This window comes from Rhizobium freirei PRF 81 (genome assembly GCF_000359745.1).
Classification (GTDB): Bacteria; Pseudomonadota; Alphaproteobacteria; order Rhizobiales; family Rhizobiaceae; genus Rhizobium; species Rhizobium freirei.
This window is the reverse complement of sequence record NZ_AQHN01000070.1, coordinates 1-56778: the sequence shown is the minus strand read 5'-3', so window position 1 is coordinate 56778 and position 56778 is coordinate 1. Positions and strand designations below refer to the sequence as shown.

Below are 56778 nucleotides of genomic sequence, written 5' to 3'. Positions count from 1 at the left end.
GCAGCAATACGATGGCGAACGGCCAGCCGGCTCCAAGCCTCTATTGCGCCGTCATCGTCAAGCGCGTCGATGAGAAGACCCGCTCGAAGACCGGCATCAACGAACTGCTGCGCGACTGATCTTGATTTTTTTGGAAGCGCGGTTGCCATATCGCGCTTCCCTTATGCTTGCCGGGTGAGCATGCCTGTGCGATTGCTGGAATCGCAGCAAAGAATTTCGACTCAGCGCCGATCCTTTGCCATCGCTTTGCCATTTCCCGCCGGATAAGTTGCCTCCGATGACCGTTACCGATCCCGTCACTAATCTGCAGACCCTCATTCGCTGTGCTTCCGTCACGCCTGCCGAAGGCGGTGCGCTGACCGCGCTTGCCGACATGCTGGCGCCGCTCGGCTTCAAGGTCGAGCGCATGACGGCGACCGAGCCCGGAACACCCGATATTGAAAACCTCTATGCGCGGCTCGGCACGGATGGGCCGCATCTGATGTTTGCCGGGCATACGGATGTCGTGCCGGTCGGCGACGCCGCCTCCTGGAGCCATCCGCCCTTTGCCGCCGACATCGCAGGCGGCGAGCTTTTCGGCCGAGGCGCTGTCGATATGAAGGGCGGTATCGCCTGCTTCGTGGCCGCCATAGCCCGTCATATCGAAAAGCACGGAAAGCCCGCCGGCTCGATCTCCTTCCTGATCACCGGCGACGAAGAAGGCCCGGCGATCAACGGCACCGTCAAGCTGCTGCAATGGGCAGCCGAGCGCGGCGAGACATGGGATGCATCGCTGGTCGGCGAACCGACCAATCCCGATCGCCTGGGCGACATGATCAAGATCGGCCGCCGTGGCTCGATCTCCGGTTTCATCACCGTCCACGGCGTTCAGGGTCACGCCGCCTATCCGCATCTCGCCGACAACCCGGTGCGCAGCATCATCAAGCTGACGGAGGCGTTGCTCGATCCGCCCTTCGACGTCGGCACCGACAATTTCCAGCCGTCGAACCTCGAAGTGACGAGCATCGACGTCGGCAATGCCGCCACCAACGTCATCGCCGCCAAAGCGACCGCCGCCTTCAACATCCGTTTCAACGACACCTGGACGGTCGACGCGCTAAAGGCCGAAATCCTCGCCCGGCTGGATGCGGCCGCAGCCGACCAGACGCTGCGTCCGGGCCGGGAGCCGACCAAATACGACATCACCTGGTCGGAGCGACCAAGCCATGTCTTCCTGACGCGCAACAATGCGCTGATCGCCTCGCTCTCTTCCGCCGTCGAGAACGTTACCGGTCAAAGGCCGGCGCTTTCGACGACAGGCGGCACCTCCGACGCCCGCTACATCAAGGACTATTGCCCGGTCGTCGAATTCGGGCTCGTCGGCCAGACCATGCATATGGTCGATGAACGTGTCGCAGTCTCGGATCTCGAAACGCTGACCGAGATCTACCGGACCTTCATCCAGCGCTGGTTCGAGAATGCCGACCTTTAGGGAAGTCCAATATTATCTGTCCGGCCTCTGGCTGCTGATCCGCATGGATGCGCGCGGCTTTCAGTATCTGGACATATCGGACCGCGGCATGCTGCGCTCCTTCTGGGCCATCCTCTGGAGCCTGCCGCCAATCGGCATTTCCTGGCTCTGGTGGCGGCAGGCCTATCTGATCGCGATGCCGCCCGAAACGGCGACAGGCCTTGCCTTCTTCCTGCGACTGGCGCTGGTCGAGGTTGCGAATTGGGTGATCCCGCTCGTTCTCGCAGGCCTGCTGCTGCTCATCTTCCGGTTCGGCGACAAGTTCGCGCCAATCGTCGTCACGGTGAACTGGCTCTGGGTGCCGACGTCCTATCTGAACGCACTGCTCATTGCGCTGATCGCCTTCGTCCCCGGCTCCAGTGGGCTAGTGGCGCTACTATGGCTGGTATTGATGATGGCGGTCATCTTCTCGCTGGCGCGCATCCTCAGGATGATCTGCGGTGCCCACCCGCTCTTCATCGGTGCGCTGACGCTGGTGCTGATGATTCCCAGCATGCTGCTGACGGACTTCCTGCAGCGCTTCCTCGGCGTCTATCCGCCGGGTTGAGGCCGGCGCCTATCGCACCACCACCTCGCCGTCTTCTTTTGTGAACGGACCGATATCCGGATTCGGCAAGATATCGAGTACGAGCTCAGACGGACGGCAGAGGCGCACGCCTTTCTCGGTCACCACGATCGGACGATTGATCAGGATCGGGTGTGCGATCATCCGGTCGAGCAACTGATCGTCGATGAGATCAGGATTGCAGAGGCCGAGTTCGTCATAGGGCGTTCCCTTTTGCCGAAGCAGATCGCGAACCGGAAGGCCCATGGCGGCGATGAGTTTCACCAGCTCTTCCCGGCCGGGCGGCGTCTTCAGATATTCGATGACGACGGGCTCTTCCCCTGACTGCCGGATCATCGCCAGCGTGTTGCGCGACGTGCCGCAGGCAGGATTATGATAGATCGTCACCGTCATCAGCACTCTCCCCTTCGCCGACAAGCAAGCCGGCGTTATCGCGATAATCCACCTGCATGAAATAGAGCCCGTCCGGCGGGGCGACGGGGCCACAGGCCTTGCGGTCCCGAGCATCGAGCGCCGCCCGCACATCGTCGGGCGTCCATTTGCCCTCGCCCGCAAGCTTCAGCGTACCGGCGAAGGAACGGATCTGATTGTGCAGGAAGCTTTGCGCCGTCGCACGAATCTCGATCAACTCGCCGCTGCGGGTCACATCCAGCCGATCAAGCGTGCGCACCGGGCTGTTTGCCTGGCAATGCGCCGAGCGGAAGGTGGTGAAATCATGCAGGCCGACAAGGGTCTGCGCTGCGGCATGCATGACCTCGTGATCCATGTCCTTCGGCACCCACCATGCGCGTCCGGCTTCGAGCGCGAGCGGCGCACGGCGGGCGATGATGCGATAGAGATAGTGGCGGCGAATGGCCGAAAAGCGCGCGTCGAAGCTTGCATCGACCTCCTCGATATCGAGAATGGCAACCCGGTCTCCGGCCATCCTCAGATGGGCGTTGAGCGCATTGCGCAGCGTGTAGGTCTTCCATTCCTTGGAAAGATCGGCATGCATCACCTGACCCATGGCATGCACGCCGGAATCGGTGCGTCCCGCGCCACGGATCGAAACCGCCTCGCCCGTCAACGACAGGATGGCGCCCTCGATCGCCCCCTGTACCGAAGGGCCGTTCTCCTGGCGCTGCCAGCCGACATAGGGAATGCCGTCATATTCGACGGTCATTTTGTAGCGCGGCATCAGGCTTGCTCCGAGGCAAGCAGGATGCCCGGCGCGATCGGCGTGCCTCGCAGAAAGTCGGCCGCCGCCAGCGGCTTGCCGCCGGCTTTCTGCAACTTCGTCGGCCGGATGGCGCCGGAAGCGCAGGCGATGACGAGATCGTCCGTCAGGACCTTGCCCGGCGCTCCGTTGCCCTCGGCCAACTCCGAGCCGAGCACCTTGATACGCTCCGGCCGACCTGCGATCTCAGCCTCGAACCATGCGCCGGGAAAAGGCGACAAGCCGCGAATGTGATTATGGACATCGGCCGCCGGCTCGCCGAAATTGACGCGCGTTTCCGCCTTGTCGATCTTCGCAGCGTAGAGAACGCCTTCGGATGGCTGAGCAGTCAGCGGCAGTTCGTCAAGCTCCAGCTTGTTCATCGCCTCGGCCATGGCCTTCGCACCCACGAGCATCAGCCTGTCATGCAGCTCGCCTGATGTCATGGTGTCGCCGATCTCGACCTCGCGCGTCAGAGCGACCGGGCCTGTATCGAGCCCCTTGTCCATCTTCATCACCATCATGCCGGTCTTGGCGTCGCCCGCCATGATCGCCCGCTGGATGGGAGCTGCGCCGCGCCAGCGTGGCAGCAGCGAGGCGTGACCATTGTAGCAGCCAAGACGCGTGCCGGTGAGGATGGCTTCCGGCAGCAGCAGGCCGTATGCCACAACAACGGCGACGTCGGCCTCCAGATCGCGAAAGCGCTGGCGCTCGTCGGGGTCCTTGAAATTGACGGGCGTAAAAACCGGCAGGCCCAGCAATTCGGCCGCCTGATGCACCGGCGACTTCTGCAGGTCGAGCCCGCGCCGGCCGCCCGGCCGCGGCGGCTGCGTGTAAACGGCGCGGACCTTATGCCCGGCATCGATCAGGGACCGCAACGTCGGTACGGAGAATTCGGGCGTTCCCATAAAGATGATGTTGAGCGACATGCGATCCATCCGGCTAAGGTATCAAGTTTCGAGCGATCTCGTCCCGACGGCATTCGCGCAGTCCGGGTCAAACGCTAGCCGCCTTCAAACGGGTTTATGAGCTTGAGATCAAGCCCCTCGAAGTCTTTTGTGTTGCGCGTCGCCAGTGTCGCACCGTTCGCAAGGCAGATGGCGGCGATCATGGCGTCTTTCGTTTCCATCCTTCGCCCGACCTTGTGACGATGAGCGGAGATTATTCCATATTGATGGGCTGCGTTGTTCGAAAACCCCAGAACGCGGCCGGAAAATTCCGCCTCTATCGCCTCAAGCTCCATAAGCAACGCCGTCTTACGCTTGCCATCGGCGAGGAGTTCCAGCCCGAAACGGACCTCACCGACAGTGATAGCGGTCAAGAAGACAGCCTCGGCGGCGAAGCCATCAAGCCAGGACAGTATGCGTTCGCTATACGATCGCCCTTGCAGCTCCGATACAACATTGGTGTCGAGAACGATCATGCGGCACCGCTCGCCACAGAACTATTCGAAATGGGGCGGATCGCGATCCGGCGCATTTCGAAAAGCGTTGATTGCCTCGATTTCCTCTTCGCTGAGCTTCTCCGCGCCGAGAACGGCTCTCAATCGCTGACCCGCCGACTTGCTTCCATCCTGCTGGCGTCCGAGCGATTGACGCAGCAGAGCGATCGCCTCATCCGAGAGGCTGCGGCCATGCATATTGGCATTTGCCTGCAACTGCTTCTTCAAGCTGTCGTCAATACCGCGCAGCAAAAGATCACCCATCCGCGCCTCCTATTTTGATATCAATGATATCATAGGCGTTTCAAGCCGAACTTTCAATGACGAGGGATTAGAGAGCCTTGGCCCTGGCGGCCTTGGTGAACTTCTTGATCACCATCTCGCGCTTCAGGCGGGAGATATAGTCGATGAACAGTACGCCGTTCAGGTGGTCGATCTCATGCTGCACACAGGTCGCCAGCAGACCGTCGGCCTCGATGATCTGCTCCTTGCCGTCGCGGTCGAGATGCTTGACGGTGACGCGTGCCGGGCGTTCGACTTCGGCATAGTAATCCGGAATGGAAAGGCAGCCTTCCTCGTAGACCGAACGTTCGTCGGACGAGGCGACGATCTCCGGGTTGATGAAGACCAGCGGCTTCTTCTCTTCGCCTTCCCGCGCGACATCGATGACCAGCAAACGGCGGGCGACACCGACCTGGATCGCCGCAAGGCCAATGCCTGGCGCGTCGTACATGGTTTCCAGCATGTCGTCGGCGAGACGCTGAATTTCGGCATCGATGCGCTCGATGGGCTTGGAGGCCTGGCGGAGCAGCGGATCGGGTAAAATGATGAGTGGCTTGATCGTCATGATGTTTCCCATAACGCATCTTGTTGTGCTATGGAATCGCCAAGATGGCGATGAGAACGTGTTTTTTCCACGACTTCAATCTGCATCCAGGCAAATGGACGCGAAATTTTGTTCACGGTTTGATCTGGATATTTGCAACAATTTTGCTATGGTGCCAATGAAAACTTCATAAGCGCGCCAGGTTTCATGTCCTTCATCATCTTCGGCCAAGCCATTTCCACGGTCCAGGTTCTGACCGGTCTTGTCGTCGTGCTTGCGATTGCAGTGATCGTCCTTTTCGTCCGCAGCAGGGCACGCGCGGAAGACGATGAACTCGATGCAGAGCATACGATGGCGGCGCTGCTGCGGTCGCAGGCGGAGATGCAGGGCCGGCTTGCCACCATGGCCGAAGTCTTCGGTTCCAGACAGGCCGAACTCAACCAGGCCATCGGCCAGCGTCTGGACGGCATGTCGCAACGCGTGACGGCGACGATCGGCGAGCAGACGCGCTCGACGCACGAGAACCTGCGCCGCCTGCAGGAGAGGCTCGCGGTCATCGATGCAGCGCAGACCAATATCCAGACGCTGGCGAAGGATGTGGTCGGCCTGCAGGCTATCCTTTCCAACAAGCAGACGCGCGGCGCGTTCGGTCAGGCGCGCATGGAGACCATCATCGCCGATGGGCTGCCGATGGGCGCCTATGCGTTCCAACCGACGCTATCGAACGGCTCCCGGCCGGACTGCACCGTTCGCATGCCGAACGGCTCGCCGCCGCTGGTGATCGACGCCAAGTTTCCGCTGGAAGCCTGGAACGCCATCCGCAGCGCCGCCAGCCCCGAACATGGCAAGATCGCCGCGCAGCAGTTCCGCCGGGATCTGGAGCTGCATATCCGCGACATCTCAGAGAAATATCTCATTCCGAGCGAGACGCAGGACACGGCCTTTCTCTTCGTGCCCTCCGAATCGATCTTCGCGGAGATCCACGAGAATTTCGAGGCGATCGTGCAGAAGGCCCAGCGCGCCCGCATCGTCATCGTCTCGCCGTCGCTGCTGATGCTGTCGATCCAGGTCATTCAGGCTGTCCTGAAGGATCAGCGCATGCGCGAGCAGGCCCATGTCATCCAGAGCGAGGTGGCGCATCTGATGGACGATCTCTCGCGCCTGGACGAGCGGGTGCGCAAGCTGCAGGGTCATTTCGCCATGGCGCAGAAGGATGTCGACATGATCGTCACCTCGGCTGACAAGCTGGCAAGGCGCGGCGAGCGGATAGAGGCGCTGGAATTCGAGGCCGCGAAAGAACCGGCAAAGACGCGGCCGGAAGAAAGGCCCAAGCCGGCCGACAACCGCACGAGCCAACTCAAGCTCAGGGTAGTTGACGAAGACTGACCGCTTCGGGCAGTGTCGCGCTCAATCGATGTGTGGTCCCAAAAGACATAACAGGCCTTCGGGCAGGATCATGCAAGAGCAACACCCAGGGCAGGATATCGCATGATCACTATTTTCGGCTCCATCAACATGGACCTCATCGCCACCACGGACCGTTTGCCGAAGCCGGGCGAAACCGTCGCCGGCAACGGCTTTGCCACCGCCGCCGGCGGCAAGGGCGCCAATCAGGCGCTCGCCGCACGCCGTGCCGGCGCAATCGTGCGCATGAATGGTGCCGTCGGCAATGACGGCTTTGCCGAACCTGCACTCGCGCTGCTTGGCGCTGCCGGCACCGACCTTTCCACCGTCAAGCATGTCTCCGAACCGACCGGCACGGCCCTGATCCTGGTCGGCGGCGACGGAGAAAACATGATCGCCGTCGTTCCGGGTGCCAACGGCACGAATACCGCCGAGCACGCAGCGGCGGCCGTCGCCGCGCTGAACCCCGGCGATACGCTGATGCTTCAGCTCGAAATTCCGGTTGCCGCCGTCGAGGCGGCTTTGAGTGCCGCCAAGGCCAAGGGCGTGCGGACCGTGCTCAATCTCGCGCCTCTGATCCCGGACGCTGCGCGCCTTGGGAGGCTCGCCGATATCGTCATCGCCAACGAGACGGAGTTCGAAAGGTTGGCCGGCCAGGACAACATGTCGGCATCCGAACGTGAAGCGGCTCTCGTGCGCCTTCATGGCGAAACCGGCCAGACGCTGATCGTCACGCTTGGCGGCGATGGCGTGATCGCGATCCGCGACAGCGAGGTTTCGCGCGCAAAGGGCCTCGTCATTGAGCCGGTCGATACGGTGGGCGCCGGCGATACCTTCTGCGGCTATTTCGCAGCCAGCCTCGACCAGGGCCTGGATTTTGAGGCCAGCTTGCGTCGCGCTGCTGTCGCCGGCTCGCTCGCCTGCCTCAGGCCTGGCGCTCAGCCATCCATTCCGGTTGCAAGCGAAGTCGCCGCGAACCTTTAAGTATAAAATTCAAGAACACGGCGAAGCGCAATTAATTAAATTTTTGCGCTTCCATATCATTCTCCTCTGGCCTGGCGCGTATACCTTTCCGGCCGCGGCGGCAATTCTCATGGCGGCTCCATGACAGGGCCATCCTGCGCCGACTTTGCATCCGGATAATGTGTATCCGATGCATCGCTTTTTTGAGGAAATGATGTTCATCTTTCGTATGAAGTCGCTTGCGGCCAAGCTGATCTTGGTCACCGGGCTGGCGATTGCGCTCGTCCTGCTGGTCTCCAACTTTTTGCTGATTTCGCAGACGCGCGACCGCGTCGAGACACTGACGATGGATCAGGCCAATACCGAGGCCAAATCCATTTCCAACGAAATCGCAGCCAATATCGGCGAAATGGCCAGCGCCGCCCGCTCCATGGCCGCCGTCATCGGCCGCGGCCACGAGGGTCACACCTTCGACCGCAAGGGTATCATCAACATCCTCAAGGCCAATGTCGAGCAGAACGCCTTCGCTTTCGGCAGCTGGTTCTGCGAGCAGCTCGGCGCCATCGACGGCAAGACGACCGAACTCGCCAACAACAAGGATCAGGGCGTCAACGAGAAAGGCGCCTTTGCGCCTTACTGGTCGAAGACCAAGGATGGCGGCATCCAGTTCTCCACTTTCGACAACGATTATACGGCCGCCTGGTGGAAGTTTGCGGCCGAGAGCGGCAAGGGCGCGATCACCCCGCCCTATCTCGCCCAGGGCACCGACGTTCCGACGACCATGAGCTCCATCGCCTATCCGGTCATGTCCGGCGGCAAGATGATCGGTGTCGCAGGCGTCGATATCTCGCTTTCCTCGCTCTCCACGAAGCTGCAGAAGCTCCATCCGTTCGGGTCCGGCCGCGTCATGCTGGTTTCCCAGGACAACAAGTGGCTGGTCGCACCGACCGCCGAGCTGATGATGAAAGACTATAATGGTTCGGGCGCCGACGTCGTCAAGGCTGCACTGACCTCGCCTTCCGCAAGCATCCTCAAGAACCTTTCCGAAAACGGCGGCGAAGATTTCGATCGCGTCGTCTATCCATTCGCGGTTCCCGGCCTGAACGCCACCTGGGTCGTTCTCATCGACGTGCCCCACAGCGCGATCGTAGCACCAGTGCGTGACCAGACCTATACGATGATCGTCTCCGGCATCCTCGTTCTTGCCGCCGTCATGCTCGCCCTCTACGCGGCCGTGCGCGGCTTCGTGCAGAAGCCGCTGGCCGGCCTCGTTGCCAGCGTCAATGGTCTCGGCGCCGGTAACTACGCCAAGCCGATCGACGGGCAGGCACGGGCCGATGAAGTGGGCTCCGTCGCCAAGGCACTGGAAGGTTTCCGCTTTGCGCTTGCCGATACCAAGCGCCTGGAAGGTGAGGCCAACGATCAGCGTCAGGCGGCCGAAGGCGAGCGTCGCCGCTCGGAAACGGAGCGTAATGAGAGCGTCGCTCTGCAGCGCCACATCGTTAGCATTCTCGGCCATAATCTGGCGGAGCTGTCGAAGGGCAATCTCAGCCAGCGCATCACCGACGACTTCCCCGGCGAATATGCCCAGCTGAAGCAGGATTTCAACGCCGCTCTTGCCAGCATCGAAGAGACCGTCCACACCGTCAATGTGAGCGTCGGCAACATCGGCAGCGGCACCGGCGAAATCAGCAACAGCGCCTCCGACCTTGCCCGCCGCACCGAGCAGCAGGCGGCAAGCCTCGAAGAAACGGCTGCAGCCCTCAACGAGCTCACCGCGCAGGTCAATTCCAGCGCCGAAAACGCCCGCACGGCCGCAAGCAGCGTCAATGCCGCCTCCCAGGATGCCGAGCATTCCGGCGAGATCGTGCAGAAGGCGATTGCCTCCATGCACGGCATCGAGCAATCGTCTCTGGAAGTCTCGCGCATCATCGGCGTGATCGACGAAATCGCCTTCCAGACCAATCTGCTCGCCCTCAACGCCGGCGTCGAAGCCGCCCGTGCAGGCGAAGCGGGCAAGGGTTTTGCCGTCGTCGCCCAGGAAGTTCGCGAACTGGCTCAGCGCTCGGCCAATGCCGCCAAGGAGATCAAGACGCTGATCAACACGTCGGCGGGTCAAGTCAAGGAAGGCGTCGATCTGGTCGGCCGCACCGGCAATGCCCTGCACAAGATCGCCCAGCAGGTCATGGAGATCAACGGCCTAATCCGCCAGATTTCCGCCTCCGCAAGCGAGCAGGCGATCGGGCTGAAGGAAATCAATTCGGCCATGAACCAGATGGATCAGGTGACGCAGCAGAACGCCGCGATGGTCGAAGAGACTACGGCCTCGAGCGTGACCCTTGCCGAAGAAGCGCAGACCCTGAGAGGCCTGGTCGCTCGCTTCCGCACCTCGCACAGCGCGCAGGATAATGCCAGCGCCCTCAGAGCCGCTGCCCAGCAAATGCGGGCACCTGTACCCTCCCGCAGAGCGGCAGCGCCTGCAGCGGCCCCGATGCGCAAGGCTCCGCCGCAGACGCAGGGCGCCAACGCTCTGGCCCAGGGCGACTGGGAAGAATTCTGAGCAGGCCCAATTTAAGCAGTGAAAGAGCCGCCGGAGCGATCCGGCGGCTCTTCTTGTTTTGCCTCGGCGATCAGATGCGAGCGAAGCGTTCCGTGAGCAACGCGAAAAAGCCGTCGGCATCGACATCGCGCATAACCTTGGCATTGCGCTTGCGGTCGGTAACGTGCCACCAGTCGACCACGGTCATGCCGACTGTCAGCTCGGAGGTCACTTCGATCTCGACATTGCAATCCCGGCCCTTGAAGAGCTCAGGCTTGAGGAGATAGGCGATAACCGTGGGATCGTGCAGCGGGCCGCCGTCCGAACCGTACTTCTCGATATCGAAGCGCTCGAAGAACTCCAGCATTTCGACCATGGCCTTGGCCGGCGGCGTGCCGACGGCCGCCATGCGGGCGACGCGATCCTTGCGGGTCAGCAGCTTGTGGGTGACATCGAGCGGCATCATGACGATCGGCACGCCCGAGCGGAACACGATATCGGCCGCTTCCGGGTCGACATAGATGTTGAATTCCGCGGCCGGCGTGATGTTGCCGCCCTCGAAGAAGCCGCCGCCCATCATGACGAGTTCGCGCACGCGCCCGACGATATCAGGCGCCTTCTGGAAGGCCATTGCGATATTGGTCATCGGACCAAGCGTGCAGAGCGTGACGGCGCCTTCCGGCTCCTTGCGCAGCGTGTCGATGATGAAATCGACCGCATGACCGGGTTGCAGCTCCATGGTCGGTTCGGACAGTTGCGGACCATCGAGGCCGGTCTTGCCGTGGACATGCTCGGCGGTCACCAGCTTGCGCTTGAGCGGCGCGTCGGCGCCGGCAAAAACCTTCACGTCGCGGCGATTGCAGAGTTCGCAGACGATACGGGCATTGCGGCTCGTCAGCCGCAACGGCACGTTACCTGCGACGGTCGTAATACCGAGCACGTCGATTTCCTCGCGGCTTCCGAAGGCGAGAAAGATTGCGGCGGCATCGTCCTGACCAGGGTCCGTATCGATGATGATTTTTCTGGGTTCGGTCATGTCTGTAACTTTCCTCCGGTGCAGATTGAGAGGCTTTGTCGCGAGTCCTGTCCGGCTTTGTCAAGCGCTCGGCCACAATGCCGCCAAACGATTCTTCGCCGCGCGATTCGATCTCGCAAATGCGAAGGCGCCATGCCTTGCGCTCAACGGCGCGTACTCCCATATTAACAGCAACCGGGTGCTGAAAGTCAGGTCCGGAACGGTCGCTTGTTACCCAAGGACTTGAGACGATGAGCCGGACGACTCCCTTTGCCAGCCCGCTGCTTCTGGGCTTCGATACCATGGAAAAGACGCTGGAGCGTATTTCCAAGGCCAGTGACGGTTATCCGCCCTACAATATCGAGCGGATGCGTGCGGACCGCCTTTCCGGCGAGCCGGAGCGCCTGCGCATTACGCTGGCTGTGGCCGGTTTTTCCGAAGACGAACTCGATGTCACGACGGAAGAGAACCAGCTCCTGATCCGCGGGCGCCAGATCGAACAAGGCGAGCGCGATTATCTTTATCGGGGTATCGCCGCCCGGCAGTTTCAGCGCGTCTTCGTCCTTGCCGACGGCATGCAGGTGCTTGGCGCCGTCCTGAAGAACGGCCTGCTTTCGGTCGATCTCATTCGGCCTGAGCCCGATCGTATAGTAAAGAAAATTAACATTTCGGTCTCACAGTAGGACAACGGCCTGGAGCCGGATGATTTGAGGTCGAATCGACCTAAAATCTGAATCCGCTCTAGAATCAAATAACTAGAGCATGATGTCGTCCGAAAGCCGCTTACACTTTTCGGCATCATGCTCTGGGCCGTTGGTCCCTCATACTGGAGGTACGAGCATGTTGATGAAAGAAGCCACCGCCCGCCTGACCCAATCCGAGCTTGCCAATATTGGTACCGGTGAAGTCGGCTATATCCGAAAAATGGACTGGAACGAGGTATCGCGCTGTTTCCCCGAGGCACCCGATATCGATCCCGACGTCGACCTCTGGGCGCTTTTCGGTGCCGACGGCACGCCTATTCTGCTGACAGACAATCGGTCCAGCACCTTCTATCGTGCTGCCGAAGATGAGCTGAAGACGGTTAGCCTGCACTGACCCGCCGGTGTCGCGCAAGGGTGATGCTCGCCGTTCGTAAGAACCCGCCGAGCCGACCCGTATTGCGATGCGCGCGCATGATCCAGACCGCCTCGCCTGGCGGTCCGAGCAAGGATGATGCGACAGAAGCAATTGCTTGCTCCCGCCATAAAAGCCAACCAATCAGATTTTCTTGAAGGTCAGATAAGCGGACGAACGCCCTTCGCGCCGGGCCTTCGCCTCGTAGCGCGTGCTCGGCCAGCCCTCATAGGGCGTCAGCCAGTCGGCGGCATTGTGCGCAGTCCATTCGAAGCCGCCATGGGTGTGGCAGTGCTGCAGCGTCCAATTGACATAGGTGTCTATGTCGGAGGCAAAGCAGAAGAGTGCGCCCGGCTTCAGCACGCGATGGAAGCGCGTGAGATTGACCTGCGAAACGAAACGGCGCTTCCAGTGCTTCTTCTTCGGCCAGGGATCCGGATAGAGCAGATCGATCTGATCCAGGCAGCCGTCCGGCAGCCAATCGAGCAGCTGGGTGGCGTCGTCGTTGTAAACGCGGATATTGCGGGCGCCGGTCTCACCGACGCGCGCAAGCAGCTTCTGCATCGAATTGACGAAGGGCTCGACGCCGATGAAGCCGGTCGTCGGCTGCTCCAATGCCCTGTGAATCAGATGCTCGCCGCCGCCGAAGCCGATCTCCAGGCGCAGAGGCTCGGTCTGCACCGGGAAGAGATCATTCAGCGGCTGTGGCGCCGGAGCGGAAAGATCGACGATATATTGCGGCAGCAAGACTTCCAGCGTTTCAGCCTGCTGGCCGCGCAAGGCCTTACCCTTGCGCCGCCCGAAGAATGCTTCCGTCGCCCGCGACCGGCGCTCGACGTCGATCATGCAGCTTCCTTGACCTTCACAGCTTCCTTGAGAGCCTTTACCAGATCGGTGCGCTCCCAGGAAAAGGAACCGTCACGGCCGGCCTTGCGGCCGAAATGGCCATAGGCCGAAGTCTTGGCATAGATCGGCTTGTTGAGGTCGAGATGACGGCGGATGCCGGTCGGCGAGAGGTCCATGTTCTTGCGGATAGCCGCTTCGACCTGGTCCTCGGTGACGCCCTTGCCCGTGCCGTGCAGGTCGACATAGATCGACAGCGGCTGAGCGACGCCGATAGCGTAGGACAGCTGGATCGTGCAGCGATCGGAAAGGCCGGCAGCAACGACGTTCTTTGCGAGGTAGCGGGCAGCATAGGCTGCGGAACGGTCGACCTTGGTCGTGTCCTTGCCGGAGAAAGCGCCGCCGCCATGCGGAGCAGCACCGCCGTAGGTATCGACGATGATCTTGCGGCCGGTCAGGCCGGCATCGCCGTCCGGGCCGCCGATGACGAACTTGCCGGTGGGGTTGATGTACCACTTGCAATCGGAGGCGATCTTCAGGTCGCCGAGCGCTTCGATGATGTAGGGCTCGACAACGGCGCGAACCTTGTTCGAATCCCAGCTATCGTCGAGATGCTGGGTGGACAGCACGATCGAGGTCACTTCGGACGGCTTGCCGTCGACGTAGCGGACCGTTACCTGGCTCTTGGCGTCAGGGCCAAGCTTGGCAACTTCGCCTTCGCCCTTCTTGCGGGCGGTAGCAAGCAGCTGCAGGATCCTGTGCGAATAGTAGATCGGCGCCGGCATGAGATCAGGCGTTTCCTTGCAGGCGTAGCCGAACATGATGCCCTGGTCGCCGGCACCTTCGTCGCCCTGCTGGTCGGCAGCATTGTCGACGCCCTGGGCGATATCGGCAGACTGCGAATGCAGGAGCACGTCGATGCGCGCCGTCTTCCAGTGGAAGCCGTCCTGCTCGTAGCCGATATCCTTGATGGCGCGACGGGCAGCAGCCTTGAACTTCGAAGGATTGATGACGTCGTTGCCGTCCTTGTCCTTCTTCATCAGGCTCGGCGGAAGACGAACTTCACCGGCGATGACGACGCGATTGGTGGTGGCAAGGGTCTCGCAGGCAATGCGCACGCCCCAAGGGTTCACGCCGGTCTTTGCGGCCTCGCGGTAGACCAGATCGACGATTTCATCAGAAATGCGGTCACAAACTTTATCCGGGTGACCTTCGGCTACAGACTCACTCGTGAACAGATAATTCGCGCGCATGTGGGATTCCCCTCAAAGAACAAATCTCCGCTCTTGATATTCGTCTCCGCCTCGAAAAACAAGACGAACAAGGACATAAATATATCTTTATATCCCGGCCGAAGTGATAAAATTTTGCCGTAAATGCAGAAAAGGCGGCCAAAATGACCGCCTCCTGACTTCTTCGGTTTGTATCGTCCGCGAAGGACTATTCGGCGTCCGCCTCGGCGGCAAGTGCCTTGACCAGTTCGACCACCTTGCGCCGAACCTTGCCGTCGGAGATCTTCACGAAGGCTCGATTGAGCTGCAGCCCCTCGGAAGAGGACAGGAAATCGACGACATAGTTAGAGCTGGATGCTTCGGCCATGCCCCCCGCAGTGGCCGTATGCTCACCCGGAGCGTCTTCGAAGAAGAAGGAGACCGGGACATTGAGAATGCTGGAGATATTCTGGAGGCGGCTGGCGCCAACGCGATTGGTGCCTTTCTCATACTTCTGGATCTGCTGAAAGGTGATTCCAAGGCTTTCGCCGAGTTTCTCCTGGCTCATGCCAAGCATCGTGCGGCGGAGGCGTATGCGGCTACCGACATGAATGTCGATGGGGTTCGGCTTCTTTTTGTTTTCAATCATCATTTTACCCTAACATAGGTTGAATTCAGGACCTGCCACCCGGTACCCTTCTCCACCCCTATAACGCCACGTTGCAGCCGACGCCCCCAAGGCCTCCAGTCTACGTTCAAAAGGCGGATAGCCAGCACTATGCAATTTTAGGGTTTTTTGGTCAATTCACCCTTGGAATAAAACCCATGCGTGAAATGGCGGCAGCCATGCCGACCAGACCGACAATCAACCAAAAGTATGTTTTCCGGGCTTTATCATCGACGCGCGACACAGTTGCGCCACTTAAAGTCGTGTCGATAAATCCCTCCTGATTATAGCCGATTCCGGAGAGCACCCGGCCATGCGGATCGACGAAGGCGGAGATGCCCGTATTGGCACTGCGAATCAGAGGAAGCCCCTGCTCCACCGCCCTCACCCTTGCCTGCAGGAAGTGCTGATATGGGCCTGGCGTATCCCCGAACCAGCCGTCGTTCGTCACGTTCAGGATCGCGTTGGCCTGGTGGATTTCCGATGTCATCTCGTTCGGGAAGATGATCTCGTAGCAGATCAGCGGATAGAGCTTGATGCCGTCAGGCATGGCCAACAGCTGCCGCTTGGTGGCCGCGGAAAACCCTCCCGGCAATTCCACGACATTCTCGATTCCAAGGTAGCTCAGGATATGTTCGAAGGGCACATATTCGCCGAAGGGGACGAGATGGGTCTTATCCGAGGCGTCGATGATCTGGCCGCGGCCATCGATGACATAGATCGAATTATAGTAGCGTGGCGCGGTGCCTGGGCCCATGTCCTCGACACGAACGGCGCCTGTGATCAGGACCTGATCGTCCTCCAGCTGATCGGCGATGCGAGCGAGCGCATCCCTGTTGTCTGTGAGGATGAACGGGACCGCCGTCTCGGGCCAGACGATGATATCGGGGCGCTTGCCGCCGTTTGTCGGCGGCTGCACGGAGAGTGCCAGATGCTTGTCGAAGATGGCGGTGCGATCGGCATCCGTGTCCATCTTCGCCTCCTGATCGATGGACGGCTGGACGATGCGCACGACCGGCGCCGCCTTGCCGCTGGCCGGCGGCGTATCCGGCAGGTTCAGCGCATAATAGCCATAGCCGAGATGAGCGGCGGCGAGCAAAAGTGCAAGCCCGATCCCAGGCACCCGCCCCTGGCGCGTGCCGAGCAAGGCCGGCGCGGCGAAGACGAAGACGGCAAGCACAGTCACCCCAAGCATGCCGATCACATGCGCCGACTGCATCATCAGCGGAATGGGCATGGCGCCATAGCCGATGGCATTCCAGGGAAATCCAGTGAAAAGAAAGCTGCGTAGCCATTCGAGGATGCCGAAGCCGAATGCGAGCGCCGCGATGCGCCCCATGCCGTCGGACCACAGGATGCGGGCAAGCGTGGTCGCCACGCCATAGAAGATCGCCAGGAAGGCCGGCAGGCCGAGGATTGCCAGCGGCAAGGCCCAGGCGAACTCTTCGGCATCGATCAGCAGCGCGTGGCCGAGCCACCACAGACCGGCGACGAAATAGCCGAAACCGAACAGCCAGCCCGTGAAGAAGGCCGGCCATAGCCGGCCGAAAAGTCCGCTATCGGGACTGGCCGCGACGCCGTCGAGCAGCCAGACGAGCAGCGTGAAAGAGATGAACATCGCTGCAAAAAAGCCGAAGGGCGGCAGCGCCAGCACGCCGACGGCACCGGCCAAAATCGCAAGCAACGCACGTTTTAAACCCCAGACGAGGATCACCCTGCCCGAAAGCCATTCCATGCGCCAGCTCCGTCCAACTGCGAATCAACTGGCGGCAGTCTTTCAAAGAATTGCCGATTTGTCCCGCCGAAGCGGAACTTATTGGCCGGCGGCGTTGCGCTCGATCGGAGTTTCCTCAGCAATTGCGTCCGGTGACGACAGGCCGCGCTCGGGCACACCGCCCTCGCCTTCCGCCTTCGCCGGCCGTCGGCGAGCAGCATGTCGCTTGCGGGTGATGCGCACCCGCTTGATGCGGCGCGGATCGGCATCGAGAATATGAAACTCGAAGCCTGGAAGCGCCTGCACCACCTCGCCACGCACCGGAATGCGGCCAAGCGCCGAGAAGATCAGGCCGCCGAGCGTGTCCACCTCGTCCACCTGTTCGCTGATGTCGAAATCCGGGCCGATCGCCGCGGCGATCTCCTCCAGCTCGACACGGGCATCGGCAACGAAGATGTCTTCTGAAACGCGCTTGAACATCACTTCGTCGTCATCGTGCTCGTCGTCGATGTCGCCGACGACCATTTCGACGATATCCTCATGCGAGGCCAGACCGTCCGTGCCGCCATACTCGTCGATAACAAGCGCCATCTGAGTGCGGTTGACCTGCATGCGGCGCAAGAGGTCGGAGGCAAGCATGGAGGGCGGGACGAACAGGATCTTGCGGATGATGCCGGCCTCGGCTAGCGTCTTCTGCAGATCGACACGCGAAAGATCGAAATTCGGCTTGGCCGCGCGCGGCGCCTTTTCGGTGGCGGCACCGGTCGCCGTAGCGGCGGCCGTCCTGGCGCTGCCGGCGCGTCGCTTGTTGCGGGCCTGCTTGGCGACATAGGACAGGAGGTCGCGGATATGCACCATGCCGCGCGGGTCATCCAGCGTGTCGGCATAGACGGGCATGCGCGAGCGGCCGCTTTCCTCGAAGAGGATCATCAGCTCGCCGATGGTGATGTTCTGGTCCACGGCCTCGATGTCGGCGCGCGGCACCATGACATCCTCGACGCGCACTTCGCGGAAACGCAGGATGTTGTGCAGCATCGCCCGCTCATCCGGAGAGAAGGCATCGTCACCGGCGGCGTTGGTCATCAGCGCGTCGGCGAGATCCTCGCGCAACCGCGCGGCTCCCTGCGCCGGGCGGAGAATGCGCGCTGCACGCGCCCAGAATGAAGATTGAGATCGCTTGCCGGTGCTACTACTGCCCGCCTCGTCGGAGGAGGCCGTATCGGCTCCATCTTTGGCCTCGGGGGCCGGTCTTGTCGTAAAGTCGCTCATTGTTCCTGGTCAGACAGGGTTCAAATCAAATGGGGTCTTGTCCCGCATAGGGATCAGATAGGCCAAGCTTCGCCAAAATGCGAGTCTCCAGCCCCTCCATTCTTTCAGCTTCGCTATTATTCATATGATCGTAGCCGAAGAGATGCAAGAAACCATGCACCATCAAATGGGTCAGATGGTCGTCAAAACTCTTTTCGAGATCGATTGCCTCGCGCTCCACCGTCTCCCTGGCGATGATGATATCACCGAGCATGGGGCCGGGCTTGCCGCCGGGCACCAGCGGAAAGGCGGGGAAGGAGAGCACATTCGTCGCCTTGTCCTGCGAACGCCATTCCGCATTGATCTCACGGATCGAGGCGTCGTCGGTGAACACCAACGACAATTCCGGCGCCATTTTCGGAAAAGGCTGTTTCTCGTGTTTCTTGAGATAGGCTGCAGCCTCGCCCAGCACACGCTCGGCGAGCGACTGCAATTGCTCTTCGGAGGGCCAATCGCCCTCCTCCACGCTGATCTGTATGTCGAGTTCGGTCATAGGTTTCCGCACCGCAGATCAGATCTGCGGATCGCTTTCCTCTGCCTGGGCGGCATAGGTGGAATCGTATGCCCGGACGATGCGCGCCACCAGCGGATGACGGACGACATCGGTATCCTTGAAGCGGACGATGGTGATGCCCTCGACGCCGTTCAGCAGCTGAAGTGCCTCGACCAGCCCCGATTTGACGCCGCGCGGCAAGTCGATCTGGCTCGGATCACCGGTTACGATCATCCGCGAGTTCTCGCCGAGACGGGTCAGGAACATCTTCATCTGCATGGATGTGGTGTTCTGCGCTTCGTCGAGGATGACAGCTGCGTTGGCTAGCGTGCGGCCACGCATGAAGGCGAGCGGCGCGATCTCGATGACGCCTGCGGTGATGGCGCGTTCGACCTTGTCGCCCGGCATCATGTCGTAGAGCGCGTCGTAGAGCGGACGCAGATAGGGATCGACCTTTTCCTTCATGTCGCCGGGCAGGAAGCCGAGACGCTCGCCGGCTTCGACGGCAGGGCGCGACAGGATGATCTTTTCCACGGCACCGCGTTCCAGAAGCTGGGCCGCATGCGCGACGGCAAGATAGGTCTTGCCGGTGCCGGCCGGACCGACGCCTAAGACCAATTCGGAGCGCTCCAGCGCCCGCATATAGGCATCCTGCGTCGGCGTGCGCGCAATGATCGTCTTCTTGCGCGTCGAAATCTGCGCCATCGTCAACTTGGCTTTTCTCTCCATGGTCGGCAGCGTCAACTGGTCATCGGCGGCAACCGCCATGCGGATCGCGCCTTCAACGTCGGAACGCTCTACATTGCCGCCTTTTTGCAGCTTGTCATAGAGGTAATCGAGCGTCCGTCGCGCCTGATTGGTGGCCGGCACATCGCCTGTTATGACGACCGAATTGCCGCGAGCTCTGGCATCGATGCCGAGACGCTCCTCGAGCAGCTTCAAGTTCTGATCGAACTGACCGAACAGTTCGCTGGCGAACCGATTATTTTCGAACGTCAAGATGAAGTGATTGGCGTCGCTCGCGGTGCGGGGCTGGCGCGATGAAGAAGAAACCAATTCCTGTCCGTTCAAGCGGTGTGGCTCCTTGTGCCGGTCCGGAACCTAGAGCAAATCAGCAAACAGGCTGTTGGTGCTGGTTCCGGTGATTCGTACGTTGATAATGTCACCGATTTGCGATGCTTTTGCATCAACATTCACAGATTGCAGCCAGGGAGAGCGTCCAATCAACTGGCCAGGCATGCGGCCCGGCTTTTCCAGAAGGATATCCACTGTTTTGCCCACACAGGCCTCGGCGAACGCATGCTGCTGCTTCAGCAATAGCGCCTGCAACCGTTCCAACCGCTCGGTCTTGACCTCTTCGGGCACCTGATCCTTCAAGTCAGCGCCGGGCGTACCCGGCCGCGTGGAATATTTGAACGAGAAGGCCTGTGCATAATTCACCTCCTCGATCAGCTTCAATGTATCCTCAAAATCCTGATCTGTCTCCCCCGGGAAGCCGACAATGAAATCGCCGGAAAGGGCGATATCCGGCCGTGCAGCGCGGATTTTCTCGATGAGAGCGAGGTATTCGGCCGCCGTATGCCGGCGGTTCATCGCCTTCAGAATACGGTCCGAACCGGCCTGAACCGGCAGGTGCAGATAGGGCATCAGCGTGCGCAGGTCACGGTGCGCGCCGATCAGGCGGTCATCCATGTCGCGCGGGTGACTGGTGGTGTAACGCAGGCGGGCAAGACCCGGGATTTCGGCCAGGCGATAGAGGAGGTCGCCGAGGCTCCAGGCTTCACCTGTGGGACCGGCGCCGTGCCAGGCGTTGACATTCTGGCCGAGCAGCGTGATTTCGCGCACGCCGCCATCCACAAGTTTTTCAGCCTCTTCGACGATCTGGGCGACCGGACGCGAGACTTCGGAGCCGCGCGTATAGGGCACCACGCAGAAAGTGCAGAACTTGTCGCACCCTTCCTGCACCGTCAGGAAGGCAGTGACGCCGCGGGCGCGGATCTTCGTTTTCTCGGCAATCGGCAGGTGCTCGAACTTGTCCTCGATCGCATATTCGGTATCGACGACGCGCTGGCCCTCCTTGGCGCGGCGAAGCGCGTCCGGCAGGCGATGATAGGTCTGCGGGCCGATGACGACATCGACGGCGGGCGCACGGCGAAGAATCTCCTCGCCTTCGGCCTGGGCGACGCAGCCGGTGACGCCGATCATCATCTCGCGGCCGTCGGCAGCCTTGCGCTTCTTCATCTCGCGCAGGCGACCGAGTGCGGAATAGACCTTTTCGGCCGCCTTTTCGCGGATGTGACAGGTATTCAAAAGGACGAGGTCGGCCTCTTCCATGTCCTCGGTCGGCTCATAGCCGTCGCGGGAGAGCGCATCGCTCATCCGCGTGGAATCATAGACGTTCATCTGGCAGCCGTAGGTCTTGATAAAGACCTTGCGGCTGTTGGAGCCGTCGCGGGGGCCGAGCTGCAAATCGTCGGTCGCCGGGGCGTCGAGGGTCAGGCTGTCCTTGGTCATGCGCCGCTATGTAGTGGCTTTTGCCCTCGGAGAAAATGAAAAAGTTGGAATCACCTGGAAATCAAGCGATCTCGCGGCCAAGCAGACGGCTGGCGAGCAAATTGCGAATACGCCGCGCGATGGTGGCGCTGACTTCCTTGCGGTTGGTGCCGACACGATAATCGACCGCCTCGCCGAAGCAAACGTCGACATCGATGGCACCGCACTGGAAGATGCCCTTCAGATGCGGCACGAGTTCGATATCGCCCGGCCACGCCGTCAGCGGGCGATAATAGCGCCCCATGGGTGTGCCATGAACGCGGGTATAGGCGACCGCGACCGGCTGGACATGTACGACCGCATCCGGCGCCTTCGGCAGGGCAGCCGCCGCGGCACCAAACAGCGAGGACTTGACTTCGAGCAGGCGATTGCCGTCCGAGGTGGTCCCCTCCGGAAACAGCACCATGATTTCTCCATCGGCCATGCGATCGGCGATCTCGTTCACCTGCTCGCCCGTCTTGCGCTTCTGCTCGCGCTCGACGAACACGCTCTTCTGCCACTGCGCGAAAAGGCCGAAGATCGGCCAGTCGCGCACCTCGGACTTGGCGATGAAAGAGACGTCGGCCACTGCCGAAAGGACGAGAATGTCGAGCCAGGACGAATGGTTGGAAGCCAGCATCAACGGCCGGCTGGTCTCCATATCGCCGACCACATGGATACGGACACCAAGACAATAGCAAACGATGCGATGCCAGTAGCGGGGCAGATAGCGCCGGAGCTTCCAGTCGAAGCGCAGGCAGAGGATCTGCAGTGGCAGCATCACGGCGCTGACGATGCAGATGACCGCGACAGCACAGCCGATGCGCAGCCTTGTCATCAAATCATTTGCTCCTGCATGAAAGCCTTCACGTCAAGCTTCGTCCTTCTTCAGCGGGATACCGTAAAGCTCCAGCCGGTGGTCGACGAGTTTGAAGCCGTGTTCGCGGGCAATACGCTCCTGCAAAGCCTCGATCTCCGGCGAATGAAATTCGATCACCTCACCGCTTTTCAGGTCGATCAGATGGTCGTGATGCTCTTCCGGCACGGTTTCGTAGCGGGAGCGTCCATCGCGGAAATCATGGCGGGCAAGAAGGCCGGCATCCTCGAACAGTTTTACGGTGCGATACACCGTGGAGATCGAAATCTTCGCATCCACCTGCACGGAGCGCCGATAGAGCTCTTCGACATCCGGATGGTCCTCGGAACTTTCGATAATGCGCGCAATGATCCGGCGCTGCTCGGTCATGCGCATGCCGCGCTCGGCGCAAAGCTCCTCAAGGGATTTTACGGCGTCATCCATCAATTGCTGTCTTCGGTCTATTGGACTGTGACAACGGACTAGCGAAGAACGCGCCGCATGACAAGCGCCGTCGATTTCTGGCCGTTGCCGCTGACATAATAGGCCTTGCGCTCGCCGACCGTCTCGAAACCAAGCTTGCGGTAGAGACCGAGCGCCGGCCGATTGCCGCCATCGACCTCCAGGAACATGGTTTCGCCGCCGCGATCGCGGGTCTCGCGCAGGGCTGCCTGCATCAGCCGCCAGCCGAGACCCGAGCGTCCGAGTTTGGCATTGACTGCAATCGTCAGAATTTCACCTTCGCCTGCCACATGCCGTGCCAGCACGAAGCCAGGAAGCGCCTTCTTCAGGATGGCATTGGTCTGGCGGGCGACGAAGCCGAAGGTGGTCTCCTGCGAGAGGAGATCCTGAAATTCGGTCTCATCCCAGACCCGCGGAAAGCGTTCGCCATGCAGGAGCGCCACTTCGGCGCAATCCTTCAAGTCCATCGGGATGATTTCATATTCGGCTTTGAGGGTCAGATAGGATTCGAGCATTTCTACTGCCTGGCAACTGCGTATCCGGCCTGCGGTCTGGCATCGGGTCCGCGAAGATAAAGCGGCTTCGGCTTTTCGCCGGCAGGTTTGCCAGCGCCCAGCCGGGCGACGACGGCAATCGGAAATGCGTCTGGCCGCTCCGCCGGCGGCGCGTCGCTCAACCGGGCGACCGCCGTTCCGGTGACGACGCCGTCGAAGGCAGCGGCAATTGCCCGCGCTTCGTCGATCGTCACGGCCCGAGCCTCGTCCAGCGGGTTGCCATCGGCATCGAAGCTCTGGAGATAAATCTCCTCGCGCTTGGCATCGATGGCAGCCAGAACCGACTTGCCCGGATTCTGTGTTCTGGCAGTCGCCGCCATGACCTCGAGGGTCGTGACGCCAACCGCAGGAACGTTGAGGGAGAGCGCAAAACCGCGCGCGGCTGCAACGCCGATGCGGATGCCGGTGAAGGAACCAGGGCCGACGGTCACGACGACACGTTCGACGGCCGAAAGCGCCGTACCGGCTTTCGCCAGCGCTTCGTCGACAACGTGCATCAGATGCTCGGCATGCCCCCGTCCGATCGTTTCCGTGACCTCCCCCATCACAGAATCACTGCCGCTATCATACACAGCGGCAGCGCAATCCACACCTGCCGTGTCGAGCGCCAGTACGATCATGTCAACAATTCCGAAAAGCCGCACATGTAACGCGGATGACTTTATCTTCGAACGGCCCAGAGCTCCAGCGGCTGTATCGGCATGATCCCATCCAAAACCGCTGAGCGCCCTTTGGGATCGTGCTCAGACGGCTTCGACTTCCTGCACTTCCGGAACGAAGTGGCGCAGGAGGTTCTGCACGCCGTGCTTCAGGGTCGCCGTCGAAGACGGGCAGCCGGAGCAGGAACCCTTCATATTGAGGTAGACCTTGCCGTGACGGAAGCCGCGGAAGGTGATGTCGCCGCCATCCTGGGCAACGGCCGGACGGACGCGGGTATCGAGCAGCTCCTTGATGGTCAGCACGATGGCCTCATCGCCTTCATCGAAGAACTCGCCGCCGGCATCCTGCACTTCGGAGAGAACCGAGGTCGAGCCCATCACGGGCTTGCCGGACATGAAGTGCTCCATGATCGAGCCGAGAATGGCGGGCTTCAGGTGCTGCCATTCCTGATTTTCCTTGGAGACGGAGATGAAGTCATAGCCGAAATAGACACCGGTCACGCCTGGGATCTCGAAGAGGCGGGCAGCAAGCGGCGAAGCCTCGGCGTCCTCAGCGCTGCGGAACTCGGCCGTGCCGTTTTCCATCACCACCTTACCCGGCAGGAACTTCAGGGTCGCGGGGTTCGGCGTCGCTTCGGTCTGAATGAACATATTGATCTCCATGCGGCGGGCACAAACCCGGTCCCAACTTTAGAATATTTCAAAAGAAAATAGGCCTTCTGCCCATTCAATTCAAGAGAGTGTTTCTCAAGAAATGGTCGCCCCGCATCAGCTGAGCGCGTCGATTTCCTCGTTCGTCAGCGTGTCCGGCAGCACCGTCACCGGAATCGGAAAGGCGGCCGCGCGACCGGCGATCGACGAGACCAGCGGGCCTGGGCCTTCCTTGGCGGAACCTGCGGCCAGAACGAGCAGCGCGATATCGCGGTCCTCTTCGATGACGGCATTGATCTGCTCGGCTGGCGATCCCTCGCGAATGACGATTTCCGCATCGATGCCGACATTCTCACGGACGGCCTGAGCCGCCTTGGCGGTCGCCGCCTCGGCTTCTTCGCGAGCTTCCGCCCGCATGATCTCCTCGACCCCGAGCCATTGCTGAAAGTCGCCCTCGGGGATCACGTAGAGCAATACGAGACCGCCATTGGAATTCTTGGCACGCCGGCCGGCATAGTGGACGGCGCGCTGACATTCTGGTGTTCCGTCGATGACCGCCATGAACTTGCGGCGATGACCTTCGAGCCGTGAGAGACGTTTTGATACCATACGACGACTCTGACACCCGAAGCGGGCGTTTTGCAAGCCCCCGTTTTCAAGCGGGAGCCCCCCATTACGACATCATCAATAGAGAAAGCCGATAATGTCGCGAACCTGCTTCATGGTCACGTCGGCACGAGCGCGGGCGCGGGCGCCGCCATCGCGCAGCACGGCATCGATATGGCCGGGGTCAGCCATCAGGCGGCGCATTTCCATCGTGATCGGCGAAAGCACATGCACGGCGAGATCGACGAGCGCCGGCTTGAAGACCGAGAACTGCTGGCCACCGAATTCGGAGAGAACCTCTGCCTTCGACTGGTCGGCGAGCGCTGCGTAGATGCCGACCAGATTGTCGGCTTCCGGGCGGCCGGCGAGACCGGCGATTTCGCTCGGCAAGCCATCCGGATCGGTCTTGGCCTTGCGGATCTTCTTCGAGATATTTTCTTCGTCATCGAGCAGGTTGATGCGTGACAGGTCCGACGCATCGGATTTCGACATCTTCTTGGTGCCGTCGCGCAGCGACATGACGCGCGGCGCCGGGCCATCGATCAGCGGCTCGACCATCGGGAAATAGGCATGTACCGGCTCATCGCCGACGGTGATGTCGATGCCGTAGCCCGTGCGGCGAATATGCTCCATGTAGTCCAGATTGAACTTCATGGCGATGTCGCGGGTCAGCTCCAGATGCTGCTTCTGGTCGTCTCCAACAGGAACATGCGTGGCGCGATAGAGCAGAATGTCGGCGGCCATCAGGCTCGGATAGGCGTAAAGGCCGAGGGAAGCCTGCTCGCGGTCCTTGCCTGCCTTGTCCTTGAACTGCGTCATGCGGTTCATCCAGCCGATGCGGGCGACACAGTTGAAGATCCAGGCAAGTTCGGCGTGCCCCGGCACGGCCGACTGATTGAAGACGATATGCTTTTCCGGGTCGATGCCGGCGGCAAGGAAGGCCGCGGTGATCGAGCGCGTCTGGTTCGGCATGTCGTCATGCACGAGCTGAGCCGTCAGCGCATGCATGTCGACGACGCAATAGATGCAGTCGTTGTTGGCCTGCAGGGCCACGAACTTGCGGATCGCGCCGAGATAATTGCCGAGATGGAGATTGCCTGTGGGCTGAACGCCGGAGAATACGAGCGGCTTGAATTCGGTCATGTCGTCCTCAAAAGGCTTGTGGAGGGCCTGGGCGAGTCCACACTCGACCCCTGGTTTCGAGCGGCTTATGCACGCGGTATCGACGGGGATCAAGAGGCTATGTGCCACAGTCTCAGGAAGAATGCTGGATCAGATCCCAGGTATTGCCGTAGGGATCGGCAAAGACCGCCACCGTGCCATAAACTTCATGGCGTGGCTCTTCCATGAACCGTACGCCCTTTTCCTTCATCGCGGCATGATCGCGGGCGAAATCATCCGTCTTCAGGAAAAAGCCGACGCGGCCGCCGGTCTGATTGCCGATCGCGGCGCGCTGTCTTTCGTCCGCAGCCTGGGCCAGCAGGAGTGCGGCGCCCTCCCTACCCTTCGGCTTGACGACGATCCAACGCTTGCCCTCCGGCTGGACTTCGTCCTGCAGGCAATCGAAGCCGAGGGCATCGCAATAGAAGGCTTTTGCGCGATCGTAATCATCGACGACAAGGGCAACGAGGAAGAGGGATTGGGGCATGAGAGAGCTCCGCTTCTGGCTATATCGTCCCCTCGCCCCGCTTGGGGGGAGAGGGCTAGGGTGAGGGGCCATGCGTAAATGTTCTGCTTCGACAAACTATCTTGGCCAGTCATTAAAATGGTGCCGCCTGCATACTTTAATTCTGCGGAGACATCAGTGAAGCCCCCTCATCCGACTTGTCGCAATCTCACTCCGCTCGATCGCGCCAAGCCACCTTCTCCCCGCAATGCGGGGCGAAGGAGCTTGACTGCCCCTATTCCCCATTCACCGCTTTCGCATCCGGTGCCGCCGCAGCCGGACGCTTGCGGTTGATGTTCCGGCGGATCATGCCCAGATCGGCGCCACCGATGAGGAAGGCGACCGCGAAATAGACCAGCATGGAAATGGCGATCAGCAGGCCGAGCGTGCTCACCTTGCTCAAAAGCGATGTGCCGGACGCCAGATATGCTCCCCAACGGTGCTGCAGATAGACGATGACCCCGGTCATGACGCCAGCCGAAACGAGCAGCAGGACGGTGCGGCGGGCGAGCGCCCATTCCCAGGTAAGGTGGCCGCGGCGCAGCAGCGTCGTGAAGAGCAGCACCGTGCTGATCCAGCCGGCCGTCGCTTCGGCAACCGCGATGCCGGGTGCACCCATAAAGGGGAAAAGGCTGAGCGCGATCGCGCAATTGACGGCAACGGCAACGCCGGAGAACCGCATCGGGGTCTTGGTGTCCTCGCGGGCGTAGAAACCCGGCTGCAGGGCCTTGATCAGCACGAAGGCCGGCAGGCCCAGACCATAAATCGCCAGGATCGAGCCGACGATGACGGTGTTTTCCTGATGGAAGGCGCGGCGTTCGTAGAGCACGCGAATGATATCGTCCGACAGAACCCAGAGCGCCATGGCGGCCGGTAATGTCAGGAACAGCACGAATTCGATCGAGCGGTTCTGCAGATTGCCAGCCTCCTTGAGGTGGCCTGATTTCAAGGCACGCGCCAGCTCCGGCAGCAATACGACGCCGACGGCCACGCCGACGACGCCGAGCGGCAGCTGATAGATGCGGTCGGCATATTGCAGGGCGGCGATCGCGCCTTCGCGGCTGGAGGCGATCGCCTGGCCGATCATCTGGTTGATCTGGGTGATGCCGCCGGTGACTGCGGCCGGAATGGCGAGGATCAAGAGCCGCTTGACGTTCGGCGTGAAGCGCGGCCAGCGGAAGCCGATACTGATGCCGGCAAAACGCACGCCGATGTAGACGACGAGCAATTGCAGGATGCCGGCGACAAGCACGCCCCAGGAGAGATACCAGGCTGTCTGCAGCGGCAGAGCGCCGAAATAGAGCGAATAGAACAGCGCGCCGATCATCACGACGTTGAGGAAGACGGGTGCCACCGCTGCCGCGAAGAAATGATGCAGCGAGTTCAGCATGCCGCTCATCATCGCCGTCAGCGACATGCACATCAGATAGGGGAACATCACGGCGGCCATGCGCACCGTGATCGAGAATTTGTCCGGATCGTCGGCGAAGCCCGGCGCGATGATCCAGCGCACGATCAGCGGCATGCCCAGTTCCATGACGACGGTGATCAAGAACAGGACCGAGAAGAGAACACCGAACACTTCCTCGGAGAAGCGTTTCGCGCCCTCGATACCGTTCGCCTCGATCTCCTTGGCAAAGAGCGGCACGAAGGCGGCATTGAAAGCGCCCTCGGCAAACAGGCGGCGGAAGAGATTCGGAAAGCGGAACGCGGCGTAGAACACGTCGGCCATCGGGCCGGTGCCGAGGGCTGCGGCCATCAGCGTCTCGCGGGCAAAGCCGAAGATACGGCTACCAAGCGTCGCGCCACCGACCGTGATGAATTTCTTGACTAGGCTCATACGGCTGAACCGGCTTTCTTTTCGGTATCTGGATTTTCGACGGCCGTGCCGCGCGTGGCGGCTGGCGCGATAATGCCGGAGGGCATGCGCTCGCGCATCTCATCCTCCTCACCCGCCATGACAGCTTTCAGGCGTGCGGTAATGTTGGCTCGCTTGTTTTCATTGGAGATCTTCTGCCCGACCAGATCGGTGACGTAGAAGGTGTCGATGACCTTCTCGCCGAAAGTGGTGATGCGGGCCGACTGGATATCGAGCGACAGATCCGAGAGGACAGCCGTTATCTCCGACAGCAGGCCGGTGCGGTCGAGGCATTCCACCTCAATGACCGTGAACTTGTTGGACAGGCTGTTGGAGATGATCACCGACGGCGGGATGACAAAGGCCTTGTTCTTGCGGCGGTTCTTCGTGCGCGTCGCAATGACTTCCGGCAGCCGCTTGCGGCCGGCAAGCACATCTTCAATCATCTTGCCGATGGTGCCGGCACGGCGCAGCTCGTCGGCATCGTCGGGAAATTCACGGCTGACGTGGATGGTGTCGAGGGCGCGGCCGTCGGCTGTCGTGAAGATCTGCGCATCGGCGATATTGGCGCCGGCCGCAGCACATGCGCCGGCAATCACGGTCAAGAGACGCGGATGGTCGGGCGAGAGCACGGTGATCTCGGTGATGGCATGGAAGCTGTCTGTGCGCACCATGGTGGCGAGCACTTTGCCTGCCTTGTCCGACTGGCGCATGAACTGCGTGTGGCGGATCTGATCCTCCAGCGGCACGGACAGAAGATAGGGCTGGTAGTGCAGCTTGACGTAGGCCTTGCGCTCCTTTGCGCTCCAGTCTGCAAGCGCATGCTCAAGGGCTTCGGCCGCGGCTTCCGCCCGCTCCTTGCGCGACACTTCGGAGAAGCCGCCGGCCAGCAGCAGCTCCGTCTCATAATAGAGCGTGCGCAGCAGCTGACCCTTCCAGCCGTTCCAGACGCCCGGGCCGACGGCACGGATGTCGCAGACAGTCAGGATCAGCAGCATTTTCAACCGGTCGAGCGACTGAACCCGGTCGGCGAAATCGATGATCGTCTTGCGATCGGTCAGGTCACGCGTCTGCGCGACCATCGACATGGTCAGATGCTCGGCGATCAGCCAGACCACAAGCTCGGTCTGTTTCGGCGACAGGCCGAAGCGCGGGCAGAGCTTGCGCGCCACCTTGGCGCCCGCTTCCGAGTGATCCTCCTCGCGGCCTTTGGCGATATCATGCAGGAGCACGGCGACATAGAGCGCGTCGCGGTCCTCGATCCCAGGCATCAGCTTGTTGGTCAGCGGATGGATATCTTCCGCCTTGCCCTTGTCGATCTCCGACAGCACCTCGACGGCGCGGATCAGATGCTCGTCCACCGTATAGTGATGATACATGTTGAACTGCATCATCGAGACGATCTTGCCGAATTCGGGAATGAAACGGCCAAGCACCCCGGCCTCGTTCATGCGGCGCAGGATCAGCGCCGGATCGCGTTTGGAGGTAAGGATGGAGAGGAAGAGCCGGTTCGCCTCCTCGTTCTCGCGCAGATCGTTGTCGATCAGGTTCAGCGAGCGGGTGACGCGCTTCAAGGCATCCGGATGGAATTCCAGGCCGTTGATGTCGGCGACGAAGAACAGCCTGACGAGGCTCACCGGGTCGCGCTTGAATACATCGGGATTGGCAAGCGCGATGCGGCCGCGATCCTCGACGAACTCCACGGTGCCGGGGATCTTGCGCGAGCGATTGGCGAAGCGGCTGATGACGCCGGTCAGCCCCGGCGTCGCCTTGGCCTGCTGGTCCTCGAGCGCTGCGCAGAGAATGCGGGTGAGATCGCCGACATCCTTGGCGACAAGGAAGTAGTGCTTCATGAAGCGCTCGACGGCGGAAAGGCCGGGGCGCGCGTGATAATCGAGCGCTGCCGCGATATCGCGCTGGATATCGAAAGAAAGCCGCTCTTCTGCCTTGCCGGTCAGGAAATGCATGTGGCAGCGCACGGCCCAGAGGAAATCCTCGGCCTTTTCGAAGAGGCGGTATTCCTGCTTCGAGAGCACGCCGAGCTTCACCAGTTCGACCGGATCGCGGACGTGATAGTAGTATTTCGAGATCCAGAACAGCGTGTGCAGGTCGCGCAGACCGCCCTTGCCTTCCTTGACGTTCGGCTCGACCAGATAGCGGGTATCGCCCGCCTTTCTGTGGCGCTCGTCGCGTTCGGCAAGCTTGGCGGCAATGAATTCCGGGCCGGTATTGGTGACGATTTCCTTGTCAAAGCGCGCCTGCAGCTCCCGCGTCAACGGCTCGTTACCGCAGATATAGCGGGTTTCGAGAACCGCCGTGCGCACCGTCATATCGGACTTGGCCTCGCGGATGCACTCCTCGACCGTGCGCGTGGCGTGGCCGACTTTGAAGCCCATGTCCCAGAGCATGTAGAGAATGAATTCGACCGCCTTGTGCGTTTCGCTGTCCGGTTTCGGCTGGAAGAGGAAGAGAAGGTCGATATCCGAGCCCGGCGCCAGCGTATCACGGCCATAGCCGCCGACGGCAGTGACGGAGAAGCTACCGGCCCGCTTCGGAAAAACGTGATGGACGGTGAAATCGTAGATAACCGTGATGATCTGGTCCTGCAGCCAGGAAATGCGGTGCGCGCAATCGAGCCCGCTGCCCTGGAAGGCCAGCAAACGCCGCGCCTCTTCGCGCCCTTCCTGGCTCGCCTTCTTTAAAAGGGCGAGCAGCGCTGACCGTTCCTCATTCTTGTCCAGATGGCGCTTGGCAAGTGCCTCGCATTCCGCTCTCAATGCGGGAACGTCGAGAATAGCCGGAAAATCGATGTCATGCATTTCCATGCTCTGCCGACCGGATTCCTGTTCTTTGGCGGCGGGCCACCGCCGGCGCGCCTGTCTTTTCGTCTGCATGCGCTATAGCCTTTTTGCCCGGCGATTGACACAGGCAATCTGCACCCGCAATCATCATCCGGCGTGAGCCAAACCGTCGCCCCGACGATCCTAAAGTTTCTATCGGGTCAAGGTTGACGAAGCGTGACGGCAATCGACGCAGAAATCGGCAGTTTTAGGGCGAGAGCATGATGCCGAAAGGTGTCAGCGGCTTTCGGCCGACATCATGCTCTAATTCCTTGATTCGAAAGTGGATTCAGACCTCAGGTCAAATTGACCTGAGGTCTGAATCCACTTTGGGCATCTCAAGCGTCCGCCTGAGTTCATTCAAGCTATATAGTATGTTCCGCGATTGAGCACCGATCTGCGTCACCATTTCACGCTCGCATTCCCAATAGCCGGCCTTGGCGATACTCGAACAAATGTCGGAAATGCGGCTGCACGATAAAGTGATGCTGAGAAGGCCGCGGTCGGACTCGCAATCCGGCGCCTCGCCTTCACCGCAGATCTTGCCGCGCGCGGCGATCGGGGAAAAACGCTCAGCCAGGATGCGGACTTCAGCGAGAAGATTTTCGAGATGCATGCTTGTGTCCTTGGAAGTCGCCTTCGGTCAGCCGGCCTTGGTCAGATTTTTCTTCAGCTCGTAGAGCACGTCGAGGGCGGCTCGTGGCGTCAGATCGTCGAGATCGAGCGTCTTCAGCCGCTCCTCGACCTTGGAGGGTTCGCGCCGCCCGCTCGCCTCCTCCCGGCGGACCGCCACCTGGAAGAGAGGCAGATCATCGATGAGCTGGCTTGCCGGATTCTTGCGGTCCGCATCTTCGAGCCGCGTCAGAACGTCGCGGGCGCGCGCCACCACGGAAGCCGGCAGGCCGGCGAGGCGTGCCACCTGGATACCGTAGGAGCGGTCGGCAGCCCCCGGCCCGACCTCATGCAGGAAAATGACGTCGCCATCCCACTCCTTGACGCGCATGGTGGCATTGGAAAGCCGGCCAAGCTTTTCCGACAGGACGGTCAGCTCATGGAAATGCGTGGCGAAGAGGCCGCGGCATCGGTTGGCCTCATGCAGATGTTCGACGGCCGCCCAGGCGATCGAAAGACCATCGAAGGTCGCGGTGCCGCGACCGATCTCGTCGAGGATAACGAGGGAACGTTCGGTCGCCTGATTGAGGATCGCCGCCGTCTCGACCATCTCGACCATGAAGGTCGAACGCCCCCGGGCCAGATCGTCGGAAGCACCGACGCGCGAGAACAGCCGGTCGACAATGCCGATATGTGCCGAGGCGGCGGGCACGAAAGAGCCCATCTGCGCGAGGATGGCGATCAGCGCGTTCTGACGCAGAAAGGTCGATTTACCGCCCATGTTCGGGCCGGTCAGCAACCAGATGGCGCCATCCTTGCCATCGGACTTCGGCGAGAGATCGCAATTATTGGCGACGAAGGGGCCGCCGGCCTGACGGCGCAATGCCTGCTCCACCACCGGATGACGGCCGCCTTCGATGGCGAACATGCGGCTGCCATCGACGACAGGGCGGCAATAGGCCTGCTCCTCGGCAAGCAGCGCAAGGCCGGCCGCGACATCGATGATCGACAGTGCACGGGCACCGGCCTTGATCGCCTCGGCAGCAGCCACGACGGCCGCGACCATCCGGTCGAAGGCTTCAAGCTCGATCGCCAGCGCCTTGTCGGCGGCATTGGCGATGCGGCTTTCGAGATCGGCAAGCTCGGTCGTGGTGAAGCGCATGGCATTCGCCATGGTCTGGCGATGGATGAAGCGCGCCTTGGCTTCGCTCGTATCCGTCATAGGCCCGGCATTGCCGGCCGTGACCTCGATGAAATAGCCGAGTACGTTGTTATGTTTGATCTTCAGCGACTTGATGCCGGTCTCATCGGCATATTGCAGCTGCAGGCCGGCGATGACGCGGCGCGACTGATCGCGGAGTGCCCGCACTTCGTCCAGCTCGGCATTCGCCCCTTCCCGCAGGAAGCCGCCGTCGCGCTTCAGCAAGGGCAGCTCGTCGGCAAGCGTCGCGGCTAGCATCGCTTCGAGATCGGCGGGCAAGGCAACGAGCCCGGCCAATGCAGCCTTCAGCTCTTCCGGCAGAAGTGCTGTTCCGAGCATACGGGCAACGTCGGTCGCGGCTGCCAAGCCCTGGCGGATTGCCCAAAGATCGCGCGGACCTCCGCGATCGAGCGCAAGACGCGACAGGGCGCGCGGCATATCGGGCACATGCTTCAGCGCTGCCCGCAGATCACTGGAGAGCGATGGTTCCTCCGCGAGGAATCCGATCGAATCCAAGCGCTCGTTGATGCGCTGAGGATCTGTGAGCGGCGACATTAGCCGCTCTGCGAGAAGGCGGGCGCCGCCCCCGGTCACGGTGCGATCGATGGCTTTCAGGAGCGCGCCGTTGCGATCACCGGAAAGCGTGCGCACCAGTTCCAGATTGGCGCGGGTGGCCGGATCGATGAAAAGAGTGGAGGCGCCGCTTTCGCGTTCCGGCAACCCGAGCGGCGGCCGCTCGGCAAGCTGGGTCTTTTCCACATAGGCGACGGCGGCAGCGGCGGCGGCCAGTTCGGCGCGACTGAAGGTGCCGAAACCATCGAGCGTCGATACGCCGAAATAGCGCGTGATCCGCCCCTCGGCGCTGGCGCTGTCGAACAGCACGGCCGGCTGCGGAACGGCGGTGCGGCCGAGTATGTCGAAGACCGGCTTTAGTTCCGGATCATGGAACATCGTATCCGGCAGGATCAGCTCTCTGGGATCGATGCGCAGGATATCGGCTAGCAGCCGCGAAGCTTCCGTCTCCGCCAGGCGGAAGACGCCTGTGGAGATATCGATCCACGCCAGCGCCAGCTGCGGCTCGGCGCCGCCGCGGATACGCGTCAGCGCCATCAGATAGTTGGATTCCGAAGGCGAAAGCAGCTTTTCTTCGGTAATCGTACCCGGCGTTACCAGGCGCACGACATCGCGGCGCACCACCGACTTGCCGCCACGCTTCTTCGCTTCGGCGGGATCTTCCACCTGCTCGCAGACGGCAACGCGGAAACCCAGCGAAATCAGCTTCTGCAGATAATCGTCGGCGGCATGAACCGGAACGCCGCACATCGGGATATCCTGCCCCATGTGCTGGCCGCGCTTCGTCAGCGTGATGCCGAGCGCACGCGACGCATCGATGGCATCCTCGAAGAACAGTTCGTAGAAATCGCCCATGCGATAGAACAGAAGCGAACCAGGATTGTTCGCCTTGATCTCGATATACTGCTCCATCATCGGGGTCGCCGAAGCGCGGCTTTCCTCCGAGGCAAGCTCTGCGGCCGAGAAAGCATCGATGTTGGTGGCTATACGTTCGTTCACGGAGGTGCAGTTTTTCCAAAAAAATGAGGTGTCACCCTATCCGCCCGCCGCTATAGAAGACAACAGCTATCGGGCAAGAGGGACCGGTCGCCCACAGGAGGTTTGGAGGAACAATGGCTGACAGCAAGAGCAAGTCGCGTCCGGGGACGGGGATCACGGATCAGGAAGCGCTGGACTTCCACAAGCTGGGCCGGCCCGGCAAGCTTGAGATCAATCCGACCAAGCCGATGGCGACACAACGCGATCTCTCCCTTGCCTATTCGCCCGGTGTGGCCGTTCCCGTGAAAGCGATCGCCGCCGATCCGGCCACGGCCTACGACTATACGTCGCGCGGCAACATGGTCGCCGTCATCTCGAACGGCACGGCCATTCTCGGCCTCGGCAATCTTGGGGCTCTGGCTTCGAAGCCGGTCATGGAAGGCAAATCGGTTCTCTTCAAGCGCTTCGCCGATGTCGATTCCATCGACCTTGAGATCGACACGGAGAATGTCGACGAATTCATCAATTGCGTGCGTTATCTCGGCCCTTCCTTCGGCGGCATCAATCTCGAGGATATCAAGGCGCCCGACTGTTTCATCATCGAGCAGCGGCTGCGCGAACTCATGGACATCCCCGTCTTCCATGACGATCAGCACGGCACCGCCATTATCGCCGCCGCCGGCCTGATCAACGCTCTGGAGCTGACGGGCCGCGACCTCAAGACCACCAAGCTCGTCTGCAACGGCGCCGGTGCCGCCGCGATCGCCTGCATCGAACTGATCAAGGCGATGGGCTTCAACCCGGAAAACGTCACCCTCTGCGACACCAAGGGCGTGATCTACCAGGGCCGCAGCGAAGGCATGAACCAGTGGAAGTCTGCGCATGCGGTCAAGACCGACAAGCGCACGCTGGCGGAAGCGATGAAGGGCGCCGACGTCGTCCTCGGCCTGTCGCAGAAGGATGCCTTCTCTGAAGACATGATCCGCTCGATGGCGGACAGGCCGATCATCTTCGCCATGGCCAACCCCGATCCGGAAATCACGCCGGAGGAAGTGGCGCACATTCGCGACGACGCCATCATGGCGACTGGCCGTTCCGACTATCCGAACCAGGTCAACAACGTCCTCGGCTTTCCCTATATCTTCCGCGGCGCTCTCGACGTGCGCGCCAGCACCATCAACGACGAGATGAAGATCGCCGCCGTCAATGCGCTGGCGAGCCTGGCGCGCGAAGATGTGCCTGATGACGTGGTGGCCGCCTATCAGGGCGCAAGGCCCCGCTTCGGGGCGCAATACATCATCCCCGTGCCGTTCGACCCGCGTCTGATCTCGGCAATTCCGGTGGCCGTTGCCAAGGCGGCGATCGAAAGCGGCGTCGCCCGCCGCAACATGCCTGACATGGACGCCTATGCCCGCGAACTTTCGGCCCGGCGCGATCCGATCGCCTCGACACTGTCGCAGCTCTACGAGCGCGTGCGCCGGTATCAGAAGCGCATCGTCTTTGCCGAAGCGGAAGAAGAGCAGGTCATGCGTGCCGCCCTCTCCTATGCCAACCAGGGTCTCGGCACAGCCATCCTGCTCGGCCGCGAGGACCTGATCCACTCCACCGCCGAACGTGCCGGCATCGATCTCAATCGCCCCGGCCTGGAGATCGTCAATGCTCGCATTTCCAAGCGGGTCGACACTTACATCGACTATCTCTATGCCCGGCTGCAGCGCCAGGGCTATCTGCACCGCGACGTGACGCGCCTGATCCACAACGACCGCAATCACTTCGCCGCCTGCATGGTGGCATTGGGAGACGCCGACGGCATGGTGACCGGCGTGACGCGCAACTATTCGACGGCGCTCGGAGATGTGCGTCGCTGCATCGATGCCAAACCGGGGCATCGGGTCATCGGCGTATCGATCGTGCTTGCCCGCGGCCGCACCGTCTTCGTCGCCGACACCGCGGTGCATGATATGCCGACTGCCGAGGAACTGGCGGAGATCGCGCAAGAGGCCGCCGGCTTCGCCCGGCGCATGGGTTACGAGCCACGCGTCGCGATGCTCGCCTATTCCACCTTCGGCCATCCCTCGGGCGAGCGCTCGGAGCGGGTGCGCGAAGCGGTCAATATCCTCGACAAGCGCCATGTGAACTTCGAATTCGATGGCGAAATGGCAGCCGACGTCGCGTTGAACCGCAAGATCATGGAGAGCCTTTATCCCTTCTCGCGGCTATCAGGTCCGGCCAACGTCCTCATCATGCCGGCCTTCCACTCGGCGGCGATCTCCACCAGGATGCTGCAGGAGCTCGGCGGTTCCACGGTCATCGGACCGCTGCTCGTCGGGCTCGACAAGCCGGTGCAGATCACCTCGATGGGCGCCAAGGATTCCGACATCGTCAACATGGCGGCCATCGCCGCCTATGGTGCCGGCGCATAGTTCCCGCCAGCGGGGCCGGCGGCCGAACAAAGATGATGGCTGCCCCGCGCAATAGGTGTAGAATAGGGAAATGAGTGATGCTCAACCCCTATTCGAAGCGCTGCGCCATTCGGCGCCGCGGGATATCGTCGATGCAATCGAGCGGCTGGTCCTTGAGGCACCCGACCGCAAGCTCAATCGCGTGAATGCGCTTGCCTTCGCCGCCGACCATGGCTTCGACGAAGAACAAACCATCAGCACTTTCCTGCATACGGCGCGTCTCGGCCTGTTCGAGATGTCATGGAATGTGCTGTGCCCGGGATGCGGCGGTGTTCTGGATGTCAACACGTCGCTGAAAACCGTCCAGAGCGACACTTACAGCTGTGCTTTATGCGCCGCCGGCTACGAGCCGACGCTCGACGAAATGGTCGAAGTCACCTTTACCGTCAGTCCGCGCATACGCCGTATCGGCGCCCACAATCCGCATGATCTAGCGCCTATGGAGTATTTTCGTCAGATCTACTGGAGTTCGGGCGTCGATCTTCCGGATGAGGGTTATGAGGAAAAGGTTGAGCAATTCATACTGGAAGCGCTGGAGCTGCCGGCGGGCGAAAAGGCAGTGGTATCGCTGCAATTGCCGGCCGAATTTATCATCATCTTTGAACCGGTGACCCATAGCGCCCAATTCATCGATGTAAAAGGCGAACCATCCAAGGAGCGGCAAAGCATATCGCTGGTGTTCGACCGCATGCATCGGCTGAGCGACACCATGGAGCTCAGACCCGGCCCATTGCGCATCGTCATAGAAAATCACACGGAGGTCCGCACGCTGCCCTCTGTGTGCATTGCCAACGATGCGCTTCACACCTTGCTCGGCCACCGCAGGCCATTCCTGACCGCCAAGCGTCTGCTCTCCAACCAGACTTTCCGCGACATCTATCGAACGGAAACCATCGACATCAACCAAAGGCTGAAAATCGCCAGCCTCACCTTCCTCTTCACCGATCTACGCGGCTCGACGGAGCTCTATGAGAGGGTCGGCGATCTTGCGGCCTTCGATCTCGTCAAAACGCATTTCAGCATCCTGCATGAGATCGTGGGGGCGGAGGCCGGCGCGGTCGTCAAAACCATTGGTGACGCAGTGATGGCCACTTTTCCGACGCCGGACCGGGCGGTGGCGGCGGCGATGCGGATGCGCGAGGCTATGTCGAACCTCAACAAGGAACGCGGCAACGACGATCTTCTCTTAAAGATCGGCATCCACGAGGGACCGTGCATCGCGGTCAATCTGAACGAGCGGCAGGATTATTTCGGACAAACCGTCAATATCGCTTCCCGCGTGCAACATCTGGCAACGTCGAGCGAGATATTCGCCACTAGTGCGGTGCTGGAAAATACCCGCGCCGCCGAACTGCTGACCACGCGGGGCTTGAAGCCGCAATCGCATCACGTCGCGCTGCGCGGCATCACGGACGCGATCGATATTTTTTCGATCCCTTAGTAAGGTTCAGCTCGCAAAGCGACCGGCGTCTGCGCCGTAATAGTTGACGTAGCGATCCGAGATGCTGGCGATCGGCAGGACGATCAGGACATCGGTCGTGTTGAAGGCCTTATCGACGACCGCGGTCGAGCCGACCATGGCGCCAAGACGCAAATAGCCCTTGATCAAGGGCGGCAGCGCCATCAAGGCCTTCTTCGGGTTGACGGCCTCGACCGGCATCAGGTCCATGGTGCGGGCGAGCGACGGCAGAGCGCTGACGGCCCACTCATCCTTGGCGACCACATTATGATAGAGGAAGGACAAGGCCAGCGCGTGCTGTTCCGGAAGAACGCCGGGGAAAGAGGCGCAACCGAACATCGCGCTCATGCCATGCTTCAGCGCGTAGGCCCAATTGCCCTGCCACAGCAGCTCGACCGTGCGCTTGGTGCGGTAATTCGGCAGGACGCAGGAACGGCCGAGTTCCATGAAGCGCTTGTCGGGATGGCGGGCAAGCAGTGCGTCGATGTCGAATTCCGAGGAAGAATAGAAACCGCTATTGGCCATGGCCACGTCCTGGCGGAGCAGGCGATAGGTGCCGACGATCTGGTCTTCCGGATCGCCTTCGAGCGAGCGGTCCAACACCAGAAGATGGTCGCAGACTGCATCCCAGCTATCGATATCGCGCTGCCGACGCATGGCGTCGGCCGGCAGCTGCGCGTTCATCTCTTCGACGAAAACGCGATAGCGGACAGCCTGAGCGGCATCGATTTCGCGCGCCGAGCGAGCAAGGCGCGTTTCTAGATTTCCGATGCGTCCAAGCACATCGCTGGCAACCGGCTCGACCGTTGCCTTTGAAGACTGAACCATTTCGCCCTGAGCTTCGCGATTCAAAATTTCGATGGACATGGCGACTCTCCCCCTGCGGGCTGATATAGCGCCATAAACCAAATTCGTGCGACAGGAAAGTGACACGCAGCCTGGCTAAAAGCAAGAAGCGTGCCCATTGCAAATTTTCGAATGAACGCGCCGTCCCCAACTTAGAGTGAGCAATAGCCTGCGGTTGAGGGTCTGCATGGCCTACCATCGGGCATTGATGAGCCGGCATCCGAAATATTCGTGCGAAAATGGGATCGCCTCTGCTAGGCGCGTTCGAGCGTCAGCCGCGACAGTCGCTGTACGGTGGTCATCAGGCGATCGGGATCGACGGGCTTGACGATGACAGCATCGGCACCGGCGAGCAATGCCTGACGGCGGATCGCATCGCGGCTGTCGGCAGTCAGGACGATGATCGGCAAAGCCGGCAATCCCTGCCGGCGTTCCTGCGCGCGCAGTTGCGCAAGCACGGCGGCGCCGGAGCCTCCCGGCATGTTGAAATCTGTGACGATCACGTCCGGCCGCGCTTCGGCATTCTCGGCGCGGGCACGCAGGCCATCGAAATCCTCGACCAGACGAACTCTATGGCCGGCCTTGGCGAGCATGGCGCGAACGAGCATGCCGTTGACCGGATCATCCTCGCCGAGCAGGATCTCAAGTGCGGGGTCCTCCGACTCAGGCGTAGTAATGCCGATCTCGGACACGCCCTCGATCACGGTATCGCGCTTTTCCATGCCGCGCATGCGCCCGCTCAGGACATCGATCAGCGACTGCTCGCGCAGCGGGCGGATGAGCCAGGCGTCGAAGAGATCGAGCGGATGCGTATTGCGCTCCTCGGGATTGACGAGGAAAATCTTGCGCAGTGCCGGCATGGTCAGCTCGTTGCCCTCGCGGAAATAAAGCGGCGCCATGCGGTGATCGACGATCAGATCGGTCCAGGGACCATCTTCGCTGGCAAACGACCGCGTCAGGACAGCGATATCCTCGGCGCCGATTATGCGGCAATTGCCACCCAAGGTGCGAATGGTCTGCGCGATTGCCGTGCTTGCCGCCCCCTCGGGCGCCAGCAGCAGGACGCGCGCGCCCTTGAGCACAGTATCGTGCCGGCCGTTTCCAGCCTCTTCTGCCACCAGGCCGACAGGGAATCCGATGGTGAACTCGGTGCCCTTGCCGCGTTCGCTCGCGACCTTGAGCCTGCCACCGAACTCCCGCAGGATACGTGCGGAAATGGCGAGCCCGAGCCCGGTGCCGGCGCTTCTTTCGACGACGGTGCCGGCCTGCTCGAATTCGCCGAAGACGCGCGCCTGCTCCTCTTCCGTCATGCCCGGACCGCTGTCCTGCACCGATATCGTCAAATCCTGCCCTTGCAGGCCGGCGCGAACGAGAACGCCGCCCGTCTGCGTGAACTTCACCGCATTGCCGAGGACATTGAACAGGACCTGGCGCAACCGGGCGGGATCGAATTCCATCATCTCGGGAACATCGGCCGCAACGCTCGCGGCAATTTCGATGCCCTTTTCATGGGCGCGATGGGCAAGCATTTCGACGACGCCTTCGAGCAGCGGTCGCAATGCTTCCTTGCGCGGATGCAGCTGGAAACGGCCCACTTCGATCGTGGAGAAATCAAGCAGGTCTTCGACCAGTTGCACCAGTGCGTGACCCGACTGGCGGATGCCTGTGAGGTAGTTGGCCTGCTCCAGCGTCAGCGGCGTCTGGGCAAGCAGATGGTTCATGCCGAGAATGCCCGAGAGAGGCGTGCGGATTTCATGGCTGACGGTGGCGAGCAACCGCGACTTGGCGGCGCTGTTATATTCGGCCTTCAGCCTCGCATCTTCGCGAAGACGGGCCGTCTGCCTCTCTTCCGTGACGTCGCGCGCGACGCTTTGTATGCATAGCTGCCCGCTTGACGGATCGCGAAATATGACATCGTGCCAGGCGAAGACGCGGCTGCCTTCGGGCGTGGCGATCTCGGCATCCTGATGTTTGGCGTCGGTGACGGCGCGGAAGACGAGGCCCGTCTCTTCCAGCGTCAAGCCTTCCGGATTAGACTTGCCCGTCAGCTTGCGGAAGGTTGCATTGGCATCCAGAATGCGCCGGTCTATGCTGCGGATCACCGTGATGTCGCCGAGCGCATCGTGGATGGTGGCAAGCAGGCTATTGCTTTCCTTGCGCTCCCAAAGGCGATCATGATCGCTCTCGCTGAGATCGGTGGCGGCAGCGGCAGGCTTGCCCGCGGCTTTCCATCCCTTGAGGAATCCGGCGACTGCCAGCGCGAAGGCCACGAGGCCGAGAACTCCGGCCAGCACCAGCGGGCCGCCGGCAAAGCCGATCGCAAGAAGGGCAATACCGGCAAGCAGGCCACCGCCGTTCAGCCAGTGACGTTGCAGCCACCGTGCCTGAGCTTGCGGTACGGCGTGCCGCGCAGCTTCTCGCGTCGCATCGGCCGGCTCTGCGAGGGGCAGTCCGTTCCCGGTCGACCCTTCGATCGATCGCGTTTCGTCGCGAGTGATATCAGCGGCAGGCTTTCCCTGCAGATTTGCCAGAGTGCTCATGCAATCTGGCTAGCATAAGCACCGTTCCCGATGCCTTCAGGGATTCGCTAGAATTTTAGGCTTTGGCTTTTTTCGGCATCAGAAGTTCATCGAGAATGACACAGGCCGCCCCAACCGTGATGAAACTATCAGCCAGATTGAACACGGCGAAGGACCATGTCTGCGTGTGAAAGAGGATATAGTCGATCACATGGCCGTAGAGAAAGCGGTCGATCAGATTGCCGAGCGCGCCGGCGATAATCAGGGCAAAGCCCAGATGAGCGAGCCAGCGGTGATTGGGGGTATGCCGCCAGAGCCAGAGCACGAAGGCGACGATGACGAGCCGCATGCCGACGATGAACCAGCCGTCCATGCCCGACAACATCGAGAAGGCGACGCCGAGATTGTAGGTGCGATAGAGCGCCAGCATCGGGATGACCGGCACCGTCTCCTGCAGCGGCAGCCAACGGTCCACCATGATCTTGACGGCCTGGTCGAGGATAACGGCAATCACGATGAAGATCAGGATGGGCAGGGGCCGTGAAAACAAGGCCGGCTTTGCAATCGGCTGTTCGTGGGTCTCGCTTTCGGTCATCGGGTCTCGCTCAAAGTCAGGATATGTCGGCGGGCTTCGAACAGCATGACTGCCGTGGCAACCGCCAGATTGAGGCTGTCGGCGCGGCCGGTCTGCGGGATGCGGGCGAGCGCATCGGCCTCTTTCGCCAGGGTATCAGGAAGGCCGGATTGCTCGTTGCCCATCAGGATGACGACGGGCTTCCTCTTGTAGTCAATGGTTCTGTAATCGACCGCGCCGGCCAGATGGGTGGCGACGACGGAGACATCGGCCTTCTTCTTCCAGGCGAGAAACTCTTCCGGCGTCGCCTTGACGACCGGAACGGCGAAGACCGAGCCCATGGTGGCGCGCACGGTTTCCAGCGAAAAAGGATCGGTCGTCTCGCCGACGAGGATGACGCCGGAAGCGCCGGCCGCATCGGCGGTGCGGATGATCGTGCCGAGATTGCCGGGATCGCGCACGCGGTCGAGCGCCACCCAGGTCTCGCCCGCCTTCGGCTTGACGTCCCGAAGCTGCCGCCAGCGCTGCTCGAAAACACCGACCACCATCTGCGGATTGTCGCGGCGGGTGATCGAGCCGATGACCTTTTCGCTGACCTCGAGCACCAGTCCACCGGCGGCCACAGTCTTGGCGGCCACCTGCTCCACGAGCGGCTTGCCCTTGGCGGCCTTGGCATAGACCAGCGTGCGGATCGTCCAGCCGAGCTCGAGCGCATCGATGACGAGCTTCAGCCCTTCGGCCAGGAAGGCGCCGCTTTCCTCGCGGGACTTCTTGACCGTCAGCGCCTTGATATCCTTGACGATCGGATTGGCAAGCGAGGTGACCTCCTTGACCTGTCCGACCTTGCGCGGGCCGTCACTACGAAAATCCTGTGTCATTTCGGCACCCAGCGGCTGAAGAGAGAGGTGGAAAGCGCCCTGCTCGGCGTGCGGCCATCAAGGCCGGCCTCGCGGATGACGAGCTCGCCGGATTCGACGACGCCGCCGGCGCCGCGCATGGTCTCGCGCATCAGCTCATGGATTGAATAGAAGCTGGCGCGGATCGAGTAGGCCGTCAGCACGAGGCCGAGCGCCTTTGGCGAGAGGATCTCGCGGCAGATGTCGAGCATCAGCGGCAGATGCTCGAACAGATGCCAGACCTCGCCATTCGGGCCGCGGCCGAACTTCGGCGGGTCGGTCAGGATGATGTCGTATTTGTTGCCGCGCCGCTCCTCGCGCAGGATGAACTTCATCGCATCCTCGCAGATCCAGCGGATCGGTAGCTTTTCCATGCGGCCCAGCGCCTGGTTTTCGCGCGCCCAGCCGATCGCCTTCTTCGACGCGTCGACATGGGTCACTTCCGCGCCGGCGGCAGCGGCGACGAGCGAGGCGACGCCGGTGTAACCGAAGAGGTTCAGAACCTTCAACGGCCGTTTCGCCGCCTCGACCTGCTCTTTCATCCATGCCCAATGCACAATCTGTTCCGGGAAGACGCCCACATGGCGGAACGCGGTGAAGCGGCCGAGAAAATCGACGCCGAGCAGCTGCAGCGGCCAGGTCTCGCCGAGCGCTTCGCGCGGGAAACGCCAGCGGCCCATGCCGTCCTCATCCGTATCGCCGGTGAAGATGGCATCGGCATTGTCCCACACATGCGATGCGAGCGATGGCGGCCACAGCGCCTGCGCTTCAGGGCGGACGATACGATAGGGTCCGTATTGCTCGAGCTTCAGCCCGTTGCCGCTGTCGATGAGGTGAAAATCCCCGGCGCCGAGCGACTCTAGAATAACCGGCACGCGCTCGGTCGGCCGTTCGCCGCATCGCACGATCAGCGGGCGCTCGGGCGCGGCAGAGGCGGTCGCAGCATCGCGCTGCTCATTCACCCGCTCGCCATGATCGCGCGAAGGCTTGGCTAGCCTTGAGGCATGCGCGGGCTTTGCCGGTGGCTTGCCGGGCATGTCACGCCGGGGTTTTGCCCCGAGACCGCCCGCGGCCTTCTGACCGGGCCGGCTTTCCCTATGTTTCACCATGCTTGTCTCAAAATTGATATGTGCGTGCAAATAGCATCTGGCCGCCACTTGGCAAAGCGCTTTCCTATCTGCGATGATCCATGCACAAAATGTCACATAGGGAGGATTGCGCATGGACATGACCGGCGAGGAGCGGATCGCAGCACCCAGGGACGCAGTGTGGGCTGCACTCAATGATCCCGAGATCCTCAAGCGATGCATTCCCGGCTGTCAAAGCCTGGAGAGGCTTTCTCCGACGGAGCTGACCGCAACCGTGAAATTGAAGATCGGTCCGGTGTCGGCATCCTTCAACGGCGAAGTCAAGCTTTCCAACATCAATGCCCCGGAAAGCTATACGATCTCTGGAGAGGGAAAGGGCGGCATTGCCGGTTTTGCCAAGGGCGGCGCCGACGTCGTGCTGAAAGAAGACGGCAGCGAGACGATCCTGCAATATGAAGCCAAGGCCCAGGTCGGCGGCAAGATCGCGCAGCTCGGTTCGCGACTGGTGGATTCCAGTGCCAAGAAGCTGGCGCAGCAGTTCTTTGCCGATTTCACGTCGGCGATCAACAATCAGGCCAACGCCTGATTGCCGTGGGCGCGTTTCGCGCCCATATAGAAATCATGCCATCGACATCCGATATCTGGACCATCCGACCAGCTCACGAACAGGATATGCCGCAGCTTGCGGAGATCTATCTGCGCGTTCGCCGCGAAACATTTCTCTGGGTCGATCCCGACCACTTCACGCTGGAAGAGTTCGCCACGCATTCGAATGGTGAGCGCCTGTTCGTCTGTGAGGATCAGCACGGGATGATTGCCGGATTTGCCGCGATCTGGGAGCCGGACGACTTCATCCACATGCTCTATATTCTACCAGCCTTTCAGGGGCGCGGCGCCGGCAAGGCTCTGCTTGCCGCCCTGCCTGATTGGCCGAGGCGGCGATACCGGCTGAAATGCCTGGTCCATAACAAGCGCGCCATATCCTTTTATCAGAGGCTCGGCTTCGAGATCATTGGCGACGGTGCCTCGCCGGAGGGCGGCTATAAGGAAATGCGGCTGAGAGAGGCTGTTGGCGACGCCGAATCACTTTGACGGCAGCTGGCCGGCGATCTGTTCGGCGCGCGTGCGGTGCTTATCGGCCTCTGCCTGCCAGCGCACGGCTTCCTGCGTCTGATTGCGGGCGCGCTTGCGATGCTTTCCCTGGCTGAACCAGGTCACGCCGGCGCCGAGGAGCATGCCGAGGATCAACGTCACAAACAGCAATACGAATAGCGGCGCATTCAGCGACAGCACCTGATCATCCGGCCTGAAAGGATTGAGCGCCAGCGTCACCGATTGCCGGTTGGCAACGCAGAATACGATCAAAACAATGCCGAGCGGCAGCAATATCAGCAGATTGACGATCTTCTTGGCCATTGCGCAGCTCCTTATGTTCGCGGACACGCGTGCCGCTTCCAGCCGCAGAATAGAAAAGAGGCTGATGAATTCAAGTGCCACCGCGTCGCGGCACAATCATGTCCGAGAGGGCGTCGACAGCGGGCTCGGCCCGAAGCGATCGATCAATTATCGTCTTCTTCGTCGCCAGCGCCCGGATTCAGCCGTTCGCGCAGTTCCTTGCCGGTCTTGAAGAAAGGAACCCATTTTTCTTCGACGAACACCGTATCGCCCGTGCGCGGGTTGCGGCCGGAGCGCGAAGGACGGTTCTTGACGGAGAATGCGCCAAAGCCGCGAAGTTCGACCCGGTTTCCGGCAGCGAGCGCATCGGTGATCTCATCGAGGACCGCGTTGACGATATTTTCGACGTCGCGGTGATAGAGATGCGGGTTGCGGGCGGCAACAATCTGCACCAATTCCGATTTGATCACGGCTACCCCCTTTAAATCATTGATTTATTGTTCGGCTGCACCCTGCCAAACAGAAAGCAAGCCGTCAAGAAACAACTTATCGGTCATAATCCTCTGGAGACCTTCTTCTTTCAAAAAAGGATCATAACCGAGCAAGTTCAGCAATCTGGAAGCTGCAACCGGCCAAAAGAACGAGGAGCTCTTGTCTTCCGGCTTCCAATCGACGATCTGCAGATCCTTCTGGACCTTGCGCGTTTCGAGGTAGGCGCGGATTTCGTCCTCGCCGCCAAGCGTGTCGATCAGCTTGTTCTGCAGCGCCTGACGACCGGTGAATATGCTGCCGTCGGCAAGCTTCAACACCTGTTCGCGCGGTAGTTTGCGACGATCCGCGACGAGGTCGACGAACCAGCCGTAACTATCCATGACCATGTTGCGGATCATGTTCTTGGCGTCTTCGCTGGCCGGGTGGAAAGGCGACGGCTCGGCCTTCAGCGGTGCCGATTTGATCTCGTCGAGGGAAACGCCGACCTTGTCGAGCAGATCCTTCACCTGCGGATACTGGAAGATGACGCCGATCGAGCCGGTGATCGAGGTATCGCCGGCAACGATATTGTCGCCGGCCGCCGCGATCATGTAACCGGCCGAAGCGGCAACGGTGCGGATATCGGACACGACGGGCTTCTTGGCAGCGACGGCGCGGATGGCTTTGAAGATACGCTCGCCGCCATAGGTCGTTCCGCCGGTCGACGAGATGGAAACGATCAGCGCCTTGACCTGATCATTGTCGCGGATCTTCTTCAGCCGCTCGAGCAGTTCGGGATCGTCCTGGATCAGCCCGGAAACCTTGACACGGGCGATTTGCGGCCCGCGCGCGTCGGGCAGCTCGCCGGCAACAAAGCGATAAAGCGCGAAACCAAGCGCAATGAGAAGCAGAACGGCAACAACGCGCCAGAAACCAAGCTTACGGCGCAATTGTCGCCGATCCGCGATTGCAGAACTGTCCATCACGCCTTATTTCTCCCTGCAATAAACTGAATGCGCCGCGAACCGGATATATAAACACCTTGAAACGGGCACAATCCTTAGAGAAAAGCGGCTCCCGCCTGCGATGTCGCCGGCGGAATGTCGCTCTGCCGGTTCATCAGATAGGATATCGCCCCGTCTGATGAAACCGATTTATGGCACATTTTCCCGCCAAATTTCGTTGGCTCCGGAAAAAAATCCATATTGGCAAGCCAGTGCAATAATGCGAAACGATCCGATAGGCTTTTTGACACAGCGTCGCATGGCGTGAATGCGGTCTCCGGATCAGAAAAGACGGACCTGTTGCATGCTCAATACGATCGAGACCCCCGGCGAGACACTCCGCTCATTGCCGGAGCGGAGTGCGTATAAGGACGCGACCTTTCACTCCGCCCGCGTGCGGAGACTGAAGGTGCTGTTGCCGCTGGCCGCATTGATCGTCTCGCTGATCTTCATAGCCGTCTCGGTCATCCGCGCCTATCTGCCGGCAGAGATCCAGATCGAAGGCGCCAAGATCGAGAACGGCAAGGTGGTCATGGAACGCCCCGCCATCTCCGGCCGCAACAAGGACGGCATCAGCTACTCCATGCTGGCGGAAAAGGCGCTGCAGGATATCAAGAACCCGAACATGATCACGCTGAAGGCGATCAAGGCATCCATGCCCGTCAATACCGACGTGATGGCGCATGTGAACGCCCAAAGCGCGGACTTCGACCGCCAGGCCGACACGCTGAAGCTGACCGAACCTTTCGTCATCCAAATGGACAACGGGTTGCGCGCCGAGTTCAAGACCGCGTTCCTGGACGTCAAGAAGGGTGACCTGTCCAGCCAGGATCAGGTTGCCATCTATCGAGGCGGCATGTCGGTTGTTGCGCGTTCGCTCAAGATGACGGATAAGGGAAGCGTAATCCAGTTCGACGGGCAGGTTCAGATGCATATCGAGCCGTCCGCTCTTCACAATTCAGCTAGCGAACAGAAGCCGGGCGGTTCATGATAAATTATTGGCAAAATTCAATTTTCCACTCCGGCTTACGCAAGGCCGGGCTTTTCTGTGCCTTCAGCGCACTTGCCCTCTTCACCGCAGCCGAAGCAGGCGCACAGTCGACGACCAGCTCGATGCCTGGTCTTGCTCTTTCCAAGGATCAGCCGATCCAGATCGAAAGCGACAAGCTGGAGATCCATGATCAGGAAAGCCAGGCCGTCTTTACCGGCAACGTCAAGGTCGTTCAGGGCACCACGACGATGCAGGCCGGCAAGATGACCGTCTTCTACAAGAAGAAGCAGGCTGCCGACGCCAACAAGCAGACGGACAATCCGGTCGCGAAGGCTGCCAAGGAGCAGAACGAGTCGCTGGTGTCGGGCAATACGAACATCGACCACATTCTGGTGACTGACAAAGTCTATCTCGTTTCCGGCACGCAGACGGCAACCGCCGACGACGGCGCCTTCGACATGACCAACCAGCTCGCCACCCTCAAAGGCAAGAAGGTTGTCCTGACGGACGGTCCGAACGTTTTCACCGGTTGTCAGCTCACCGTGCACATGTCGACGGGCGAAGCGCAGCTGGACTCGTGCGGGGGCCGTGTCCAGATCCAGCTCGATCCGAAGTCGCAGCAAGTGCAGCAGCAACAAAAGAAAAACTGATACTGGCCCCCTCGTGACGACATCAACCACCACCACCCTACCCGGCGTGCCCGGACCGTCTTCTGCGACATCGGGCACACCGGCCGCGGATAAAGCGCGCTATCAGGGCACCCTGATAGCGCGTGGCCTCACCAAGACCTACCGCACCCGGCGCGTCGTCAACGGCGTTTCGCTGGTGGTACGGCGCGGTGAAGCGGTTGGTCTGCTCGGGCCGAATGGCGCCGGCAAGACCACCTGTTTCTACATGATTACCGGGCTGGTGCCGGTGGACGAAGGTACGATCGAGATCGACGGCAACAATGTTACCTCGATGCCGATGTATCGGCGTGCACGGCTTGGCGTCGGCTACCTGCCGCAGGAAGCTTCGATCTTCCGCGGCCTGACGGTGGAAGAAAACATCCGCGCCGTGCTCGAAGTGCACGAGAAGGACAAGACGAAGCGCGAGCGCAAAATCGACGAGTTGCTGGAGGAATTCCACATTCGCAATCTGCGCGCGGTGCCGGCGATCGCGCTCTCGGGCGGCGAGCGGCGGCGCCTTGAAATCGCCCGCGCGCTGGCGACCGACCCGACCTTCATGCTGCTCGACGAACCGTTCGCCGGCGTCGACCCGATCTCGGTCGCCGACATCCAGAACCTCGTCCATCACCTGACGGCGCGCGGCATCGGCGTCCTGATCACCGACCACAATGTTCGCGAAACGCTCGGCCTGATCGACCGCGCCTACATTATTCATGCCGGCGAAGTGCTGACCCATGGCAGAGCCAACGATATCGTCAGCAACCCCGAAGTCCGCAAGCTCTATCTCGGCGATAATTTCAGCCTTTGATAGGCTGAAATTCGGCCGGTTCGCCCTCTAATATTATAGAAGTCCGGCGCGTTGCCGAAATCTATCTTCGCTTCACAGTTCCGCTTGACCAAAACCCATAAAAACGCAATTTTTGGGCCAGTTGGAATTTCGCGAAGATATTGATGACGAAGAACGCGAATTCCCGAGAAGTTCAAGGGAGTCTCGCGTCCGCCATGGCATTATCGGCCAATCTTTTCCTGCGCCAAAGCCAAAGCCTGGTGATGACACCGCAACTGATGCAATCCATCCAGTTGCTGCAGATGACCCATTTTGAGCTGACCCAATTCATCGCGCAGGAAGTCGAGAAGAACCCGCTGCTGGAATTTGCGTCAAATGACGAGGATTTGGGCGGCGATAGTGATCGCGAGGCAAAGGGCGATCCTTTCGAGGCGGCGGGCGAAAGCCGCAACAACGATACCGAAGGTGGCGCGGACGACCTTGCGAGCGACTGGTACGAGAGCGACAATACCGGTCATGCCGACAGGCTGAGCAAAGAGCTGGACACCAATTTCGACAACGTTTTTTCCGACGATGCAAATCTGCAGCGCGCAGACGCGCCAGAGCTTCTGAGCCAGTGGAAATCCATGCCCGGCGGCGAAGCGGGTGAAAGCTACGATCTGGACGATTTCGTCGCCGGTCAGGTGTCGCTGCGCGACCACCTGAACGAACAGATCCCTTTCCTGCTTCCTGCCATTGGCGACCGGCTGATTGCACAGCATCTTGTCGATCAGCTCGACGATACCGGCTATCTGCGTGCCGACCTCAACGAAACGGCCGAGCGTCTCGGCTCAGCCCTTGGCGACGTCGAGCGTGTCCTCGACGCCTTGCAGCTCCTTGATCCTCCGGGCGTCTTTGCCCGGTCGCTCAGCGAGTGCCTGACGATCCAGCTTCGGCAGAAGGATCGCTTCGATCCGGCCATGGAACGGCTGGTCGAGAATCTGGAACTGCTCGCCCGGCGCGATTTCGCCATGCTGAAACGGCTTTGCGGCGTCGACGAGGAAGACCTGCTCGACATGATGGCGGAAATCCGCCAGCTGAACCCGAAACCCGGCAGCGGCTTCGAGACGGGCATCTCCGAGGCGATCATGCCCGATATCGTCGTGCGTCCGTCTGCTGACGGCAGCTGGCTGGTGGAGCTCAATCCCGATGCCTTGCCGCGCGTGCTGGTCAACCAGTCCTATTTCGCATCCGTATCCAAGGCCAGCCAAGACCACGCCTTCCTCTCGGAGTGCCTGCAGAGCGCCAACTGGCTGACCCGCAGCCTGGACCAGCGCGCCAAGACGATCATGAAGGTCGCCAGCGAGATCGTGCGCCAGCAGGATGCTTTCCTGATCCATGGCGTCGATCATCTGCGGCCGCTTAACCTGAAGACGGTCGCAGATGCCATCAAGATGCATGAATCGACCGTCAGCCGCGTCACCTCCAACAAGTACATGCTGACGCCACGCGGGCTGTTCGAACTCAAATATTTCTTCACGGTTTCGATCAATGCGGTCGAAGGCGGCGATGGCCATTCCGCTGAAGCCGTACGCCACAAGATCCGCCTGCTGATATCAAACGAAACCCCGGATGCGGTTCTGTCGGACGACGATATTGTCGACACGCTAAAAAAGGGCGGCATCGAGCTTGCTCGCCGTACGGTTGCGAAATACAGGGAAGCCATGAACATCCCCTCGTCCGTACAGCGGCGTCGAGAGAAGCGCGCGCTCGCAAAAGTCGCCAGTTTCTGACGATTGACGACGTTCAACCATAGATTGTCGATCTCCTAACAGTCCGTTAAGATGCAGTTGACTTTCCCATGCGGCAGGGCTAGAAGCCCGCCGCAATCGCTGCAGGACAGCACGACCATGAAACTTATCCCCATCATCCCGAAGGCGGCCGATATACGCAATTTGTCTTTGACCGCGTGAAGTGCTTGGATGAGCTTGAGGCTTGGCGTAAACTGATACGCGCAATAACCACTACAAGAAGGGAAACTCCATGAGTGTGCGTGTCTCCGGTAAACATATGGAAATTGGTGACTCCTTCCGCCAGCGGATCGAGGACCAGATCGGTATGGCCGTGACGAAATACTTCGACGGGGGGTATTCGGGTCAGGTAACGGTACATAAGTCCAGTTCGCGCTTTGCGGCCGATTGCAAGCTTCACCTCGACAGCGGTGTGGTATTGCATGCTGCCGGCGAAGCCATGGACCCCCAGCTTGCCTTCGACGCGGCGTCCGAGCGTATCGAAAAGCGTCTGCGACGCTACAAACGCAAACTCAAGGACCATCAGGCCAGCAATCACGCAAACGGTCATATCGAAGTCGCCTACACCGTCATGGACGGCGTACCGGATGACGACGAAGAGGTCCCAGCCGATTTTGCGCCGGCGATCGTTGCCGAAAGCACGAAACAACTGAAGACCATGTCGGTCGCGACCGCCGTGATGGCGCTCGATATGACCGACGAGCCGTTGCTGCTCTTCCGCAGCCCGGGCAAGGAACATTTGAACATCGTCTACCGTCGACAGGACGGTAACATTGGCTGGATAGACGCGGCCAATATCAAAGGCTGAGAATAGAAGAAGAGCGGCGACTGCGCATAAAGTCAGCCGGCCGCCGCTCCCCGTTATCGGTTCTCGGCGACATGAAGGATAAAGAGAATGGCATTGGCAGATTTGCTACACCAAGATGCGATCATCCCCGCCTTGAAGGCAAATTCCAAAAAACAACTGCTTCAGGAGCTGGCAGCCAAGGCCTCCAAACTGACCGGACTGCCCGAACGCGAGATCTTCGACGTCGTGCTGCAGCGCGAGCGTCTGGGCTCCACCGGCGTCGGCAACGGCATCGCCATCCCGCACGGCAAGCTCGCCAGCATCAAGTCCATCGCCGGCATCTTCGCGCGCCTCGAAGCGCCGGTCGATTTCGAGGCACTGGACGACCAGCCCGTCGATCTCGTCTTCCTGCTGCTCGCGCCCGAAGGCGCAGGCGCCGACCACCTCAAGGCACTGTCCCGCATCGCCCGCGTTTTGCGAGACCAGGATCTGGTCGCGAAGCTGCGCGCCACGGAATCCGCTTCGGCAATCTACGCGTTCCTCAACGAAGAACAGGCATCCAACGCCGCCTAATGCGCGTCGCAATCTTTCAGATTCGCTTCTCGCGCTTTAGGTCTTTTGATTTTGCGCAGGCCGTTGTCGCAAAACCGCTGCACACTTTTGCGCGACATGCTTTAGCGGCCTGGATCGCATCGGACCAAGGCAAAAATAAGAGCCGGATGATCTGAAATCATCCGGCTCTTATTTTTTGTTACTTGGTGGCAATCAGGCGTCTTTTTCGTCGAGCGTGCTGTTGCTGCCGCCGTCGGCATTCTCGACGATTTTCGGGCCGCCCTTGGCGACGCCCACCATGGCCGGGCGCAGAACGCGGTCACCAATGACGAAGCCTGCCTGCACCACCTGCACGACCGTGTTGTTCGGCACTTCCGGGTTCGGCACTTCGAACATGGCCTGATGGAAATTGGGATCGAACTTCTGCCCGATCGGCTCGAGCTGGCGCACGCCATGGCGCTCCAGAGCCGAGAGCATGGAACGCTCGGTCATCTCCACGCCTTCGATCAGCGTGTTCAGGCCAGCATCGGCACCAGCACGCGCTTCTGCCGGGATGGCATCCAGCGTGCGGCGCAGATTGTCTGCCACTGCGAGCATGTCACGGGCGAAGCTTGCCACGGAATAGGACTTGGCATCCTTCACATCGCGCTCGGTGCGGCGGCGAAGGTTGTCCATCTCGGCGGCGAGGCGAAGGTAGCGATCACGCAGTTCGCCGTTCTCGGCCTTCAGCAGCTCAACCGGATCGGGCTGAGACGGTTCCACCATATCAACGGCTTCCGCTGCATCCTGCGCGAAATCCGCTGAAATGTCGGCCGCCGTAGCGTCAGGTCCGGTTTTCGTTGTTTCGTCGGTCATGACGGTCTCCGAATTGCTTTGTCTTTTGGATGTGCCCGATATCGAGGTTTAGCCGGAAAAAATCAAGGCTTTGTCGAGAAGAACAGCCAATTCGCGGCATTGTGAGCGCAGCAAGACACCCCCTCACCCAAAAGGCCACTGGGGATGTCGGCTGTTCAGCTCCTCTCCGTGATGATATTCTAAAATACATCTGAGCCAGCATGGGGTGTGAGCAATGTCTAATGACAAATCCCTTTCAGGCAAGTGCTTCTGCGGCGCGGTGGAAATTGCAGCCGATGGCGAGCCAATCGCGATGGGCTACTGTCATTGCGACTCCTGCCGGGAATGGTCGGCGGGGCCGGTCAATGCCTTCTCGCTTTGGCCGCCGGAAGCGGTTCACGTTACCAAGGGCGCGGAGAAGATCGGCAGCTACCAGAAAACCGAGAAGAGCGTGCGCAAGTGGTGCACGGTCTGCGGCGGCCATCTGCTCACGGAGCATCCGTTGTGGGGCGTGACCGACGTCTACGCTGCCGTCCTGCCCGACCTCGATTTTCAGCCGGTGCTGCACGTCAACTACGAGACGACGGTGCTGCACCTAAAGGACGGGCTGCCGAAACAGAAGGATTTTCCAGCCGAAATGGGCGGATCCGGAACCCTGCTTCCCGACTGACCGCTGCCGTCAGATCGCCTCTCATCAGATCCCGGGGCGCGACAGCCGCGAGATCAGTTGCGCCGTGTAATCTACCATGGGCACGATACGGGCATAGTTCAGCCGTGTCGGGCCGATGACGCCGACCGCGCCGACGATGCGGTCGTCCTCATCGCGATAGGGTGCGACGATGAGCGAGGAGCCGGACAGCGAGAAGAGCTTGTTTTCCGAGCCGATGAAGATGCGCACGCCCGGTCCGCTTTCGGCAAGGTTGAGGATCTCGATGAGGCTGTCCTTCTTCTCGAGGTCGTCGAAGAGCAAGCGCAGGCGATCCAGATCCTCGGCGCCACCCACTTCGGCCAGCAGGTTGGCATGGCCGCGGACGATGAGCTGCGTCGGCTTGCCATCGTCGTCATCGCCCGACAGCACGGCAATACCGCGCTCGACCAGCTGATGCGACAGGCTATCGAGCTCGCTGCGCACGCTGTCCTTCAGATTTTGCAGCTGCCGGCGCAGCTCCGGCAAGGTCTGACCCGTCATATGGGCGTTGAGGAAATTGGCGGCTTCCGTCAGCTGCGACGAGGTAACGCCGGCCGGCAATTCGATGATACGGTTTTCGACCTGATCGTGATCGCCGACCAGCACGGCAAGCGCCTTGGTCGCCTCCAGCCGGATGAACTCCACATGCTTCAGCACGGGATCGCTCTTGGAGGTAATGACGAGACCTGCGCCGCGCGAAATGCCCGAAAGCATGCGGCTTGCCTCGGTCATGACGGATTCCATCGGCTGGTCGCGATGGCTGCCGCGCACCTGACGATCGATGCTGGCACGGTCCTCGGCGGAGAGATCGCCGACCTGCATGAAGGCATCGACAAAGAAGCGCAATCCGACCTGGGTCGGCAGCCGGCCGGCGCTGATATGCGGCGAATAGATCAGCCCGAGCTCTTCCAGATCGCTCATGACATTGCGCACGGACGCCGGCGAAAGCGACATCGGCAACAGGCGAGAGAGGTTGCGCGAACCGAGCGGCTCGCCATTCTCCAGATAGCCTTCGACGATGCGGCGGAATATTTCCTTGGAGCGTTCGTCGAGCGCAGCAATGACATCCGAAACCGACGATGTCGTGAATACCATTTCGCTGCCAAATCCATTCCGTTGAGCCTTAGCGAAAATATAATCATTCGGTTAGCAATCGCAAAAGGGAAAAATGCACTCCCCGCCTGAGCTGGACTTTTCGGCCTGCTTTTCCTTTGCAAAAGCGGCCTGTGGGTCGTAGAAGCGGTCAACGAACATTCAGGAGAGTGGGATGCGGCCTTCAGGCAGAAAAACCGATCAGATGCGCAAGGTGTCGTTCGAGCGCAATTTTTCCAAGCATGCGGAAGGCTCGTGCCTGGTCAAGTTCGGCGATACGCATGTGCTCTGCACGGCAAGCTTGGAAGACAAGACGCCGCCGTGGCTGCGCAACAGCGGCAAAGGCTGGGTCACGGCCGAATACGGCATGCTGCCGCGCGCAACCGGCGAGCGCATGAAGCGCGAGGCCGCAGCCGGCAAGCAGGGTGGACGCACGCAGGAGATCCAGCGCCTCATCGGCCGCTCACTGCGCGCCGTCGTCGATCTCAAGGAACTCGGCGAACGCCAAATCACCGTCGACTGCGATGTCATACAGGCCGATGGCGGCACGCGCACGGCCTCGATCACGGGCGGCTGGATTGCGCTTTACGACTGCCTGAAGTGGATGGAAAGCCGCAACATGGTCAAGGTCGACCGCGTGCTGAAGGACCATATCGCCGCCATCTCCTGTGGCATCTTCGCCAGCCAGCCGGTGATCGACCTCGACTATCTCGAGGATTCCTCGGCCGAAACCGATGCCAATTTCGTCATGACGGGCAAGGGCGGCATCGTCGAGATCCAGGGAACGGCGGAGGGCACGCCCTTCAGCGAAGAGGAATTCGCCACTCTGATGGGTCTCGCCAAGAACGGCATTGCCGAACTGGTGGATCTGCAGAAGCAGGCGATCGCCTAAGGATATCGGCAAATGCGAAACCTGTGGCTTGCCCCTCATCCGGCCTATCGGCCACCTTCTCCCCGTCCGTACGGGGAGAAGGGGCAAGACGCACCTTCCAGCATCTCTCCGCTGCACCGGGATTG

General features: G+C 60.9%; 56 protein-coding genes (1 of these 56 only partly in view). 20 read left to right on the top strand and 36 right to left on the bottom strand.

What is annotated here, in order from left to right:
* The 3 genes from dapD to RHSP_RS18660 all read left to right on the top strand — a co-directional run.
* Window positions 1-119: the final stretch of a 2,3,4,5-tetrahydropyridine-2,6-dicarboxylate N-succinyltransferase gene (dapD, locus tag RHSP_RS18670; protein ID WP_004120880.1), read on the top strand. 739 nt of this gene lie to the left of the window's left edge; only the last 119 of its 858 coding nucleotides appear in the window; its start codon lies beyond the left edge, outside the window; the stop codon is at window positions 117-119.
* Window positions 120-277: 158 nt separating this feature from the next.
* Window positions 278-1471, top strand: a complete 1194-nt coding sequence (gene dapE, locus RHSP_RS18665) for a succinyl-diaminopimelate desuccinylase (protein ID WP_004120871.1) — start codon at window positions 278-280, stop codon at window positions 1469-1471.
* Window positions 1458-2057, top strand: coding sequence for a hypothetical protein (locus RHSP_RS18660; RefSeq protein WP_004120868.1), 600 nt, complete (start codon window positions 1458-1460; stop codon window positions 2055-2057). Before dapE ends, RHSP_RS18660 begins: the two co-directional genes overlap by 14 nt.
* A 9-nt stretch (window positions 2058-2066) precedes the next feature.
* On the opposite strand, the gene arsC is transcribed toward RHSP_RS18660, so the two are convergent.
* From arsC to def, 6 genes are all read right to left on the bottom strand, one after another.
* The gene (arsC, locus tag RHSP_RS18655; RefSeq protein ID WP_004120866.1) at window positions 2067-2468 is read right to left on the bottom strand and encodes an arsenate reductase (glutaredoxin); all 402 of its coding nucleotides are present in this window, start codon (window positions 2466-2468) and stop codon (window positions 2067-2069) included.
* A complete protein-coding gene (gene truA, locus RHSP_RS18650) occupies window positions 2446-3252 on the bottom strand; it encodes a tRNA pseudouridine(38-40) synthase TruA (RefSeq protein ID WP_004120863.1) in 807 nt (268 codons plus the stop codon). The genes arsC and truA overlap by 23 nt, the downstream gene beginning before the upstream one ends.
* Entirely contained in the window at window positions 3252-4199 is a 948-nt protein-coding gene (gene fmt, locus RHSP_RS18645; RefSeq protein WP_004120860.1) for a methionyl-tRNA formyltransferase, read from the bottom strand. Before fmt ends, truA begins: the two co-directional genes overlap by 1 nt.
* A gap of 74 nt (window positions 4200-4273) precedes the next feature.
* Window positions 4274-4693, bottom strand: a complete 420-nt coding sequence (locus RHSP_RS18640) for a type II toxin-antitoxin system VapC family toxin (protein ID WP_004120856.1) — start codon at window positions 4691-4693, stop codon at window positions 4274-4276.
* A gap of 21 nt (window positions 4694-4714) precedes the next feature.
* Window positions 4715-4975 carry a FitA-like ribbon-helix-helix domain-containing protein gene (locus RHSP_RS18635; protein ID WP_004120853.1) on the bottom strand — a complete coding sequence of 87 codons (261 nt, stop codon included), beginning with the start codon at window positions 4973-4975 and terminating at the stop codon, window positions 4715-4717.
* A gap of 67 nt (window positions 4976-5042) precedes the next feature.
* Window positions 5043-5558: a peptide deformylase gene (gene def, locus RHSP_RS18630; protein ID WP_004120850.1), complete on the bottom strand. Its 516-nt coding sequence runs from the start codon at window positions 5556-5558 to the stop codon at window positions 5043-5045.
* A gap of 186 nt (window positions 5559-5744) precedes the next feature.
* On the opposite strand from def, the gene RHSP_RS18625 reads away from it, so the two are divergent.
* The 3 genes from RHSP_RS18625 to RHSP_RS18615 all read left to right on the top strand — a co-directional run bounded on the left by RHSP_RS18625 (window position 5745) and on the right by RHSP_RS18615 (window position 10464).
* Complete coding sequence (locus RHSP_RS18625; protein ID WP_004120847.1) at window positions 5745-6923, top strand: DNA recombination protein RmuC; 1179 nt, start codon at window positions 5745-5747, stop codon at window positions 6921-6923.
* Between the two features lie 102 nt (window positions 6924-7025).
* Complete coding sequence (locus RHSP_RS18620; protein WP_004120844.1) at window positions 7026-7925, top strand: ribokinase; 900 nt, start codon at window positions 7026-7028, stop codon at window positions 7923-7925.
* Window positions 7926-8118: 193 nt separating this feature from the next.
* Window positions 8119-10464, top strand: a complete 2346-nt coding sequence (locus RHSP_RS18615; RefSeq protein WP_037152938.1) for a methyl-accepting chemotaxis protein — start codon at window positions 8119-8121, stop codon at window positions 10462-10464.
* Window positions 10465-10534: 70 nt separating this feature from the next.
* On the opposite strand, the gene RHSP_RS18610 is transcribed toward RHSP_RS18615, so the two are convergent.
* A complete protein-coding gene (locus tag RHSP_RS18610; protein ID WP_037152904.1) occupies window positions 10535-11479 on the bottom strand; it encodes a nucleoside hydrolase in 945 nt (314 codons plus the stop codon).
* Between the two features lie 230 nt (window positions 11480-11709).
* Between RHSP_RS18610 and RHSP_RS18605 the strand changes: the two genes are divergently transcribed.
* Window positions 11710-12141 (top strand): Hsp20 family protein, encoded by a 432-nt coding sequence (locus RHSP_RS18605; RefSeq protein ID WP_004120834.1) that lies wholly within the window; start codon window positions 11710-11712, stop codon window positions 12139-12141.
* Between the two features lie 157 nt (window positions 12142-12298).
* Window positions 12299-12556 (top strand): BQ00720 family protein, encoded by a 258-nt coding sequence (locus RHSP_RS18600; protein ID WP_004120830.1) that lies wholly within the window; start codon window positions 12299-12301, stop codon window positions 12554-12556.
* Between the two features lie 162 nt (window positions 12557-12718).
* On the opposite strand, the gene trmB is transcribed toward RHSP_RS18600, so the two are convergent.
* From trmB to mutS, 19 genes are all read right to left on the bottom strand, one after another.
* Window positions 12719-13420 (bottom strand): tRNA (guanosine(46)-N7)-methyltransferase TrmB, encoded by a 702-nt coding sequence (gene trmB / locus RHSP_RS18595; RefSeq protein WP_037152901.1) that lies wholly within the window; start codon window positions 13418-13420, stop codon window positions 12719-12721.
* Window positions 13417-14670, bottom strand: coding sequence for a methionine adenosyltransferase (metK, locus tag RHSP_RS18590; RefSeq protein WP_037152898.1), 1254 nt, complete (start codon window positions 14668-14670; stop codon window positions 13417-13419). The genes trmB and metK overlap by 4 nt, the downstream gene beginning before the upstream one ends.
* Window positions 14671-14857: 187 nt before the next feature.
* On the bottom strand, window positions 14858-15277 hold the full coding sequence (locus RHSP_RS18585) for a helix-turn-helix domain-containing protein (protein ID WP_004120823.1): 420 nt from the start codon (window positions 15275-15277) through the stop codon (window positions 14858-14860).
* Between the two features lie 151 nt (window positions 15278-15428).
* Complete coding sequence (gene lnt, locus RHSP_RS18580) at window positions 15429-17030, bottom strand: apolipoprotein N-acyltransferase (RefSeq protein ID WP_004120821.1); 1602 nt, start codon at window positions 17028-17030, stop codon at window positions 15429-15431.
* Between the two features lie 78 nt (window positions 17031-17108).
* Complete coding sequence (locus RHSP_RS18575; protein ID WP_004120818.1) at window positions 17109-18278, bottom strand: hemolysin family protein; 1170 nt, start codon at window positions 18276-18278, stop codon at window positions 17109-17111.
* A 25-nt stretch (window positions 18279-18303) separates the two neighbouring features.
* Complete coding sequence (ybeY, locus tag RHSP_RS18570) at window positions 18304-18810, bottom strand: rRNA maturation RNase YbeY (RefSeq protein ID WP_004120814.1); 507 nt, start codon at window positions 18808-18810, stop codon at window positions 18304-18306.
* A gap of 18 nt (window positions 18811-18828) precedes the next feature.
* On the bottom strand, window positions 18829-19881 hold the full coding sequence (locus RHSP_RS18565) for a PhoH family protein (RefSeq protein ID WP_004120811.1): 1053 nt from the start codon (window positions 19879-19881) through the stop codon (window positions 18829-18831).
* Window positions 19882-19911: 30 nt separating this feature from the next.
* A complete protein-coding gene (gene miaB, locus RHSP_RS18560; RefSeq protein WP_004120809.1) occupies window positions 19912-21324 on the bottom strand; it encodes a tRNA (N6-isopentenyl adenosine(37)-C2)-methylthiotransferase MiaB in 1413 nt (470 codons plus the stop codon).
* A gap of 61 nt (window positions 21325-21385) precedes the next feature.
* Window positions 21386-22183, bottom strand: a complete 798-nt coding sequence (gene olsA / locus RHSP_RS18555) for a lyso-ornithine lipid O-acyltransferase (RefSeq protein WP_037152893.1) — start codon at window positions 22181-22183, stop codon at window positions 21386-21388.
* A 30-nt stretch (window positions 22184-22213) separates the two neighbouring features.
* Window positions 22214-22642, bottom strand: a complete 429-nt coding sequence (locus RHSP_RS18550) for a Fur family transcriptional regulator (RefSeq protein ID WP_037152890.1) — start codon at window positions 22640-22642, stop codon at window positions 22214-22216.
* 38 nt (window positions 22643-22680) lie between these two features.
* On the bottom strand, window positions 22681-23175 hold the full coding sequence (locus tag RHSP_RS18545; protein WP_004120803.1) for a GNAT family N-acetyltransferase: 495 nt from the start codon (window positions 23173-23175) through the stop codon (window positions 22681-22683).
* A gap of 2 nt (window positions 23176-23177) precedes the next feature.
* Window positions 23178-23834 carry a tRNA (adenosine(37)-N6)-threonylcarbamoyltransferase complex dimerization subunit type 1 TsaB gene (gene tsaB / locus RHSP_RS18540; protein WP_004120800.1) on the bottom strand — a complete coding sequence of 219 codons (657 nt, stop codon included), beginning with the start codon at window positions 23832-23834 and terminating at the stop codon, window positions 23178-23180.
* Between the two features lie 123 nt (window positions 23835-23957).
* On the bottom strand, window positions 23958-24524 hold the full coding sequence (locus RHSP_RS18535; protein ID WP_004120797.1) for a NifU family protein: 567 nt from the start codon (window positions 24522-24524) through the stop codon (window positions 23958-23960).
* A gap of 117 nt (window positions 24525-24641) precedes the next feature.
* Complete coding sequence (locus tag RHSP_RS18530) at window positions 24642-25133, bottom strand: universal stress protein (RefSeq protein WP_004120794.1); 492 nt, start codon at window positions 25131-25133, stop codon at window positions 24642-24644.
* A 75-nt stretch (window positions 25134-25208) separates the two neighbouring features.
* Window positions 25209-26273 (bottom strand): tryptophan--tRNA ligase, encoded by a 1065-nt coding sequence (gene trpS, locus RHSP_RS18525; RefSeq protein ID WP_037152887.1) that lies wholly within the window; start codon window positions 26271-26273, stop codon window positions 25209-25211.
* A 112-nt stretch (window positions 26274-26385) separates the two neighbouring features.
* Complete coding sequence (locus RHSP_RS18520) at window positions 26386-26778, bottom strand: VOC family protein (RefSeq protein ID WP_004120787.1); 393 nt, start codon at window positions 26776-26778, stop codon at window positions 26386-26388.
* Between the two features lie 253 nt (window positions 26779-27031).
* Window positions 27032-28636 (bottom strand): murein biosynthesis integral membrane protein MurJ, encoded by a 1605-nt coding sequence (murJ, locus tag RHSP_RS18515; protein ID WP_004120784.1) that lies wholly within the window; start codon window positions 28634-28636, stop codon window positions 27032-27034.
* Window positions 28633-31548 carry a [protein-PII] uridylyltransferase gene (locus RHSP_RS18510; RefSeq protein ID WP_004120783.1) on the bottom strand — a complete coding sequence of 972 codons (2916 nt, stop codon included), beginning with the start codon at window positions 31546-31548 and terminating at the stop codon, window positions 28633-28635. Before RHSP_RS18510 ends, murJ begins: the two co-directional genes overlap by 4 nt.
* Window positions 31549-32137: 589 nt before the next feature.
* Window positions 32138-34879: a DNA mismatch repair protein MutS gene (gene mutS, locus RHSP_RS18500; RefSeq protein WP_004120781.1), complete on the bottom strand. Its 2742-nt coding sequence runs from the start codon at window positions 34877-34879 to the stop codon at window positions 32138-32140.
* 113 nt (window positions 34880-34992) lie between these two features.
* Here mutS and RHSP_RS18495 point away from each other — a divergent pair, with 113 nt between their 5' ends.
* Window positions 34993-37281 carry an NADP-dependent malic enzyme gene (locus RHSP_RS18495; RefSeq protein ID WP_037152884.1) on the top strand — a complete coding sequence of 763 codons (2289 nt, stop codon included), beginning with the start codon at window positions 34993-34995 and terminating at the stop codon, window positions 37279-37281.
* Window positions 37282-37351: 70 nt separating this feature from the next.
* Window positions 37352-38761 carry an adenylate/guanylate cyclase domain-containing protein gene (locus RHSP_RS18490; protein ID WP_004120769.1) on the top strand — a complete coding sequence of 470 codons (1410 nt, stop codon included), beginning with the start codon at window positions 37352-37354 and terminating at the stop codon, window positions 38759-38761.
* Between the two features lie 6 nt (window positions 38762-38767).
* Here the strand turns inward: RHSP_RS18490 and olsB are convergent, their stop codons facing one another.
* From olsB to RHSP_RS18465, 5 genes are all read right to left on the bottom strand, one after another.
* The gene (gene olsB, locus RHSP_RS18485) at window positions 38768-39646 is read right to left on the bottom strand and encodes a l-ornithine N(alpha)-acyltransferase (protein ID WP_004120766.1); all 879 of its coding nucleotides are present in this window, start codon (window positions 39644-39646) and stop codon (window positions 38768-38770) included.
* A gap of 233 nt (window positions 39647-39879) precedes the next feature.
* Window positions 39880-42165 carry a hybrid sensor histidine kinase/response regulator gene (locus RHSP_RS18480; RefSeq protein ID WP_004120764.1) on the bottom strand — a complete coding sequence of 762 codons (2286 nt, stop codon included), beginning with the start codon at window positions 42163-42165 and terminating at the stop codon, window positions 39880-39882.
* A 55-nt stretch (window positions 42166-42220) separates the two neighbouring features.
* Window positions 42221-42739 (bottom strand): signal peptidase II, encoded by a 519-nt coding sequence (gene lspA / locus RHSP_RS18475; RefSeq protein ID WP_004120762.1) that lies wholly within the window; start codon window positions 42737-42739, stop codon window positions 42221-42223.
* Window positions 42736-43596: a TrmH family RNA methyltransferase gene (locus RHSP_RS18470; RefSeq protein ID WP_004120760.1), complete on the bottom strand. Its 861-nt coding sequence runs from the start codon at window positions 43594-43596 to the stop codon at window positions 42736-42738. The genes lspA and RHSP_RS18470 overlap by 4 nt, the downstream gene beginning before the upstream one ends.
* On the bottom strand, window positions 43593-44720 hold the full coding sequence (locus RHSP_RS18465; protein ID WP_200863275.1) for a class I SAM-dependent methyltransferase: 1128 nt from the start codon (window positions 44718-44720) through the stop codon (window positions 43593-43595). The genes RHSP_RS18470 and RHSP_RS18465 overlap by 4 nt, the downstream gene beginning before the upstream one ends.
* A 115-nt stretch (window positions 44721-44835) precedes the next feature.
* On the opposite strand from RHSP_RS18465, the gene RHSP_RS18460 reads away from it, so the two are divergent.
* Window positions 44836-45288: an SRPBCC family protein gene (locus RHSP_RS18460; protein WP_004120754.1), complete on the top strand. Its 453-nt coding sequence runs from the start codon at window positions 44836-44838 to the stop codon at window positions 45286-45288.
* Between the two features lie 35 nt (window positions 45289-45323).
* Window positions 45324-45794: a GNAT family N-acetyltransferase gene (locus RHSP_RS18455; RefSeq protein WP_037152935.1), complete on the top strand. Its 471-nt coding sequence runs from the start codon at window positions 45324-45326 to the stop codon at window positions 45792-45794.
* Here RHSP_RS18455 and RHSP_RS18450 read toward each other — a convergent pair.
* The 3 genes from RHSP_RS18450 to sppA all read right to left on the bottom strand — a co-directional run bounded on the left by RHSP_RS18450 (window position 45786) and on the right by sppA (window position 47551).
* Entirely contained in the window at window positions 45786-46118 is a 333-nt protein-coding gene (locus RHSP_RS18450) for a LapA family protein (protein ID WP_004120749.1), read from the bottom strand. The genes RHSP_RS18455 and RHSP_RS18450 overlap by 9 nt on opposite strands.
* A 143-nt stretch (window positions 46119-46261) precedes the next feature.
* Window positions 46262-46567: an integration host factor subunit beta gene (locus tag RHSP_RS18445; protein WP_004120746.1), complete on the bottom strand. Its 306-nt coding sequence runs from the start codon at window positions 46565-46567 to the stop codon at window positions 46262-46264.
* A gap of 24 nt (window positions 46568-46591) precedes the next feature.
* A complete protein-coding gene (gene sppA / locus RHSP_RS18440; protein ID WP_004120744.1) occupies window positions 46592-47551 on the bottom strand; it encodes a signal peptide peptidase SppA in 960 nt (319 codons plus the stop codon).
* A 325-nt stretch (window positions 47552-47876) separates the two neighbouring features.
* Between sppA and lptC the strand changes: the two genes are divergently transcribed.
* The 6 genes from lptC to ptsN all read left to right on the top strand — a co-directional run bounded on the left by lptC (window position 47877) and on the right by ptsN (window position 53168).
* Window positions 47877-48563, top strand: coding sequence for an LPS export ABC transporter periplasmic protein LptC (gene lptC, locus RHSP_RS18435; protein WP_037152880.1), 687 nt, complete (start codon window positions 47877-47879; stop codon window positions 48561-48563).
* Window positions 48560-49213 (top strand): LPS ABC transporter substrate-binding protein LptA, encoded by a 654-nt coding sequence (locus RHSP_RS18430; RefSeq protein ID WP_004120740.1) that lies wholly within the window; start codon window positions 48560-48562, stop codon window positions 49211-49213. Before lptC ends, RHSP_RS18430 begins: the two co-directional genes overlap by 4 nt.
* A gap of 46 nt (window positions 49214-49259) precedes the next feature.
* A complete protein-coding gene (gene lptB / locus RHSP_RS18425; protein ID WP_037152877.1) occupies window positions 49260-50039 on the top strand; it encodes an LPS export ABC transporter ATP-binding protein in 780 nt (259 codons plus the stop codon).
* Window positions 50040-50233: 194 nt separating this feature from the next.
* Entirely contained in the window at window positions 50234-51790 is a 1557-nt protein-coding gene (gene rpoN / locus RHSP_RS18420; protein WP_037152874.1) for an RNA polymerase factor sigma-54, read from the top strand.
* A 250-nt stretch (window positions 51791-52040) separates the two neighbouring features.
* The gene (hpf, locus tag RHSP_RS18415) at window positions 52041-52616 is read left to right on the top strand and encodes a ribosome hibernation-promoting factor, HPF/YfiA family (protein ID WP_004120733.1); all 576 of its coding nucleotides are present in this window, start codon (window positions 52041-52043) and stop codon (window positions 52614-52616) included.
* Between the two features lie 87 nt (window positions 52617-52703).
* Window positions 52704-53168, top strand: a complete 465-nt coding sequence (gene ptsN / locus RHSP_RS18410) for a PTS IIA-like nitrogen regulatory protein PtsN (protein ID WP_004120731.1) — start codon at window positions 52704-52706, stop codon at window positions 53166-53168.
* 192 nt (window positions 53169-53360) lie between these two features.
* Here ptsN and grpE read toward each other — a convergent pair whose 3' ends face one another.
* Window positions 53361-54002 carry a nucleotide exchange factor GrpE gene (gene grpE, locus RHSP_RS18405; RefSeq protein ID WP_004120728.1) on the bottom strand — a complete coding sequence of 214 codons (642 nt, stop codon included), beginning with the start codon at window positions 54000-54002 and terminating at the stop codon, window positions 53361-53363.
* 214 nt (window positions 54003-54216) lie between these two features.
* Here grpE and RHSP_RS18400 point away from each other — a divergent pair, with 214 nt between their 5' ends.
* Window positions 54217-54651, top strand: coding sequence for a GFA family protein (locus RHSP_RS18400; RefSeq protein WP_004120724.1), 435 nt, complete (start codon window positions 54217-54219; stop codon window positions 54649-54651).
* Between the two features lie 24 nt (window positions 54652-54675).
* Here RHSP_RS18400 and hrcA read toward each other — a convergent pair whose 3' ends face one another.
* Window positions 54676-55764: a heat-inducible transcriptional repressor HrcA gene (gene hrcA, locus RHSP_RS18395; protein ID WP_004120720.1), complete on the bottom strand. Its 1089-nt coding sequence runs from the start codon at window positions 55762-55764 to the stop codon at window positions 54676-54678.
* Window positions 55765-55936: 172 nt separating this feature from the next.
* Between hrcA and rph the strand changes: the two genes are divergently transcribed.
* Window positions 55937-56653, top strand: coding sequence for a ribonuclease PH (gene rph, locus RHSP_RS18390; protein ID WP_004120717.1), 717 nt, complete (start codon window positions 55937-55939; stop codon window positions 56651-56653).
* The last annotated feature ends 125 nt before the right edge of the window (window positions 56654-56778 follow it).

Bases quoted from the DNA above. Each gene is read 5' to 3' on its own strand.
- dapE (WP_004120871.1), top strand. From the start codon at position 278: ATGACCGTTACCGATCCCGTCACTAATCTGCAGACCCTCATTCGCTGT.
- RHSP_RS18660 (WP_004120868.1), top strand. From the start codon at position 1,458: ATGCCGACCTTTAGGGAAGTCCAATATTATCTGTCCGGCCTCTGGCTG.
- arsC (WP_004120866.1), bottom strand. From the start codon at position 2,468: ATGACGGTGACGATCTATCATAATCCTGCCTGCGGCACGTCGCGCAAC.
- truA (WP_004120863.1), bottom strand. From the start codon at position 3,252: ATGCCGCGCTACAAAATGACCGTCGAATATGACGGCATTCCCTATGTC.
- fmt (WP_004120860.1), bottom strand. From the start codon at position 4,199: ATGTCGCTCAACATCATCTTTATGGGAACGCCCGAATTCTCCGTACCG.
- RHSP_RS18640 (WP_004120856.1), bottom strand. From the start codon at position 4,693: ATGATCGTTCTCGACACCAATGTTGTATCGGAGCTGCAAGGGCGATCG.
- RHSP_RS18635 (WP_004120853.1), bottom strand. From the start codon at position 4,975: ATGGGTGATCTTTTGCTGCGCGGTATTGACGACAGCTTGAAGAAGCAG.
- def (WP_004120850.1), bottom strand. From the start codon at position 5,558: ATGACGATCAAGCCACTCATCATTTTACCCGATCCGCTGCTCCGCCAG.
- RHSP_RS18625 (WP_004120847.1), top strand. From the start codon at position 5,745: ATGTCCTTCATCATCTTCGGCCAAGCCATTTCCACGGTCCAGGTTCTG.
- RHSP_RS18620 (WP_004120844.1), top strand. From the start codon at position 7,026: ATGATCACTATTTTCGGCTCCATCAACATGGACCTCATCGCCACCACG.
- RHSP_RS18615 (WP_037152938.1), top strand. From the start codon at position 8,119: ATGTTCATCTTTCGTATGAAGTCGCTTGCGGCCAAGCTGATCTTGGTC.
- RHSP_RS18610 (WP_037152904.1), bottom strand. From the start codon at position 11,479: ATGACCGAACCCAGAAAAATCATCATCGATACGGACCCTGGTCAGGAC.
- RHSP_RS18605 (WP_004120834.1), top strand. From the start codon at position 11,710: ATGAGCCGGACGACTCCCTTTGCCAGCCCGCTGCTTCTGGGCTTCGAT.
- RHSP_RS18600 (WP_004120830.1), top strand. From the start codon at position 12,299: ATGTTGATGAAAGAAGCCACCGCCCGCCTGACCCAATCCGAGCTTGCC.
- trmB (WP_037152901.1), bottom strand. From the start codon at position 13,420: ATGATCGACGTCGAGCGCCGGTCGCGGGCGACGGAAGCATTCTTCGGG.
- metK (WP_037152898.1), bottom strand. From the start codon at position 14,670: ATGCGCGCGAATTATCTGTTCACGAGTGAGTCTGTAGCCGAAGGTCAC.
- RHSP_RS18585 (WP_004120823.1), bottom strand. From the start codon at position 15,277: ATGATTGAAAACAAAAAGAAGCCGAACCCCATCGACATTCATGTCGGT.
- lnt (WP_004120821.1), bottom strand. From the start codon at position 17,030: ATGGAATGGCTTTCGGGCAGGGTGATCCTCGTCTGGGGTTTAAAACGT.
- RHSP_RS18575 (WP_004120818.1), bottom strand. From the start codon at position 18,278: ATGAGCGACTTTACGACAAGACCGGCCCCCGAGGCCAAAGATGGAGCC.
- ybeY (WP_004120814.1), bottom strand. From the start codon at position 18,810: ATGACCGAACTCGACATACAGATCAGCGTGGAGGAGGGCGATTGGCCC.
- miaB (WP_004120809.1), bottom strand. From the start codon at position 21,324: ATGACCAAGGACAGCCTGACCCTCGACGCCCCGGCGACCGACGATTTG.
- RHSP_RS18550 (WP_037152890.1), bottom strand. From the start codon at position 22,642: ATGGATGACGCCGTAAAATCCCTTGAGGAGCTTTGCGCCGAGCGCGGC.
- RHSP_RS18545 (WP_004120803.1), bottom strand. From the start codon at position 23,175: ATGCTCGAATCCTATCTGACCCTCAAAGCCGAATATGAAATCATCCCG.
- tsaB (WP_004120800.1), bottom strand. From the start codon at position 23,834: ATGATCGTACTGGCGCTCGACACGGCAGGTGTGGATTGCGCTGCCGCT.
- RHSP_RS18535 (WP_004120797.1), bottom strand. From the start codon at position 24,524: ATGTTCATTCAGACCGAAGCGACGCCGAACCCCGCGACCCTGAAGTTC.
- RHSP_RS18530 (WP_004120794.1), bottom strand. From the start codon at position 25,133: ATGGTATCAAAACGTCTCTCACGGCTCGAAGGTCATCGCCGCAAGTTC.
- trpS (WP_037152887.1), bottom strand. From the start codon at position 26,273: ATGACCGAATTCAAGCCGCTCGTATTCTCCGGCGTTCAGCCCACAGGC.
- RHSP_RS18520 (WP_004120787.1), bottom strand. From the start codon at position 26,778: ATGCCCCAATCCCTCTTCCTCGTTGCCCTTGTCGTCGATGATTACGAT.
- murJ (WP_004120784.1), bottom strand. From the start codon at position 28,636: ATGAGCCTAGTCAAGAAATTCATCACGGTCGGTGGCGCGACGCTTGGT.
- RHSP_RS18510 (WP_004120783.1), bottom strand. From the start codon at position 31,548: ATGCAGACGAAAAGACAGGCGCGCCGGCGGTGGCCCGCCGCCAAAGAA.
- RHSP_RS18495 (WP_037152884.1), top strand. From the start codon at position 34,993: ATGGCTGACAGCAAGAGCAAGTCGCGTCCGGGGACGGGGATCACGGAT.
- RHSP_RS18490 (WP_004120769.1), top strand. From the start codon at position 37,352: ATGAGTGATGCTCAACCCCTATTCGAAGCGCTGCGCCATTCGGCGCCG.
- olsB (WP_004120766.1), bottom strand. From the start codon at position 39,646: ATGTCCATCGAAATTTTGAATCGCGAAGCTCAGGGCGAAATGGTTCAG.
- RHSP_RS18480 (WP_004120764.1), bottom strand. From the start codon at position 42,165: ATGAGCACTCTGGCAAATCTGCAGGGAAAGCCTGCCGCTGATATCACT.
- lspA (WP_004120762.1), bottom strand. From the start codon at position 42,739: ATGACCGAAAGCGAGACCCACGAACAGCCGATTGCAAAGCCGGCCTTG.
- RHSP_RS18470 (WP_004120760.1), bottom strand. From the start codon at position 43,596: ATGACACAGGATTTTCGTAGTGACGGCCCGCGCAAGGTCGGACAGGTC.
- RHSP_RS18460 (WP_004120754.1), top strand. From the start codon at position 44,836: ATGGACATGACCGGCGAGGAGCGGATCGCAGCACCCAGGGACGCAGTG.
- RHSP_RS18455 (WP_037152935.1), top strand. From the start codon at position 45,324: ATGCCATCGACATCCGATATCTGGACCATCCGACCAGCTCACGAACAG.
- RHSP_RS18450 (WP_004120749.1), bottom strand. From the start codon at position 46,118: ATGGCCAAGAAGATCGTCAATCTGCTGATATTGCTGCCGCTCGGCATT.
- sppA (WP_004120744.1), bottom strand. From the start codon at position 47,551: ATGGACAGTTCTGCAATCGCGGATCGGCGACAATTGCGCCGTAAGCTT.
- lptC (WP_037152880.1), top strand. From the start codon at position 47,877: ATGCTCAATACGATCGAGACCCCCGGCGAGACACTCCGCTCATTGCCG.
- RHSP_RS18430 (WP_004120740.1), top strand. From the start codon at position 48,560: ATGATAAATTATTGGCAAAATTCAATTTTCCACTCCGGCTTACGCAAG.
- rpoN (WP_037152874.1), top strand. From the start codon at position 50,234: ATGGCATTATCGGCCAATCTTTTCCTGCGCCAAAGCCAAAGCCTGGTG.
- hpf (WP_004120733.1), top strand. From the start codon at position 52,041: ATGAGTGTGCGTGTCTCCGGTAAACATATGGAAATTGGTGACTCCTTC.
- ptsN (WP_004120731.1), top strand. From the start codon at position 52,704: ATGGCATTGGCAGATTTGCTACACCAAGATGCGATCATCCCCGCCTTG.
- grpE (WP_004120728.1), bottom strand. From the start codon at position 54,002: ATGACCGACGAAACAACGAAAACCGGACCTGACGCTACGGCGGCCGAC.
- RHSP_RS18400 (WP_004120724.1), top strand. From the start codon at position 54,217: ATGTCTAATGACAAATCCCTTTCAGGCAAGTGCTTCTGCGGCGCGGTG.
- hrcA (WP_004120720.1), bottom strand. From the start codon at position 55,764: ATGGTATTCACGACATCGTCGGTTTCGGATGTCATTGCTGCGCTCGAC.
- rph (WP_004120717.1), top strand. From the start codon at position 55,937: ATGCGGCCTTCAGGCAGAAAAACCGATCAGATGCGCAAGGTGTCGTTC.